The organism is Gordonia sp. N1V, from assembly GCF_029269935.1.
Lineage (GTDB): Bacteria > Actinomycetota > Actinomycetes > Mycobacteriales > Mycobacteriaceae > Gordonia > Gordonia polyisoprenivorans.
Genome location: NZ_JARJDD010000025.1, coordinates 1 through 56,942, shown reverse-complemented (window position 1 = coordinate 56,942; position 56,942 = coordinate 1). Strand labels below are relative to the sequence as shown.

Sequence of the window (56,942 nt, the reverse complement as noted above, 5' to 3'; positions counted from 1 at the left end):
TTGTCGCCACAGCCGGGTGCGTCGAGGGTGGCCGCACCGCTCATGGTGCGGATCGCGCAATAGCCGAAAGGACCGTCGTTGCACCGCTTCTCCCAGCCGACGAGTGTGCCGCAGCTCGCCACCGTCCAGTTGGGTGGGACGTCATAGGCCAGACCGCGTTTGCCTGCGACGGTGCGCCATCCGGCGGGGGTATCGGGGGCGGCGGTGGCCGGCGGACATTGCGCAGCTGCCGGAGCCGTTGTCGAAGGAGACCCGGACGGCGTGGGAGTGGTGGTGCTCGGGAGTACCGACGACGACTGCGCTGCGCTTGCGGAGGTGTCGTGATCGTCATGCGTGGAGCGCACCACCAGAACCACCGCAGCGACGGCCACGACGACGATCAGGATCACTCCCGCCGCGATGACCGCGAGTGCCTTGCCGCTGCCCCCACCGCGCGGCGGCCCGCCGGTTCCGCCCGGCGGGCCGGCGTCCCAAGCTTGTGGTTGCTGCGCCATGGGGTGACCCGGATACGCCGAACCCGGTGGCACGGCACCCGGGTACCAATGTGGTTGGGTCGGATACTCCGATTGTTGGTACCCCGGTTGTTGATAGCCCGGTTGCTGGTAGCCGGGCGGCACGAAGCCGGAGTGTTGATGATCAGAGCGCTGATTCGGGTCCGGTGGATTGCCCTGTGTCGGATGGCTCACTGATCTCCCCCGAGGTCGCCGTGCACGGGGAGCCACGGTATCACCCGAGTGCGTCAGTCGATGACGATGCCGAGGTGCGCCGCGAAGTGTCCGGTGAGCCCGAGAGCCTGCTCGCCGTCGATGGTGCATCCCCGCAGCCCGTCGAGGTGATGGATCGTACCGATGTCGAGTCCGCGTAGGTCGACGTCGGACAGCGTCGCCTGATGGACATCGAGTGTCGTCACCGTGCAGTCCTCGAATGCCATACGCGCAACGGTGGCGTCGACGAGGTCGAGTTCGCCGATGATGCACCCCCGGAACAGCACGTCCCGGACGTCGCTGCCGCGGAAGTTGGCCAGCTCGATCTTCGCCGAATCGACCACCAGTGACCGAATCCGGGATTCGAAGAGATCAAGTGCCCCGACGCGGCTCGCGCAGATCTCGACTTGCCGTATGAAGCTGCGCGGCATCGACATCCGTGGCGCGTTGATTCCCTCGAGCCGGGTCTCGACGAGTCGGGCGCCGGTCAGATCGGTGTCGTCCAGCGACACCGAGGTCAGCCGGCACCCGGACAGTTCAAGCCCGCTCAGGTCACGTCCGGAGAGGTCGACGTCGGTGAGCCGGACGAGTTCGACAGTCGCATACGGTTCGAGTTGGTGGGCATCGCCCACCTCCGCGGAGGTCAGGGTCAGGGTCTCGATCTGTGGTCGTTTCGCCACGCGTGCGACGTCCTTTCCTCGGTGATGCAGACGAGCGTAATGCGTCCGAGCGCCACCGCTTCGAGCACGGGGGTCAGGATGATCGCGGCGTCGACACGCCGGATGCTGTTCTTCGCGAACCCTGGATTCATGATGACAACTTCGTTAGCCTGCCGAATGGGTCGTTTTCGATGGGCCCATCCGCTTGGCCGAGAACAGTGAGAACCGAAGGGAAATCATGAAGAAGACCATGCGAATGGCAGTCGGTGTCGCCGCGGTGTCCGTGGCTGTGTTGACCGCAGCAGGATGTAGTGACGACAACAGCGATTCGGCGACATCCTCGTCGTCGGCCGCATCGTCGATGATGGCCGAGGGCAGCGCGTCCGCCTCCAGTGGTGCCCAGGCGCAGGGCGCCTCGGTCGCACTGACCGCAGCCGACGGCACGACGGTCACCCTGACCGGACCCATCGCGACGAAGTACGAGGCCGCGACCGCCAAACAGAAGACCGACCTGGGTAAGCCGAAGACAGGGACGGACGCGTCCGGAACGGGCGCCAACGGCGTGGTGTTCCAGCAGTTCGACGGCGGGGTCATCACCGCCAAGAACGCCGAGGCCGGTACGCCGGCGTATATCACGTGGGGCAAGATCCGCGACGCGTGGAATGTGCCGCGCGACGCCGCCGGTCAACCGGCCACCGACGGGAAGGGTGGCTCGCAGGGGCCGCTCGGTACCGCAACGAGCGATGAGACCGAGTCCGGCACGCTTCGGACCTCCACCTTCGAACACGGCAAGATCACCTGGGACTCCGCGACCGACAAGGTCGAGGTCACGGTGGACGGCAAGGTCGTTCCGGCGTCGTAGACCGAGCGTGGATGCTGCGCCTCGACCGGTCGAACCGATTGGGGCGCAGCCCAGTCCGCCCCGACCGTGCAAGGCTCACCTGGTATCGCCTTGGCCCGCCGGCCGGGCGCGGGTTACCGTATCGCGTGACCGGACACGACATTGCCTCGCCGGAGCGAGTGACAACGAACCTTCCGCCGGTGCCCACCGACCTCCGGCTGGTGGTCACCGACATGGACGGCACACTTCTCGACGAGCACAAGCGCATCCCGGAGTCGCTGTGGCCGTTGCTCACCGATCTCGATCGCCGCGGTATCGTCTTCAGCCCGGCGAGCGGGCGGCAGGCGGCAACGTTGCTCGATCAACTCGGTCACGCCCTACCCGAGCTGGTGGTGATCGCGGAGAACGGTGCGGTGGTCGCGCGAGGGTCCGAAAAGCTCAGTGTCACACCACTGGACGCGTCCGCGGTGCGCGAGGTCCTCGATGCGGCGCAGGAACTCGCGACAGCGGGGCTCGACCTGGGCGTGGTGTTGTGCGGACCCGATACCGCGTTCGTCGAGCGATCCGATGACCCCTTTCTCGCACAGGTGCGTCCCTACTATCACTCGCATGAGATCGTCGAGGATCTCCGCCGTGTCGATGGCCCCTTCGTCAAGGTCGCGGTCTACGATTTCGTCGACGTCGAGAAGGACACCGCGCCACGGATGACCTCGCTCGAGGGCGCGATGCAGGTGGTCGTCTCGGGCCGCAACTGGCTCGACGTGATGGCCCCGGGGGTGGACAAGGCGGTGGCGGTGCGCGCCGTGCAGCAGCGACTGGGGATCACCCCCGCCCAGACCATGGTTTTCGGCGATTATCTCAACGATCTGGCCATGCTCGGCACCGCCGAGTATTCCTATGCCATGGCCAATGCCCATCCCGAGATCCTGTCGGCCGCCGCCTACCTCGCGCCCTCGAATGCCGAGAACGGAGTGGTCCGCACGGTACGAGCCGCGATCGGCCTACCCGACCTTCGGTGACACGAGAAAAGAGTGACGTAAGAAGACGAGGCGTCAGCCCCACCGACGCACGCGAGGCAGCGAGCCCTCGTCGTCGGCGCCACGCGCCAGCCAGGATGCGACGAATTCGCGGGTGCCGTGTACGAGTGCACCACCACCGTGCACGGTCCACTCGTCACCCTCGATGGTGGTGATCGTCAGGGGCGCGACATCGGCGCAGATCTCGAGGCGGCGCACCATGGCGTCGAGCGCATCGAGCACCGAGTCGGGATCGGCCTCATCGAGCGTCCACACCGAGCTGACGGCGTCGTTGGCGAGGACGATGTCTGCGATGCGCTGAGGTACCACGTCCCGCGGTCGCAGGTCGACGCCGCGACAGTTGATCACCGCATCGGGCGAGCACTCCTCGAGATGTGTTGCGGCGTCGAGGAACACACGCTGGGACTCCCGCAGTCGCCGACGCACCTCATCCGGACTCTCACCAGCGCCCGTGGCGTGGGTGCCGGGCTGCGCAGCGGCGCGCGGTGAGTCGAGGGCGGCCCATACCGCCGCGGACAGCTCGACACCCGAGTGCGCCAGTCGTGCGATCACCTCGCGGCGCGGCAGTCCATTGTCGGCCGACGCCTCGAAACGCTCATCGCCCATCATCGTCACGATGGTGTCGAGCATGTCGAATTCGCGCCCGAGCCGTGACAGATCGGAAGGCAATCGGGTGATCGTCGTCATGGCCACGCTCCTCTGGTCACCGGCGCCGACCCGTGTCGACACCACCGTCCATCGTTACATCCTGCGCTGCGCCTGCGGTCATTTCGGCCGGTTCGACGGACGCCGGGGCGCTGTGGGTGGATGCTGGGGACGATGACATCCGCCCGCCCGTACCGTGACCGCACCGACGCCGGCCGCCGCTTGTGCGCGTCGCTGTCACACCTGCGCGGGCGCACCGGTCTCGTGGTGTTGGCCCTGCCGCGCGGAGGGGTCCCCGTCGGGCTTCCGGTGGCCGCCGACCTCGGGTGTCCGTTCGACATCTGCCTGGTCCGCAAACTGGGGGTTCCCGGACAACCCGAGCTGGCCGCCGGCGCGATCGCCGCCGATTCGACGATCGTCACCAACGACGAGATCATCGCGCGCACCCACACCACCTCGCGCGATCTCGATGCGGTGATCGCCAAGGAGACAAAAGAACTCGGCCGCCGAGAGCGCGTCTATCGCGGGGGTGCGCCCATGGTGGACGTGGCGGGCAGGACGGTCGTGCTCGTCGACGACGGCGTCGCCACCGGCGCAACGATGCGCGCCGCCCTGAGCACGCTGCGCCGCCAGGGCGCGGCCGAGCTGATCGTCGCCGTCCCGGCCGGCCCCGAAGGTGTCGCCCGCGACTTCCCCGAGGCCGATGTCGTGATCTGTCCGATGACCCCACAGCACTTTCGCGGTGTGGGCGGCGCTTACGACGATTTCGCCCAACTCACCGACGAGCAGGTGTGCGCGATGCTCGATGCGACGCGTCCCACTACTTGGCGACGAGGAAATCGTCGATCTGATTGATCGCCCCCGAAGCCCCTTCGACGACGCCCATGTCGAGGACCTTCTGCAACGCCTCGGCGGTCTCGTATGTGCTCAGGAAGGTCGCCACGGTACGACCGTCCTTCTCGGCGAAGCTGTACTCATTGACCGAGACCGGCAACGAGTCCACCGGGGTGAAGTCCTCGTCGGCGAATCCGTCGCGGAAGGTGAATCCGTGCGGTTCGTCGAGGGAATCGATGATCCAGTAACCGGCGTACTTCTCCCCCTCCGGTCCGGTCATGAAATACGTGACCCGTCCGCCGGGCGTGAAATCGTGGTCGACGAAGGTGGCCGGATGGCTCGGCGGACCCCAGATGCGTTCCAGCTGACGGGGATCGGCGTAGATCTGCCAGATCCGCGACGGTGGGGCGGCGAACTCCGCGGTGATGGTCAGTGTTCGGGAATCGAGGTGGTGGGTGACGTCGGTGACGGGCATGGGTCAATCCTCCTGGTGTCGAACAACTTCGGTGTCATTGGTGTGTACTTCTCTGTCCGCGGTGTCGGCGATGAGGTCATCGATCCGCCCGATCCGGCCGCGCCAGATCTGTTCGAGCTCGGTCAGCATCGTCGCCACCGAGCGCACCGCGTGCACGTCACCGGTGGCCAATTGCTCGCGACCGTGGCGTCGCTTGGTCAACAGCCCCGCTCGTTCGAGCACGGCAACGTGCTTTTGCACTGCGGCGAAACTCATGTCGTAGTTCGCCGCGAGCGCCGAGACCGAGTGTTCGCCGGCGAGTACCCGTCGCATGATGTCGCGGCGGGTGCGGTCGGCCAAGGCGTGGAACATCGCATCGGCGCGGTCCTCGTCGTCCTCGATCACTCCTCCAATATACAACCAGTTGGTTGTACGTTGTCAATACGTGGCGACCGTGCTCGGGGCCTGACGGGCCAACACGCCGTCGTTCGCCCGTCCTCCGTCGCCGTTGCCGTGCCGTCGGTGATGATCGTGGGCGAAGTGATGAGAGCCGGAACAGTCGAGCGAGGTGGAGTGCGATGTCGTTGAGCGCCGGTATCGACCGTTTCCAGCGTCGCCATCCGCTGAGCGGCTATCCCCTCGCGGTGGCGTACAAGTTCTTCGACGATCAGGGTGGCTACCTCGCGGCACTGCTCGCCTACTACGGTTTCATCTCGCTGTTTCCGCTGCTGTTGCTGTTGACGACCGTGCTGGAGTTCGTTCTGCGCGACAATCCCGAACTGCGGGAGCGAATCGTGGACTCGGCGATGTCGCAGATCCCGGTGATCGGTTCCGAGCTCGGTCAGCCGGGGCAGCTCAGCGGAGGGACGGTCGCGGTGACGATCGGTGTGGTCGGCGCCCTCTACGGTGGGCTCGGCGTCGCCGTGGCCATTCAGAACGCGATGAACGTCGTGTGGGCGGTGCCACGCAACGACCGTCCCGATCCGATCCGCGTGCGTTTGCGCGGAATGCTGCTGCTGTCGACGGTGGGAACCGCGATCATCGGGTTGACCGTGGTCAACGGCGCGATCGCGGCCGTCGATCTCGGCACCACGGGGAAATGGCTGTCGATCGCGGGATCACTGGTGTTGACCGCGGTCCTGTTCGTGGTGGCTTTCCGCATCGGTACGGTGCGTGAGCTCGGCGTCCGAGACGTGCTGCCCGGCGCGATCGCCGCCGCGATCGGATGGCAGGCTCTGCAGAGCTTCGGCAGCATCTACGTCCAACATGTCATCGCCAACGCGAGTGCGACGACAGGTGTGTTCGCCGTGGTGCTGGGTCTGCTCGCCTTTCTCTACATCGCGGCGATTCTCGTCGTGTTCTGCCTCGAGGCCAACGCCGTGCGGGTCGACAAGCTCTATCCCCGCTCGATGCTCACCCCCTTCACCGACAACGTGGTGCTCACCTCCGGCGACAAGGCGGCCTACGTGGCACAAGCCAAGGCGCAGCGGCACAAAGGTTTTCAGGAGATCCAGGTGCGATTCGACAAACGCTCCGCCGACAGCCGATCCGGTGACGAGGAATCCCCCGACGACCAAGCCGGCAGCGATCGATCGGGCAGCGACGGATCGGGCGGCGACGGATCGGGAAGCGACCCCGACAGCTGACAGTGCACCGACCGATCCGCGCGCGGGGCGGGTCAGTGCGATCCGGCGAGTTCGAGAATCACATCCACTGCGCGGGCGGCGCTTTGGCATGCGCCCTCAATGGTCGTCGTCCAATCGGTGCGCGTCCAGTCCCCCGCCAACGCCAGACCGCGCACCGACGTGCGTTGATCGGGCCGGATGTCGGCGGTCCCGGGCCGTTGGGCGAACGTCGATTTCGGCATCCGCACCACGTGCCCGAGGATCAGTTCGGCGCGCCGGGCGCCCGGGTAGTAACGCCGCAGCATCTGCATCTGGAGGGCGGTGATGTCGGCATTGGACTTGCCGATGAGATCGTAGGCTGCCGAGACGGTGGTCGAATACAGATAGCCGCGCGCCGCATCCCGACCGTGCATCCGTTGGCGATCCCACACCTGTTCGAGGACGCCCTCGCCACCGAGCAGGATCTCACCCCAATCGTCCATGCCGATGGGGCGATCCAGGTAGAGGTTGACGCTGACGATGGGCACTGGCGTCAAATGCCGGCTCGCCGAATGGATCTCGTCGTGACCGGGCATTTGATCGAGCAGGCCGCCGATACTCCACACCGGGACCGCGCAGATGACCGCGTCCGCCGAGAGGAACTCGCCATCGGTGAGCGTGACCCCGGTGACGGCCTCGTCGACGATCTCGACCGTCCGGACCACCGCGCGATGGCGGACCTCGACGCCGGCATCGGCGAAGACCTTCTGTGCACCGGTGACGAACAGGGTGTCGAGATCCACCGTCGGATAACCGATGGAGATCGGCGTCCGGGTTTCCCGCGCCCTGCGGATACCGGTCACCAGGAGGTCGGCGGGCACCTTGGCCGAGGAGATGTCCGGCTTGTCGCCGGTCAGACCGATGACGATGCCGTCCCACAACGCCTCTCGCGCAGACGTGGGCATCCGCAGTCGGCGGAACCATTCGTCGGCGGTGATCTGATCGAGCCACTCGGGTTGGCGCCGCGCCTGCCGGATCAGCAGCGCTTGCGCACGCGCGGTCCGGAGCCGGTCGAGTCCGCGCACGCCCGGCAGATCACCCAGTGCCGCACGCAGTCCAGCGATCCCGCCGAAAGCCGAGCGGCGCGTCGCGCCACCGGGCATCCGGATCGTCATGTGGCCGGGAAAGGCCACGTGTTGACGGGTGCCGACGCTGTCGAGGTAGCGCATCAGATGCTCATAGCCACTGGCGAAGACGTGCTGACCGTTGTCCGGGAAGTCGTCGACCGCGGCGACCGGCATCGAGATCGTTCGTCCGCCCAGCGATCCCCGGCGTTCGAGCAGGGTCACCCGGTGTCCGGCCTCACTCAGCCACACCGACGACGCCAGTCCCGCCAATCCGCCACCGATCACCACGCAATGCATGCGATGAGACTAATCGGCCGATCCGTTCCATGGGAGGAATCGGAGATTCGGGGTCACCGGCCGGCCGACTAGAGCCGTGGACAGACCGCGTCGAACGGGGCGGTCGAGGAGATCCGGGTTTCGATCCCGGCGTGAGTGAACTCCTTGGCGGTGTGAATCGCGTCGAGAACGTCTGCGCCCTTGGCCAATTCGGCCGTGGTCGCCGCGGCGAAGACGCAGCCGGCACCTGACACCCGCTCCTCGCCGACCTTGGGCGCGCGCAGCACGGTGATCTCCGAACCGTCGTAGACCACATCGACGGCGTCGTCGCCGGGTAGACCCACGCCACCCTTGACGATGACCACCGCCGGGCCCTGATCGGCGATCCGCCGGGCCGCCTCGGCGAGATCCTCGACGTCGGCGAGTTCGTCCATCCCGGCCAGTGTCGCTGCCTCGAACAGGTTGGGGGTCACGACGGTGGCCAGCGGCAGGATGTGTTCCCGTAGCGCGTTGTCGGTGTCGAGGGCGGCTCCGGGTTCTTGACCCTTGCAGATCAGGACCGGGTCGACAACGACGTGTCGCCAGGGTCGGGCCCGCAAGCCCTCGGCGACGGTGGTGATCGTCTCCGGGGTGCCCAACATCCCGATCTTGACGACCTCGGGCTCATGAGCAATGGTCGCCGCCTCGATCTGGTCGGCGATGACCGGTGCGGCGATCGGCACGAAGCGGTGTCCCCATCCGGCTTTCGGATCGAAGGAGACGATGCACGTGATGGTCCCGACGCCGTAGGTGCCGAGCTGGGTGAATGTGCGCAGATCTGCCTGCAATCCCGCGCCCCCGGTTGCCTCGGAACCTGCGATGACGTACGACACGGTGGCCACGGTGCACTCTCCCTCTTCTCGATTCCTCCGGCGGTGCCTCCCCCAGCTTGCCAGCGCCCGCCACACGACGCATGAAGCAGGGTGCCCGTTGCGCCGGCGCGCATCGCACTACGCTTGGCGTCGGTTCACTACTGCCTACGTGGAGGTTTTCATGACACAGCTCGGAGTGGTCGGCGGCGGCACCATGGGTGCGGGGATCGCGGAGGTCGCGATTCGCGCCGGCGATGACGTACTCGTACTCGAGCGCGACGAGACTGCCGCCGATGCGGCACGCGCCCGCATCGAGAAGTCTCTGGGCCGTGGCGTCAGCAAGGGCAAGATCTCCGAGGACGATGCCACCGCGGCACTGTCCCGACTGACCCTGACGACCACCGTCGGCGATTTCGCGGATCGTGAGCTGGTGATCGAAGCGCTTCCCGAGGTCGAGTCGCTCAAGGTCGGCTTCTTCGCCGAACTCGACAAGGTCACCGCGCCCGAGGCGATCCTGGCCACCAACACCTCGTCGATCCCCATCATCCGGATCGCCAAGGACGTCGCCGACCCCTCGCGCGTGGTGGGCGTCCACTTCTTCAATCCGGTTCCGGTGATGCCCCTGGTCGAGATCATCTCGAGTCTCGCGAGCTCACCGCAGGCCATCGAGACCGTCACCGTCTACGCCCGCGATCACCTGGGCAAGCGCACGATCGCGGCCGGTGATCGCGGCGGCTTCGTCGTCAACGCCCTGCTGATCCCGTACCTGGTGAGCGCCATCCGCATGTACGAGAGCGGCTACGCCTCCAAGGAGGACATCGACGCCGGCATGGTCAACGGTTGCGCTCACCCGATGGGCCCGCTGACGCTGAGCGACACCGTCGGTCTCGACGTCGTTCTCGACGTGGCCGAATCGCTCTATCAGGAGTTCCGCGAGCCGCACCTCGCGCCGCCGCCGCTGCTCTCGCGCATGGTCGAGGCCGGCTATCTCGGCAAGAAGAGCGGCAAGGGCTTCTACGACTACGCCCGCTGACCACCCGCTCGCCGGAGGAGCCGGTGGTCAGTGCAGGCCGGTGTCCTTGCTGCCGTAGGCCTCACGCAGGCGCGGTTTGACGACCTTGCCGCCGGCGTTGCGCGGTAGTTCGTCAACGATGACGAGGTCCTTGGGCTGCTTGAAGCGGGCCAGGTTCTCGTTCAGATAGGGCTCGAGCTCGTCGAGGGTGAGGTCGTCGGCGCCCTCGGCGAGCACGACGACGGCCACCGGGACCTCGCCCCACTTCTCGTGGGCGCGGCCGATGACGGCGGCCTCGGCGATCTTCTCATGGCCGTAGAGCACGTTCTCCACCTCCGCGCAGTACACGTTCTCACCGCCGGAGATGATCATGTCCTTGGCCCGGTCGACGACAAAGAGGAAGCCGTCCTCGTCCTGACGGACGAGGTCTCCGGAGTGAAACCAGCCGCCGCGGAAGGCATCCGCGGTTGCCTGCGGGTTCTGCCAGTACCCCTTCATCAAATTGGGTCCGCGGTAGACGATCTCGCCGACCTCGCCGGGGGCGACGTCGTTCATCATCGGATCGACGATCCGGGCGGTCACCGCGGGCACCACCTTGCCGATCGACCCGATCTTGCGCAGCGCGTCCTTGCCCTCGAGGACGCACGTGACCGGCGACATCTCGGTCTGCCCGAAAGCCGTCATGTTCAGCGCCTGCGGGAACGACTCGTTCATCGCGTTGAGCACCGTGTCCGAAGCGGGTGCAGCACCCCAACTGATGGTGCGCAACTTGAGGTTTCGCGGCCGTACACGTTGGGCGGCACACACCGCCTGCCACTGGGCCGGCACCATGAAGACCGACGTCGTGCCCTCCCGTTCGAGGGTGTCGAGCATGTCGTCGGGGTCGAACGCGCCGAGCGGGTGGATCACGGCGGGAACTCCCCGGTAGAACACCGGCGCGAACGCGGCGATGCCGGCGATGTGGAAGATGGGTGGGACCACCGAGGCGACGTCGGCATCGGAATGGTCCTGGGCCGCGGCGATCGTTGTCACTGCCTGCGCCTGCAGGTTCTGATGGGTCAGCATGGCGCCCTTGGGTTTTCCGGTGGTTCCCGAGGTGTACATGATCAGTGCCACGGTGTCCTCGGGCACATCGATCTCGGGGAGATCGGCGGAGTCCTCGGCGATCAGGTCGGCATAGTCGAGGTGGTCGGGAACCTCGCTGCCGCCGACGACGATCGTGTGATCGATGCCGCCGGTGGAGGCGGCGGCCGCCTGGGTCAGCGGCGCGAGCAGGGTTTCGGTGACGATCACCCGTGCGCCACTGTCGGTGATGAGGTACCCCACCTCGGCGGGGCTCATCCGGATGTTGACCGGCACCGGAATCGCGCCGATCAGGTTGGCGCCCAACACCGCCTCGACGTACTCGGTGCGATTGAGCAGTGCCATCAGTACGCGGTCGCCGAAGCCGACGCCACGCCGGGCCAGCGCCGCACCGAAGGCCCGGGAACGCTCATCGAGTTGCCGCCAGGTGGTGGTTTGGCCCAGGAACCGCAGCGCCGGGCGGTCGGGGGTCATGAAGGCGTGCCTGCGGACCTGGTTGTTCCAATGGTTGCGGCGCGAACGCAGGGGCTCGGTCGTCAGGTCATTGGTCGGTTCGGTGGTCGCGGTCATACGCACTCTCCCTGTGATCATGGGTGCGCACGTCCACGCCAACTCCGCGTGCGCCCCGGTCGCGCTTGGTGTTCCCCATCACACAGTAGAGCGCGGCACGGATGCCGCGGGAGCGTTCGCTCGGCTTGGTGCCGACGACGGGTGTTTCGTCCGATCCCGGGCCCGACGCCACCACCGCGTAGTTCACAGGATACCCTAACCTAACTCACAGGGCGCGTGGTTCGGTGTGGCATGTCCGCCACGACGCGGCTCCGCCCCGACACCCATGGAACGGACACGGAGATGGTGCAGCAGACCACCAGGACGTCGATGGCGCGTGCGGTACTCGGCGAGGACAATTATCGACGTGCCATCCGGGTGCTCAACGAGCGCCGGCAACGCCCGCGGGTCGGCCGTGTGCGCTTCGGTGATCTGCGCCGAACCCAACCGATCTGTCGCGAATACGGTTCGGCGCGTGGACGTCCCGTCGACCGGTACTACATCGAGAATTTCCTGGCCGAGCACGGACGGCTGATCACGGGATCTGTTCTCGAGATCGGCGAACGCACCTATACCGAGCGCTTCGGCCAGGGCGTCACCCGGTCGGACATGCTCCACGTCTCCGACGGCGCCGACGCGACGTACGTCGCCGACCTCACCGACGCGCCCCAGGTGCCGAGCAACACCTACGACTGCATCATCCTCACCCAGACCCTGCAGATGATCTTCGATCTGCGTGCGACGGTGCGCACCCTGTACCGACTTCTCGCACCGGGTGGCGTGCTGCTGTGCACGGCACCGGGCATCAGTCAGGTCGCCGACCCGGTGTGGAACTCGACGTGGTACTGGTCTTTCACCCGACTGTCGATGCAACGACTGTTCGACACGGCGTTCCCGCCGGGCAACGTCGATGCGCGGGCGCACGGAAATGTCTTGTCGGCCACCGCATTTCTGCAAGGTTTGGCGCAGGACGAGCTGCGTTGCTCCGAGCTCGATGTGGTCGACCCCGAGTATCCGGTGATCCTCACCGTCGCCGCCTGTAAGGGGGATCTCGATCAGCGGCATCGCCCGGCAATCGACGCACCGGCCGGGTCAGTGCTGGACCTGACCGACCCGCGGTACGGCTCGATCGCCGAGTTCCTCGGTACCACCGGCGGGGCCTCACCGGTCGCCGACTGGGGTGCACTCACCGTGCATGAGCTCGAGGATCGCACCATCCCGGCCTACTCGATCGTGCTCCCCCATGTACTCGAGCACACCTGGGCCTGGCGCCGCATCCTGCGCAACGCTGTTGCCCGCACCGGCGGCCGGTTGACCGTGATGCTATCGGTTCCACTGGGCGACAGCGAGTTACGGCTGGACAACGAACAACTCGTACCCACCCTGCAACTCCCGCGGGAGGAATTCCTCGCCCACTTCGACGGCATGACGGTCCGCACCGAGACCGTCGAGACCGACACCGGTGGCAGCGAGACCTGGTTTCATGTCGAGAAGTAGGGCCGTTCTCGGGGCGCTGCGCTCGCGGGTTCGGCGGCTCCGTCCGCGGGGCGGCATCCTGATGTATCACTGCGTCTGCGTGCAGCGGTGCGACCCATGGGCGATCTGCGTGTCCCCCAAGGCCTTTGCCGATCACATGGAGGTCCTCGCGGCCGCCCGCGCGGCGGTCGGGCTCGATGCCTTCGCTGACGACCGCGCCTACACAACCGACGGTGCACACCTCGCGGTGACCTTCGACGACGGATACGCCGACAACCTCACCGCGGCGCTGCCGATCCTCGAGCGGTTCGAGATCCCGGCGACGATCTTCGTGGTCGGCAACGCCGTGGGCCGGACGCGCGAGTTCTGGTGGGATGCTGTGCAACGCGCCATCCTCGACCCGCCCGCGCTACCCGCGGAACTGCGGTGGACCTTCGGTGACGCCCCCCGGCGCTTCATCGTCGACGACACACCGGACGACGCAGCACGACTCGAGGGGTGGCGGGCCGACGCCGCACCACCGGTGACCGCACGACAGACCCTGTTCCGCACATTGTGGGACGCGATCGTGCTTCTCGAGCCCGCAGCACAGGACGATGCGGTGGACGCTCTCCTGCAGTGGTCCGAGGCGCCGGTGCAGCCACCGGTCGCCGCCCGCCTGCCCGTCACCGCCGACCAACTCGCCGAACTCGCCGCCCACCCCCTGATCAACCTCGGCAGCCACACCCTCGACCACGTCTCGCTCACCGACGCCGACCCGTCCCGTCAGCACGCACAGATCACCGGCGGCCACCGGATGGTGGAGGAACTGCGTGGCGGCCCGGCGGACCACTTCGCCTACCCGTTCGGCCGACTCGACGCGAGCGCGCGGGATATCGTGCGCGACAGTGGGATCGACGTCGGCTGTACGAGCGTGTCATTGCCCGCGACCGTGGGCGACGACCGGCATGCCCTCCCCCGTCTGCACGCCACCGAGATGGACGGCGACGAATTCGCCCGATGGCTTCACGACGACCACCATCTGCTCAGGAATCGGTAGACCGCAGCTACCGGATGACGACTACCGGATGACGAAGTCGTCCCAGCGATCGGCGAGGTAATCGACGAATCGCGGACCCACCGATTCCGCCGTCAGGTGATCGACGTGCACCGGCGTCGACACCGCGCGGTAGTCGGCGTCGGCGATGGCCCGGCGCGCAAAATCGTGATGCAGGATGCCGCCGGTACCGATCAGGACGAAATCGGCTCCACGGGAGAGGCATTCGCGTGCGCCGGCGGCGTCGAGGATCTTGCCGGCCACGCCGAGTCGGGTGGAACCCCAGTCGAGGTCGGTGAAGTGGTCGATCAGTCGACGATCCTGATGGTGGGGCTCGTAGGGGTGTTTGAATGCGTTCCACAGCGACATGTCGAGGTAGTCGAGGGTGCCCTCGGCGAGCACCTCACCGGCAAGCGCTCGCGACTCGTCGAGGACGATCCCGTAGCGCTCGGGCGAGAGCCGCAGTCCGAGTTGGAAATCCGGGCCGGTGGCCGCGCGGATTCCGTCGAGGATCTCGTGGATGATCCGGAATCGGTTCGACGCGCTGCCGCCGTACCGATCGGTCCGCTCATTGTGGCGGGAGTCGAGGAACTGTGCGAGGAGATAGCCATGTGCGCCATGGATTTCGGCGCCATCGAAGCCGGCGCGCTCGGCGCGGATCGCTGCGGAGACGAAGTCGCGGACGATCCGCTCGACACCGTCGGTCGACAGCGCGGAGGCGCCCTTCTCGGAATCGTCCCAGGGCGCGACAGCCGGCAGTCCCGACAGCGACGGGTCCGCGCGCCGCCCTCCGTGTTGTAACTGAATCGATGCCACCGCGCCGGCGTCGGAGATCGCCGCGGCCAGCCGGGTCAGCCCGGGCAGGTGGGCGTCGTCGGAGACCCCGAGCTGGCCGGGAAACGATTGCCCGTCACGGCTGACGTAGGCGGCGCACGTCATGACCATCGCGAATCCGCCGTCGGCTCGCCGCACCAGCCAGCGGAACTCGTCGTCGGACAGGGTTCCGTCGTCGTTGCTCTGCAGATTGGTCAGTGGCGCCAACCCGACCCGGTTGTTCCATGACGGGCCATGGGTGAAGCTCAGCGGACTGCTGAGGTCGGTCATCAGTACATCCTTTGCGGGCGTCGGCGCGGTCAGCAGAACCCTACCCGCAACACGGAATCGCCCCGGATCGGCCGAGTCCGGTCACCGCGACACCCAGCCGTGCCAGAATCGGGCCATGAGTGAGCACACATACCGCGTCGTCGAAGTTGTCGGTTCCTCGTCGGAGGGTTCGGACGCGGCGATCGCCAACGCCATCGCCCGGGTGTCGCAGACGACCCGCAACGTCGAATGGTTCGAGGTCGTCGGCACCCGCGGGCACGTCGTCGACGGCGCGATCGCGCACACGCAGGTGACGCTGAAGGTCGGTTTCCGCATCGACGACGCCGACTGAGTTCGGCAACGCATCGGTGACCGAACAGATCGACTGCGCGGTCATCGGCGCGGGGGTCGTGGGACTGGCGGTGGCCCGCCGCCTCGCCCTCGCAGGTCGCAACATGGTGGTCTTCGAGGCCGAGGATTCGATTGGGACACAGACCAGTTCGCGAAACTCCGAGGTCATCCACGCCGGCATCTACTACCCCACCGAAACCCGCAAGGCCCGGTTGTGTGTGGCCGGTCGCGATGCGCTCTACCGTTACTGCCGGGATCGGGGCGTGGCCCATGAGCGGCTCGGCAAGCTGATCGTGGCGACCACTGCGGACCAGGAGCCGGCGCTACAGCGGATCGCCGCGCAGGCGCACGCCAACGGTGTCACCGACCTGCGTCGCGTCGACGGCTCCGAACTCGCCGATCTCGAGCCGGCCCTTCACGCGAGCGCCGGTCTGCTCTCGCCGTCCACCGGGATCATCGACGTGCACGGCCTCATGCGGGCGTTGCGTATCGACGCCGAGCAGGCCGGGACAGTGGTGGTGGTCCGTAGCCCGGTGCTCGCCGGATCGGTCGGCGCCGACGGCTCGCTGTCGCTGGACATCGACGGATCCGGCGACGTGCGTTGCCATGCGGTCGTGAATTGCGCGGGGCTGCGCGCGTGGGACGTCGCCGCATCACTGACCGGGTTCGCACAGGAGTTCCTGCCGGCCAAATACCTCGCCAAGGGCAACTACTACTCGCTGGCGCACGGGTCGGTGCCGTTCAGCAGACTCATCTACCCGGTTCCGGTGGACGGCGGTCTCGGCGTACATCTCACGCTCGATCTCGGTGGCCGTGCCCGGTTCGGGCCCGACGTCGAATGGGTCGATGAGGTCGACTATCGCGTCGATGGGACGCGGGTCGGTGAGTTCGAGAGCGCGATTCGCCGTTACTGGCCCGGACTCCCCGACGGTGCACTGCAACCGGACTACTGCGGCATCAGACCCAAGGTCACCGGCCCCGGGCACGCGGCCGGTGATTTCGTGTTCCAGACCGCCGCCGACCACGGAGTGCCCGGCCTGATCAACCTGTTCGGAATCGAATCACCGGGCCTGACCTCGTGTTTGGCGATCGCCGACGAGGTCGCCACCATGCTCTGAGGCTCCCGCGTACCACAACCCCGGCGCACGGGAGCTCACGCGCGGGCGAGGATCTCCCCGTGAGGGATGACGAGCCAGCCGTCGGGGTGCGCCGCCCACTGCAACCAGGCCGCGGCGATCGCGTCGAGGTCCGACGGACTCGCCAGCCCGCGTTCGACAGCCATCCGGCCGACGTCGGAGTGGATTCGCTGCGCCCACATCTCGCCCCAGGTCTTCCGTTCGGCCGGGGTGGCGTAGCACCACACCGACGCCGACGGCGTGACCTCGGTGAAACCCGCCTCGTGGACCCAGGCGAGTAGGTGCCGACCGGCGTCGGGCTCGGCGCCGTTGCCGTGGGCCACGGCGCGGTAGAGATCGAGCCAGGCATCGAGGCGCTCGTCGGCCGGCCACCAGTGGAACCCTGCGTAGTCGGCGTCGCGGACGGCGACCACCCCGCCGGTTCGGGTGACCCGACGCATCTCGCGTAACGCCGCCACCGGGTCGGACAGATGCTGGAGAACCTGGTGGGCGTGTGCGACGTCGACGCTGTCGTCGGCGTCGGAGAGTCGGTATGCGTCGTCCACCGCGAACTCGACCGCCACGTCGCGTTCGGTCGCGAGCTCCCGCGCCCGACCCAGTGGCGCATCGGTGATCTCGACGCCGCGAACACGACCCGGGGCCACGAGTTCGGCCAGATCGACGGTGATGCTGCCCGGTCCGCACCCGACGTCGAGTAGGTCGAGTCCGGGCCGCAGGAGCGGTATCAGGTAGGCGGCCGAACTCGTCGCCGTGCGGGCCGCGTGGCTGGACACGACCACCGACGGGTGCCCGTGTGTGTAGACGTCGCGGGGCGGGACGGCGTCGGTCATCGAATTTCACTCCTCCGTGAAGTCAGCAGGTCGTGTGATTCTCGTCGCATGTCGCGTTCGCCTGTGACGTGACGGTAACCCGGGCCGGGGTCGTAAGCTCGGAACTGGCCCGGACCCGAGGGCCGTGGGCACTGTGGCTCCACCGAACGCGTCAACACGCGCCGATGTCGCCGGCCCGCGATACTGGTACCGCCCGGACAACACGAATCCGGGCGCTGCGTGACCACGACTGGAGAGTAAGGCAGATATGAGCGCGGAGAAACCGACCATCATCTACACGCTGACCGATGAAGCGCCCATGCTGGCGACGCACGCTTTTCTCCCGATCATCAGGACATTCGCCGACGCCGCCGACATCAACGTCGAGACCTCCGACATCTCCGTCGCCGCCCGCGTGCTGGCCGAGTTCTCCGATTACCTGAGCGACGAACAGAAGGTTCCCGACAACCTCGCCGAACTCGGCAGGCTGACCCAGGATCCCGACACCAACATCATCAAGCTCCCCAACATCAGCGCGTCGGTGCCGCAGCTGACCGCCGCCATCAAGGAGCTGCAGGACAAGGGCTACAAGATCCCCGATTTCCCGGGCAACCCGAAGACCGACGAGGAGCGCGCGATCCGGGATCGCTACACCAAATGCCTCGGCAGCGCAGTCAATCCCGTTCTGCGCGAAGGTAACTCGGACCGTCGAGCGCCCAAGGCGGTCAAGGAGTACGCGCGCAAGCATCCGCACAGCATGGGCGAGTGGTCGATGGCCTCGCGCACGCACGTCGCGCACATGCGGCACGGCGACTTCTACCACGGCGAGAAGTCGATGACCCTCGAAGCCGACCGCGACGTGAAGATGGAACTGATCACCGCCGCAGGCGAGACGATCGTACTCAAGCCGAAGGTGCATCTCGACGCCGGCGACGTCATCGACAGCATGTTCATGAGCAAGAAGGCGCTCATCGAGTTCTACGAAGAGCAGATGGAGGACGCCTACAAGACCGGCGTCATGTTCTCCCTGCACGTCAAGGCCACCATGATGCGCGTCAGTCACCCCATCGTGTTCGGTCACGCGGTGCGCACCTTCTACAAGGAGGCGTTCGCCAAGCACGGCGAGCTCTTCGACGAATTGGGCGTCAACGTCAACAACGGCCTCTCGGATCTGTATTCGAAGATCGAGTCGTTGCCGGCGTCGAAGAAGGAAGAGATCATCGACGATCTGCACGCCTGCCACGAGCATCGCCCGGAGCTCGCGATGGTCGACTCGGCGCGCGGCATCTCCAACTTCCACTCCCCCAGCGACGTCATCGTCGACGCGTCCATGCCGGCCATGATCCGCGCCGGCGGCAAGATGTATGGCGCCGACGGCCGGCCCAAGGACACCAAGGCCGTCAATCCCGAGTCGACCTTCTCCCGCATCTATCAGGAGATGATCAACTTCTGTAAGACCAACGGGCAGTTCGATCCCACCACCATGGGCACCGTGCCCAACGTCGGTCTGATGGCGCAGAAGGCCGAGGAGTACGGGTCGCACGACAAGACCTTCGAGATCCCCACCGACGGCGTCGCCAACATCACCGATCTCGCGACCGGCGAGGTGCTGCTGTCCCAGGACGTCGAAGAGGGTGACATCTTCCGCATGTGCATCGTCAAGGACGCGCCGATCCGCGACTGGGTCAAGCTCGCCGTCACCCGCAGCCGGGAATCCGGTATGCCGGTGGTGTTCTGGCTCGATCCGTACCGTCCGCACGAGAACGAACTGATCACCAAGGTGCACACCTACCTGAAGGATCACGACACCGAGGGCCTCGACATCCAGATCATGTCGCAGGTACGGGCCATCCGGTACACGATGGAACGCCTCATCCGCGGCCTCGACACCATCTCCGCGACCGGCAACATCCTGCGCGACTACCTCACCGACCTGTTCCCGATCCTGGAGCTCGGAACGAGCGCCAAGATGCTCTCGATCGTGCCGCTGATGGCCGGTGGCGGGCTCTACGAGACCGGTGCGGGTGGCTCGGCTCCCAAGCACGTCAAGCAGCTCATCGAGGAGAACCACCTGCGGTGGGATTCGCTCGGCGAGTTCCTGGCGCTCGCGGTCAGTCTCGAGGATCTCGGACGCAAGAACGACAACCCGAAGGCGAAGGTGCTGGCCAAGGCGCTCGACGCCGCGACGGGCAAGCTGCTGGAGAACAACAAGGGCCCCTCACGCAGCACCGGTGAACTCGACAACCGGGGCAGCCAGTTCTACCTCGCGCTGTATTGGGCGAAGGCGCTCGCGGAACAAACCGAGGATGCGGATCTGGCGAAGTACTTTGCGCCGCTTGCCAAGACGCTCGAGGAGAACGAACAGACCATCGTCGCCGAACTCAACGACGTCCAGGGCACCGCGGTCGACATCGGTGGCTACTACGCCCCCGACAACGATCTCACCGACAAGGTGATGCGCCCGAGCGCGACATTGAACTCGGCGCTGGAGTCCGTGCGCGGCTGACGCGTCACCGGCCGGTCACGTTCCTGACGAGCCCCGTTTCCCGGTATCGCACCGGGGATCGGGGCTCTGGTCGTTTACCACCGGCATATGCCGGCCCCGTGGAAGGGCTTGCGCCTCACATGGACTCGGTCTCACATGGACTCGAAGGCCCGGCCGAGCTCGGCCTCGACGTCGATGATCCGGGCGCTGGTGACCTCCGGATCCTCGATCCGGGCGGCCACATCGCGGGCGATGAAGCGCTTGATCTCGTCGTCGACCTGCGCGACGAGCCGGATGATCTCGCCTCGCAGATTGCGGGAGGCGACGCCCACCGTCACATCCGCGGGACGCGGCGGGGTGACGTCGATGTGGAGTTGCAGGGGTTCGACCGCGCGGGCGGTGAGTGCGAGCCGCACCGACCCGTCGACGTCGTAGCGGATGCGATCGACCTTGAGGTCGACCAGCAGCCGGATCGACAGCGGAATGCGCACGGTGAAGGTGATCAGCTCGGAGATGTCGCGGATGATCTGCGGCTCGTCGATACTGACACGGGCTTGGACCTTGGCGATCCCGCCGGGTCCCGACGGGATCGGCCCCACGTCGAAGGAGTCGCCGGTGATCGCCGAGAAGGCGCTCCCCACCCGGTTCTCGGTGACGGCCACCTCGAAGAAACGGCGGCCGAACTCCTCATACGTCAGCTCTGACATCTGTCCATCGTCGCAAATCCCGGGCGGTGGGGAGGTCGTCATGATCATGCACCCCGATGCGCGTCGATCCGTGCGGCCGCATCCGGCCACATGGGTGGGCACGGAGCGCCCGGAATGGTCGCGACCTCGAAGTGCCACCACTCGTTGTCGAAGGTGCGGCACAGGCCCCAGCGGAAGCCGTTGACCTGCAGCCACCGGGCGCCGGCCTGTGGTCCGACGTCGATGGCATGACCCCCGACATGCGTCGACTCCGACGGTGGCAACACCCACCGGCGAGCCAGCGCCGGACTGCCGTAGGTGGCGATCGCCTCGTCCCACAGTTGTTGCTGCTGGGCCGGCGTCCGCGCGCCGGAGGTGATGTGCAGGGGGACGCCGTCGGCGCGGGCTGCCGCCGACGCCTGCGCATATGCGGTGCCGAGGACCGGATCGAGGCCTCCTACTCCCTCGTCCGCGTGTGCATGCGGCGCGGCGATCGACCACGCGAGGATCATCGCCGCCGCGATCATCACCAGAACCATCGTTCGGCGCGTGTTTCCGGGAGTCCGGAGAGCAAGAGTCACCACACCAGTAAAGCGGGTATTGACGATGGCGTCGATGACTCAGGGTCGGAGGTACTCGGTTACGGGGTGCTCTGCGCCCCTCCTACAGTGAGTTTCATGGCAGGTATCGGGAGGTCCACGGCGGGAACCGACGGAATCCCGGACACGTCGGGCGTTCGCGGCCGACTGCTCGTGGTCCTCGGTGCCTTGTCGGCGTTCGGACCGATCTCCACCGATCTCTATCTGCCCGCCCTGCCCGAGGCGGCCACGGATCTGTCGACGACGCCGGCCGGGGCGCAGGCCACCCTGGTGGTGTCGATGATCGGGCTCGGCCTCGGTCAACTCGTCATGGGTCCGCTCTCGGACCGGTTCGGCCGCCGCCGACCTCTCCTCGCCGGATTGGTGCTGTTCACCGTCGCCTCGGTCGCCTGCGCCTTTGCTCCCAGCGTGGCGGTACTCGTCGTCTGTCGCCTGCTGCAGGCGCTGGGTGGCTCGGCGGGTGTGGTGATCGTCCGCGCGGTGGTGCGCGACCGCTGCAGCGGTCCGCGGTTGGTGTCGGTCTTCGCCGTCCTGACAGTGGTCGTCGGCCTCGGGCCCGTCATCGCCCCGCTGCTGGGCAGTGCGATCCTCCTGGTCGGCACGTGGCGGACGGTCTTCGCCGTGCTGGCGGTGATCGGCGCGTTGCTCGTGATCTCGACGGCGGCATGGGTCGGCGAGTCCCTACCGGCCGATCGCCGTACCGCCGGTGGCCTGGGAGGTGCCTTCGTCTCCTACCGTGTCCTGTTCGGCGACCTGCGATTCCTACTCGTGATCGGTACGGGCGCAGCAGGATTCGGGTCGTTGTTCGCCTACATCACCGGCTCGCCATTCGCGCTGCAGGTCGTGCACGGGTGCCCGCCTGCGGTGTTCTCCGCGGTGTTCGCGATCAACGGGCTGTGCCTGATGGCGTGTGCACGGTGGGTGCGGTTCGCCGATCCGGTCCGTCAGATGGCCTGCGGTGCAGGGGTACTGGTCGTCGCCTCGGTGGCGATGATCGTCGCCGGCAGCAGCGGCGCGCTGATCCCGCTCCTTCTCGGATTCGCCCTGATCGCTTCGTCGTGGGGCATCATCGGCCCCAGCGTCACCGCGCTGGCACTGCAACGACACCCCGAACGGGCCGGCGCGGCAGCCGCATTGCTGGGTGCGCTGCAATTCGTGGTCGGTGCCGTTGCCGGTTCGCTGGTGGGACACGGCGCAGACGCGGGCATCACGGCGCTCGTCGCCGTCGTGGTCGGCGCCACGATCTGTTTCGTCACGCTGGTCGTCGGGGTCTGGATGGGTCAACGAGGGCCTCGCCACACCGCCGGCGCCGGAAAACCCGGCGCCTGAGATTCTCGGGTGAACGCCGGGAGTTGACGTCGTTGCTACCGTGGACATCGGAGTCCATTTCAGGACCGCGGACGAGGGAGCAGTACCCGCCGAGCGACAAGACTGCCACGAAAGTGGAGGTCGGTCGCCATGGCCTGGCTCATTCTCATCATTTCCGGCGTACTCGAAGCCGTGTGGGCGGCTGCACTGTCGGCGTCACGAGGGTTTCGACAGCCACTGCCGGTGGTGGTCTTCGTGGTTGCCCTGACGCTCAGCATGCTCGGACTCGCTCTCGCGCTGACGTCGTTGCCGCTGGGCACCGCGTACACGGTGTGGGTGGGCATCGGTGTGGTTCTGACCGTCGTCTGGGGTGTCGTCACGGGACAGGAACGGCCGACTGTCGTGCGAGTCGGGCTTCTCGTGCTCCTCGTCGGCTGCGTCGTCGGTCTCAAGGCGGTGAGCTGACATGGCCTGGTTGATCCTGCTGGCTTCGGCCGTGTGCGAGGCGGTGTGGGCGGTGGCCCTGGACCGGTCCAACGGATTCACCGAACCGGTGCCTGTCGCGGTGTTCCTGGTGGGGCTCGCGCTGAGTATGGCCGGACTCGGCTGGGCCGCCTCGTCGCTGCCGATCGGCACCGCCTACGCGGTATGGGTCGGTGTCGGGGCGACGCTGACCGTGACGTATTCCATGGTCACCGGTAGCGAGGGGGTTTCGGTCGCCAAGTTGCTCTTCATCGCGGGTATCGTCGCGGCGGTCGCCGGCCTGAAGATGACCCGATCAGGGACCACCGACTCATCCCGGCCGCCGTCGCCCGACCTACGCTGAGAGAACCCCGACGACGAGGAGTTCTCGATGAGTGACCACGAAGTGAAGATGATCATCCTGTCCACCGACGATCTCGACGAGTCGATCAAGTTCTACGGCGAATCGCTTGGTATGACGCTGAAATTCCGCGACGGCGCGCATTTCGCAGCCCTCGACGGCGGGCCGGTCACCCTGGCCCTGGCCACCCCGGTCGATCATCCGATTCCCGGACAGGTCGTGGTCGGGATCAAGACCGCCGACGTCGACGCGGCCGCCAAGGCGATCGAGGCCAGCGGTGGCGGCATCGTCAAGGGCCCCTACGACGACGCGCACGAACGGCGCGCGGTGGTCTACGACAACAAGGGCAACGGGCTGGTGTTCTACAGCCCGCTTGCGCGCTGAGTTGTCGCGCGCTGAGTTGTCGCGCGCGGTGACGTCCTCGGCCGGACCGTCGTGGCGTCCCCGCGCGTACACGGCGTATAATTCAGTCGTGCACTACTGATTAGTGGTTCATCGATTACTCGATTTCATGAAGCCGTATACCGGAGTATCGTCCGGATCGTCGGTCTGGGAAACTCGGGTACAAAGACCGGTCACCGACAAGAGGAACCCCCATGGTTGACACGAACCGCCGTGCTGCGACATCGCGTGCGTCGCAGGACACCTCGACGAGATCCGGTTCCGGCCGCGACGGTGATCGACCGCACGGGCTGCAGTACATCAAGTATCACTACGGGGCGAAGCTTCCGGACTCGATGCGTGACTGGGTCTTCAACGATCTGACCGGTCCGTATGCCGCCCTGCGCATGGTCGCGTGGTGGGCCGTGCCCTGCGTGATCATCCTCGTCCCGATGTTGTTCGTGCCGGCCGACTGGCTGATCCGGGCGAACATGACCGTGCCCATCCTCATCCCCTACATCTTCTTCTCGGTCGCACTGAACCGCGTCTACCGGCGTTACCGGTTGTCGCAGCACGGCTTCGATCCCGATCTGGTCTCCCGTCGGGAGAAGGAGAAGAACGCCGACGTATACGCCGAGTACCACCGCAAATACCGCGGGGCCGGCCGCTAGCCTCCAGCGTCGGGGGTTCGGGTCAGATCAGCCGGTTCTTCCCCGACGCCCGACGCAGGTCGGAGAACGCACCGATCGAGGTCGACGTCGCCGTCGCCACCGGGCGACCATCGGCCGCCTCGGACTTCGACACCATCACCACGTTGTCGATGTAGGGCTGGATGGTGCTGGTGTTCTGCACGGTCGCGACGATGATCAGCTGGAAGCCGAACTTGCGGAACGCCGAGAGCGCCTGCTGGGCGAATTGCGGGTCGGATTTGGAGAATGCCTCGTCGAGCATCAACTGCGCGAAGATCGGTCGGTTGTCGTCGCCATGCGGGCTGGCGAGGTTGAAGCTCAATGCGCCGGCCAGACAGAAGGCCATGAGCTTCTCCTGCTCGCCACCGGAATTGTCGCCGGCATTGCTGTAGGTGCGGATCGTCTCCCCGGTCTCGGCGTCGTGCTCTTCACAGTAGAAGTCGAAACGGTTGCGGACGTCGAGCGCGTCGCGCGTCCACTGCCGGTCCTCCGGGGTCGCCCCCGCCAGGCGTTCGCGCAGCAGGAGGATGTCGGCGTACTGCTCGAGGATGGCCTGCTCATCGCCGAACGCGACGGCGGTCGACCGCCCCGCGATCTGACGCGCCTTTTCGGTGAGTTCGGCTGCGGCCCCGAGGTTCTTGCGTCCCGGTTGCAGGCGCAGTCGGGTGCCACGATTGAACGCGACCGCACCCAGGCCCGTGTTGACCCGCTCGATCTGCTCGACGATCCGGCGCTCCTCGGCGTCGGCGGCCATGTGCAGGTTGAGGATCGCACCCGGCGCCTGCTCGGTGATGAGCCGGCGCATCCGCTCGTAGGCCGCGGGTAGCTCCCGCTCGTCGATGCGGCGGCACAACGCGACGTAGTCATAGATGCGCTCGTCGAAATCGCTGCTGTCGTTGGGGATCTCGTCGGGGAACTCCTCATCGTAGGTCGCGAGGATACGAGCCAGTTCGTCCCGGGAGCGACGCGCATCGGCGCGCATCCGATCCCGGTCGCGCCCAACGGCCTTGATCAGTTCCTGGCGGTAGGGATCCGGTGCGAGCACATCGAGGGTGGCCGCAGAATCCTCACGGAACGTATCGAGGGCCGCCTGTGCGGGACCGGAGATGTCCTCGGCCTTGAGGCGGTCGACGAGATCGAGCAACTGCGTCCGGCGCTCGTCCTGGGTCGCGATTCGGTCACGCACGAGCGCGGCCTGGGAGATCGCCGCGCGGACCTGCTCCCAGATCTCCTCGGCCTTGCGTTGCAGTGCCTCGACGTCGGGATGCTCTTCCATCAACAGTTCGTACTGCTCCGAGAGCCGCTCGGCGCGATCGTCGGCGGACTCGACGTCGATCTCACTCCACTGCGTGAACTGCTCGCACACAGTGCGGTAGAGGTCGCGGCGGCGTTGTTTGTCGGCTCGCTCGCGTTCGAGGACGGCGGTGGCCTCGCGCGCCGCGGCATGAATGCTGTCCTCGTGGTCGAGTTCCTCACCGAGGGCGGCGACCTTGGCGTCGACGTTGCCGACGAAGATGTACTGCGAGGGCCGCAGTGCCTGCCGGTCGTCCTTGATGGCCAGCTTCGCGGAGTCCTTGCGCAGGCCGCGATCGGTGACCGCCTTGGCATGGTCGGCGAATTCGGCCGGATCGTCGACGCAGACGTAATTGCCCAGTCGGGCGAGCAGCGTCAGGGCTTCCGCCGAGCTCGGGTGCTCCGGATCGACCGGACGCAGGGTCGCGGCCAGCGTGCCGGGGTCGGGCAGCACCGCCGTGCGGCGCTCGACATGATGCAACTGGATCCGCCCACGCATGTCGTGGGTGTTCACGAACCGCAGGGCGGCATTGAAATGGCGATCCGGCACCAGCAATCGCAGACCGGCGTTACGCAGCACCTTCTCCACCGCCGGACGCCACCGCTCCTGCTCCGGGTCGAGTTCGACGAGTTCGGCGACATAGCGCAATTCGGAGTCGTCGAGCTGCAACGCGTCGGCGATCACCCGGCGCATCTCGTGCTCGGCGCGCGGCAGCGCGGATCCGGCCTCGCGCACCCGGGCCAGCTCGTCGGCAGCGGCGTCGCGGCGGCTCCGAGCGGCGACCTCCGCGGCCAGCAGTTCGGCGTAGTGTCCCTTGCCGGCCTCGAGTTGCCCGTCGAGCCGTGTCGCTTCCTCGATGAGGGATTCGCGTGTCTCCCAGAAGTCCTCGGCCGACTCGGGGATTTCCACGTCGAGCGCCGACATCTTCGAGTCGAACGAGGCCCGCCGCATCGACACCTCGCTCGCCGCTTTGCCGGCCGCGGCGAGCTGTTCCTGTAGTGGTGCGAGATCGGCTGTGCTGGAGGAGATTCGCGACAGCAGATGGCTGTGATCCTGGCGAAGTTGATCGTGCTGGGAGGTCAGCGCGGCCAGATCGCCGTCGAGACGGGCGATCTGATCGTCGAGGTCGGCGATCTCGGGCTCGGCGTTGCGGATCCGCAGGTTGGTCACGTAGGCACGGATGGTCGCGCTGTCGATGGTGTCGAGCACCGAGAACTTCGCCGACTCGGTCGCATACCGTTCCTGGACGGCCTCGATGTTGCCGAGGATGGTGCGTTTGCGACGTGCGACGTCCAGGAATTCGCGGGCCTCGACGAGCGGATCGATCTGCTCGAGTGCATCCTTGATACCCGCGATGCTGGTCGGTTCGTCGAGCATGAACTCACGGACGAACTGGGCCAGCCCGCCGACGCTCTTGAGCGACTTGGCCTTTCCCAACAGCTGCTGGGCGGCCTCGGAGCCGCGGATGCCGATCAGCGAGTACAGCGACGCGAGGTACTTCCCCTCGCCGGGACCGCCCCGCCAACCGCGCTCACGGAGCCGGGCCGCATTGTGCCCGTTGGCCGCCCACTCGTTACAGGCGTCGACGATGTCGGCGTCGCCGTCGGCGAGATAGTAGGCGCTGTGGGCGTCGGTCATCTTGCCCGCAGCGAGCCACTTGAGGACGAGGCCGGTGATCGACACGCCCGAGGTGGAGGTGTAGGTGACGGCGATGGCCGCCCAGGCCGGCCCGGTGCCGCGCAGGTACATGATTTCGCGCGTCGAGTTCACGCCGTCGCGCCGCTCGCCCCATGCTCCACGCACGTACTTGCCGACGGTCCGCCGACCACTCGCCGATCCGGCCGCCGTGGCGTCGCCGGAGGCGTTGAAGTTGCGCCGATGGTCGGGCAGGAAGGCCAGGGAGATGGCGTCCAGAAGCGAGGACTTACCGCTGCCCGACGAGCCGGTCACCAGAGAACCGTTGGCGCTGAACGGAATCGAATGATACCCGTCGAAGACGCCCCAGTTGATCAACTGCAACCGCGACAGGTGGAACTGGTCGACACGATCGCTCACCAGTCATCTCCTTCGTCCGTGTCGTCATCCTCGGTGTCGTCACCGTCGTCGGTGTCCCGATCGCCCTCGGCGAGGTATCCCGAACCGTCGTCTCCGGATTCGGGCGCGGAGCGATCGAGCGTCTGCGCCTCGGCGTCCTCGCCGGCACCGATGAATTGCTCGAACTGGTGCTGCAGATCGGTGATCACCGATGCCGTCATGATCGCGGTGATCGCCGGACTCACGGTGAAGGTGTCGGGGTCGTCGCGATGGCGGCGCAGCAACTCGAGTTCCTCGAGCTTGTCGATCGCCTTGTCGATGCGTTTGTCGAACAGGGCGAGGTCGCGATCGATGGTGTTGGAGACGCCGGCGAACAGTTCGTGGATCTCCTCGTGGGTGATCAATACCTGATCTTCGCGCGCGGCCCGCATGTGTTTGGCCAGGTGCAGGGCGAGGATCGCGTCGTAGGCCTGGATCGTCTCGCGCTTGAGTAGTCTTCTACCCCAACGGGAGTCGTAGCCCACCTGCTCGACGAAGGCGACCTCGAGTTCGGTGACCAGGCGCAGCCGCAGATCGAGTTCGGACAGCCGGATGCGTAGGGACTCCTGGTATTCGACGATCCAGGACCACAGCTGGGGAGTGCGGTCGCCGCTGACGTAACGCCGGGTGAGTAGATTCTGCAACGCCCAGCAGGCGCGGTCGGGCATCGCCGAGACGTCCCCGTCGAAGCGCGGGACCTTCGTTTCCTCGACGGCGGTCCGGCTCACCGCGGGCAGATCGTCGTAGCCGTTGAACTCCTCGGTACTGACCCCCTTGGCGGGAAACCGTTCTGACTGATCGGTCACAGGACGTCGACCTCCGCGGTGGGGATGGGTTCGGTGAAGTGCAGGGCAGGAATCTCGATGAGACGGTCCTCGCCGTCGAGGGAGCGGAATCGGATGAATTCGGTCGCCGCGGCGTCGCCGGTGTCCGTCGATTGCCGTAACGCCCACGACCACAACACGATCACGTGGGCGAGGTAGGGGTCGTCGAGGGAATCGATGACCTCCGACAACGCCACCGGGCCGTCGACGACCGCGTTGTTGACCACCTCGGTGAGTTCGACGGTGTCGACCTGGCCGGCCAGCGAAACGAACGAATCGAGATCGGTCTCCCCCGTTGCGGGCACCGCCGGCTGTGGGGGTTCGGGCGTGCGGATCTCGAACGCGAGACGCCCGTTGGATGTCAGCGCGGGAGTGGCCAGCGGTAGTTCGTAGCCCAGCCGCCGGTCGGCGAGTGAGATCGTGAGCAGTTCGTTGGCGGTGGCCAGGGCATCGTTGAGTTGACGGGCGATACCGCGACTCTGCTCGAGGGTTCCCGAGGCGACGAATCGGCGGATCCGACGCGCGCAGCGGCGACGGATCCGGCCGACCTCGTCGATCTGCTGGGTGACCAGCACGAAGAAGTTGTCCATCACCGATCGCAACCCTGGATCGATGGCGGGCAGATGCGCGGTGACGGTCTCGATGTCGGAGACCAATCGAGCCCGTTGGGTCGGGTCGCCGATCATGTGCGTGAACGCGTGATAGGACGCGCTCTGCGAGGACTCCAGCAAGGCCTCGTAATCGTCGAACATCTGCCGCTGCCGGTCCCGATAGGCCAGATCGGAGTCGTTCGGATCGTCGAGGAGCGCGGTGGTGATGCGGTCGAGCATGCTGCCGTACTGCCCGATGTCGGAGATGATCTGCTCCATCTGGTAGGCGATGGCGCGGGCCTCGTCCTCGGCGGCCCGCAGATCCGGTCGGCGCCGGCGACCGGCGTCGAGGTCGGCGAGTTCGGCGTCGAGTTCCTCGATCTGATGGGTGAGGTCCTCACGGATGTAGCTGGGGTCGTCGCTGACCTGACCGGCCACGCGCCGCAAACCTGCCGCGATGCCGTTGATCGAACCCGCGGTGGCCACCGAGTCCTCCCGGCGCAGCCGCCGCATGTAATCGAGCACCGAGCGCGCCTCGGGGGTGAGGTAGCACAGGTTCTGGGTCGCGACGACCGGGTCGGCCATCCGATGCAGCCACCCGTTCTTGGCCCACAGTTTCAGCAGATCCATGCCGTGGGGCTGGTCGCCGACGCCGAGTTCGGCCATGTCGCGTTCGAGCCGGATCGCCAGATCGGTTTCCGACCGGCGCGCCCCGAAGTCGAGGTGACGCTCCATCAATGTCACGTAGAGCGCGGAGTTGGTCGCGGCGAACAGCCGGACGGCCGCGGATCGTTGGATCGATCGGTTGGTCTCCCACGCCTGCATGAGCGTGGGCTGAGTTGCACTGTCCATCGCCGCCTCGTGGGTTCGTCTCGGGTTCGGTTGCTCGTCGGGGTTCGGTTGCGATCGGGGGGTCGGGTTGGTGGCCGGGCCGCCAGGTAGTCTCCCACGTCCACCGATCGTGGCCCGCGCCACGTCCGAGCCGCTGTGGACAACCACGCCGACACGCCGAGGCGACCGGCCGAAGAGATCCGCATGTCGCGAGGCGTCGAACTCCAGGCAAAGGACGTACCGGTAACGACGGTTCTCGTCACGGCCGCTGCGAGAAGAGGATGATCCACCGATGTCCGAGTTGCGCCTGGTGATGCCGCACCAGTTGTTCGAATCACATCTGAACGCCGAGCCCGGCACGCGGTTCGTTCTCGTCGAGCACGATCTGCTGTTCCGCCAGTACCGCTTCCACCGGCAGAAGCTGATCCTGCACCGGGTGTCGATGCGCCGGTTCGCGCAGCGGCTGCGCCGCCACGGATTCGACGTCGAGGTCATCGAGACCGACTCCGCGACCACCAGCCGAGAAGCCCTCGGGGCACTGGTGCGGCGGCTGCGCCCGTCGTCGGTGCATCTCTACGACGTTGTCGACGACTGGCTGGCCGCCGACGTGCGTGCTGCGCTGGCCGACGCCGGGATCGACCTCGACGACGAGGCCACTGCCGAGAGCCCCAACTTCCTCACCTCACGGCGCCAGATCGCCGAGTTCTTCGACGGCCCGACCGCTCGGATGAGCGAGTTCTACGCGTGGCAGCGCCGACGCCTCGGCGTTCTGGTGGACAGCGCAGGAGTACCGGTGGGTAAACGCTGGAGCTTCGACGCCGAGAACCGCAAGCCGCTTCCCCGCGGGCTCGAGGTGCCGGTGCCGCGGTTTCCTGATCCGGACGAGCAGGTCGACGCGGCCATCGAGTGGGTCGAGAAGGAGTTCCCCGACAACCCCGGCGATGCGCGGGCGTTTCGGTGGGCCACCGACCACCGCGGGGCGCGCGAGATGTTCGAGGACTTTCTCGCCGAACGATTCGCCGGATTCGGCCCCTACGAGGACGCGATCAGCACCAGGAATCGGTACCTCTTCCACGGCGTGCTCACCCCCGCCCTCAACGTCGGCCTTCTGTCACCGCGGACGGTGCTGCGCCGCGCACTCGAGGTCGGCGGGCAGGGCGAGATCGGGCTCGCCGGGCTCGAGGGATTCGTCCGTCAGCTCATCGGGTGGCGCGAGTACATGCGGGCCACCTACGTGGTGCATGGTCGCGCGATGCGGACCGCCAATCGGCTGGGGCACCGTCGCGCACTCGCGCCGGGCTGGTGGAGCGCGCGGACCGGTCTCACACCGGTCGACGGCGTCGTGCGCCACGTCCTGCACTGCGGCTGGGCGCATCACATCGAGCGGCTGATGATCCTCGGTAATGCCATGTGTCTCTTGCGAACCCATCCCGATGAGGTCTACCGGTGGTTCATGGAGATGTTCGTCGACGCCTACGACTGGGTGATGGTGCCCAACGTCTACGGGATGAGCCAGTTCGCCGCGGGCACCGCCATCACCACCAAGCCGTACGTCTCGGGCAGCAATTACCTGCGCAAGATGTCCGACCTCGGCAAGGGCCCGTGGTGCGCGGAGTGGGACGGCCTGTACTGGACGTTCGTCGCCGATCACCACGACGTTCTCGACCACAACCGCCGGTCCTCGGTCGTGGTCGCCAACCTCGAGCGCATGGAACCGTCGACACGGGCCGCCCACCTGCGCACGGGACGGCGGTGGCTCGACTGACGATCGCGGAGGTGTCTCTCGGACCGCGCGGCGCACGTGAGGGTGCCACCATGGAGTCATGTTGCCGACCCTCGACCTCACCGCAGCCGACGCTGACGGGCAGGCCTTCGCGACCGCGTTGCGCGAGGCCGCCCACCAGCACGGGTTCTTCTACCTCGTCGGACACGGCATCGCGCCGGCGCAGATCGACGGGGTCCTACGACTCGCCCGCGAGTTCTTCGGGTTGCCCGACGCGGAAAAGGCGCGGATCTCCCAGCTGGACAGTCCGGCGTTCCGGGGCTATTCACGTCTCGGCGGTGAGTTGACGAACGGACTCGTCGACTGGCGCGAACAGATCGACATCGGCCCGGACCGGCCCGTCGTCGACGGTGCCCACGGGTACTGGAATCTGCAGGGCCCCAATCTGTGGCCGCAGCGCCCCACCGGATTCCGTGAGGCATTCGAGGCGTGGATCGCCGCCGTATCGGAGGTGGGCGTACGCCTGCTACGGCACTGGTCGGCCTCACTCGGAGCGCCGGCCGGGTACTTCGACGACGCGTTCGCCGACCGTCCGGCCACCCTGCTGAAGGTGGTGCGTTATCCGGGCAGCGACGACCGGGACCAGGGCGTCGGAGCACACAAGGATTCCGGTGTCCTCACGCTGCTGCTGGTGGAGCCGGATTCCGAAGGGCTGCAAGTGGAAACGCTGGACGGTACCTGGGTCGACGTGCCGCCGAAGCCGGGCGCGTTCATCGTCAACATCGGCGAACTGCTCGAGGTGGCCACCGGCGGTTACCTGCGCGCGACCCGGCATCGGGTGCGCGCGCCGCGCCCCGGGACCGATCGCGTCTCGATCCCGTTTTTCCTGAATCCGGCGCTGGACGCCACGATCCCGATCATCGAGCTGCCGCCGGAGCTGGCGGCGTTGTCACGTGGTGTCGAGGCGGACCCGGACAATCCCATCTTCAGTACCTACGGCGAGAACGCCTGGAAGTCCCGGGTTCGTGCGCATCCCGATGTGGCACAACGACATCACGGGATCACTCCGCTCGGCCCGGCATCCGCCTACTGATCAGTCCGGTCTGATCAGTCCGGCCGCGCAAGCCATTCCGGCCGACACGAGCCGCGCGGAACCAGCACCGTGCGGTAGCGACCCGGCGTCTGGCTCATCCGAACCTGGTCGGTGACACCCTGATACGCCCCGAGCGGTGTGTCGGCGGTGAAGGTCTCGGGATCGAGATAGTGATGTGCGCCGTCGCCGACATCGGTGCCGGCGATCTCGTGGGCGTAACCACGATCGAACACACCCATCCCGATGATCCAGAGTGCAGCCCGGGTCAACGACACATGCACCCGGTAGCTGCCGCCGTCGCGGGCGCGGCGGGTGAGGGCTTCGACGATTCCCGCGGTCAGCAACCACGACACGATGTAGTCGTTGACGACGAGAATCGGTGGGAGCTTGGGTTTGTCGCCCCCGCCCTCGAGCAGCATCATCCCGGTCAGGCTGCCCGCGGTCTGATCGAATCCGACCTGTGACGACCACGGGCCGTGCTCACCGTTGAGAGAGGCGGTGGCGTAGACGATCCCGCGATGTCCGTCGGCGGCGGCATCGGCGGACAGTCCGATCTTGTCGAGGTAGCCGGGCCGGCGGTTCGCGTAGAACACGTCGGCGTCGTTGAGCAGCCGACGAATCCGGGCGGCACCGTCGGCGTCGTAGGGATTGATCGTCGATGACCGTACGCCGACGTTGGCGGTGGCATAGGTCGCGTCGTGCTCGAGTTCGTCGGGGCGCCATACGTTGAGCACGTCGGCGCCGTGCAGGGCCAGTGCCCGGCCGACCCCGGCACCGGCGATCACATGCCCCATGCCCAGCGCCCGGATGCCGTCGAGGGGCTGGTCGACCCCTCCGGTGAGTGGAACCGGGTCGCCGTCGGCGATACGGGTGATCTCGATGAGCGGCATGTCGGCGAGAACGTCGCGGTAGTGCGTTTCGTCGAGGAGTTCGGCCGTCGTACGCAGCATCGGCAGGACGACACCCGCCTCGGTGGCCGCGGCCTCGAGTTCGGCGCCCTTCCAACTCGCGATGGCCGCCGCGACGGCGTCGTTGTCGTCGGGTACCCCCAGGAGCCGCTGCGCGCCGACCTTGATCTTCGGATACGGGTTCAGCGGCATCATCCACCGATCGTCACCGGTCCGGTAGAAGCGGAATCCCAGCGCGTTCGACGGATTCGACGGGGTGGCCGGCGGATAGCCGTTGAGCATCTCCCACCGGCGGTCGTAGAACGGGCACAACCGATGTGGTGCGCTCCGCAGGTCCACGGCGATGTCCTGGCCGACGCCGCCGCGGACCTGCCACAGCTTGGCGACGGCGGCGGACTTGGCGGCGAGCGCGATGGCCGACGCACCGCCGAGACGCAGGGTGCTCGGCACCACCGGGTCGGCGCCGTCGAAGGTGACCGTGCCGCCGGTGTCCTCGGCCGACATGCCGATGCCGCCCAGGACATCGGCGAGTTCTGTTGCGGGATGGAAGGAGTCGTCGGTGGCCGGCGCGGCGATGGCCGCGCGCAGTCGGTCGGTCAGGGTGGTCACACCAGCTCCTCGTGGTCGGCGGTGGTGAGGTCGGGGACGGTCGCGTCGGCGGTCAGCAGGTCGTCGGGGATCAGCACCTGACGCGAGCGCAGATACTCCCCGATCGCCTTGCCCACCTGGTCGATTCGCAGGTTCGAGGATCCGCCGGTGCCGAGCAGGCCCTTGAACACGAAGTGAATCGCCCGCAGATCGGGGAATTCGTGGCGCACCACGTCGATGTCCTTGGTCTCGGGGATCAGGCGACGGATCTCGTCGGTGGACAGGAATCGCCGCAGCCACGGCCACACCCGCGGATCCGGGGTCCACACACCGACATTGGAGTTGCCGCCCTTGTCACCGCTGCGCGCATGCACGACGGTGCCCAGTGGCGCGCGGGTGACGCGCTCGGGAAGCGGTGCCTCACCGGGCTCGGGATGCACGGGTTGGGGGGTCGTCGCGGTGGCAGGTGGCACCGCGGCGTCGATGACGGTGCCGTCGTCGAGGATCGCCCGGTGCTGCAGTGCACTCTGTGGGAGGAGGCCCGGCCAGTAGTCGACCCGGGGTTGGGGACGGGAATGCAGTCCGGCGGCACCGTCGTGGAAATAGCCGGGGATGCCCTGCAGGTACAGGCTGCCCAGGCGTGACCCCATCTCTGCGCGCGTGAGCGTTTCGGCATCGTCGGCGACAGCCATGACGCGCAGCGCAACCGTTGCCGCCCACTGGGATTCGGGGTCGTCGGCGGGCTCACCGACCTGGATGAGGTCGATCTGCACCCCGTCGGGCAGATCCCGGTTCAGTTGGTCGCGGATGAGGGCGATCTTCTCCTCGACATGCGGTGAGGTGACGAATACCGTGTTGACCACGCTCGCGCCGACGGTGCCGAAGAGGGCGACCTTGGTGGTCGGTGGCGGCGGGGTGCCGGCCGCGCCGGACACCGTGACACGATCGGGGCCGGCCTGATCGACCCGCACGTGGTCGAGGTGGACGGTGACATCGGGGTTGAGATAGATCGGGCCCTGGATCTCGTAGACGAGCTGGGCGGTGACGGTGTCTGCGGTGACCGCTCCCCCGTCCCGGGCGTGTTTGGTGATGACGCACGTGCCGTCGGCGGCGACCTCGCCGATCGGGAAACCCGGTGTGGTGCGGTTGGGGATCTCGAGGAAACCGGAGAAGTTCCCGCCGACCGCATGAGCACCGCATTCGATGATGTGGCCGGCGACCACGGCCCCGGCCAACGCATCCCAGTCGTCGGCGGACCAGTCATGCCACCACGCCGCCGGACCGACGGTCAGTGACGCATCGGTGACGCGGCCGCAGACCACGATGTCGGCGCCGGCGCGCAGCGCTCCGGCGATTCCCCAGCCGCCGAGGTAGGCGTTGGCCGCGATCGGCCGGGCCGCCCAGGAATCGAGCGGCGCACCCGAATCAAGGTTGTCGAAGCGATGTCCGGCGGCCTGCAGATCGGCCAGGTCGGCGAGGATGTTGTCGCCCTCGACGTGTGCGACGCTCACCGTGACCCCGGCGTCGGCGAGTTCGTTACGCAATGCCTCCGCGAGCCGGTCGGGCGCGAATCCGCCCGCATTGGTCACGACCTTGATGCCGCGCTCGGCGATTGTCGCCAGGTGGGGGCGCAGCTGGCGCACGAAGTATTCGACGTATCCGCGGGAGGGGTCACGGTGGTGCACCGCCGACAGTGACGCGAGAGTGATCTCGGCGAGATAATCGCCCATGAGCACGTCGACGGGGTCGCCGGCGATGGCCTCGTCGATGGCGGTCCGGCGATCGCCGAGGTAGCCGGAAAAATTGGCGATGCGGATGGGTCGTCGCACGGTCATCGGTACGCTCCTTCGCGTGGTCTGTCCGGCACCGATCTCCTCGTCCGGGGGCCGATACCGGTATTCGCGTCGAGACCGACGCTATCGACATCGTCCGATGGCCACCACGACCGATTCGCGAACGGCGAGATGATCGTGGCGGTCATGGCGCGCACCCGGCGGAGGGTGATGGTTCGGTGTCCTATCGTGAAGGGCGTGGACCTGCCCCATCTGCGCTACTTCGTCGCCGTCGCCGAGGAGCGCAGCTTCACGCGAGCCGCCGCCCGGCTGCACATGGCGGGTTCGCCGCTGAGCCAGCGCATCAAGGATCTCGAACGCGAGTTGGGCACACCGTTGTTCATCCGCGCGCACCACCGGATCGATCTCACCGATGCCGGCGAAGCGCTGCTACCGCGGGCCCGCGACATCCTCGACCGGGTGGACGCGTTGCCGGCGGTCGTGGCCGATGCGCAGCGGCACGCCCTGCGGCCCGCGGTGATCGGGATCGCGCCGGAGGTCACGCCCAGCGTGCGGGACAACGTTCTCGACACGCTCGCCGACCGCCACCCCGACATCGCCGCGCAACTGCTGCCCGCGAGCACCGCACCGCTGTTGCGAGACCTGCGCGCCGGGGCGGTGGATGTCGCACTCGTCCACGGGCCCGTCGACGGTGAGGGAATCGACAGCCTGCTCCTCGAACGCAGCCCGGTCGGTGTGGCCGTCGGCTCCAAGATCGTGGCGGGACAACCCGATTCGATCACGCTCGGCGAACTGGCGCACGTGCCGTTCGCCTCGATCAACCACGAGGCCGCACCCGAGATCTACCGCAACCTCGACCGGCTACTCGACCGGCACGGCGTCCGTAAACGAATCACGTTGCCCGATGATAATTTCGCCGGCCTTGCACATCTGGTTGCCAGCGGACAGGCCTTCACCCTCATCTCCCTCGGCGAGGGCATCGGTGGCCGGATGTTCGCCGGTGAGGCGGTGCAGGTCATCCCGCTGCGTGACACCCGCGCGCACATCAGCACCGTCGCGGTGTGGTCCCACCGACGCGCCGAGGCCGAACCGCTGATCGCCGACCTCGTGGACGTGGTCCGCGCGCTGCGCTGAACAGGTCCTCCGACGATCCTGAACGGGTCAGCCGATGAGGCCGTCGCGTCGCGCCCGGTCGACGGCAGCGGTTCGTGAACGTACACCGAGTTTGGAAAAGATGTGCACGAGATGGGATTTGACGGTCATCTCGCTGAGCAGCAGGCGTTTGGCGATCTCCCGGTTGCTGTGTCCGGCGGCGACCTCGACGAGCACGTCGATCTCGCGCGCGGTGAGCACCGCGTCGGCCGGCGCCCGCATCCGTGACATCAGCCGCGTGGCCACCATGGGCGACAGCGCGCTTTCGCCGGCAGCTGCGGCGTGCACCGCGGCAATGAGTTCGGTGGGTGGGGTGTCCTTGAGCAGATAGCCCGACGCGCCGGCTTCGATGGCCGCGAGGATGTCGGCGTCGGTGTCGTGATTGGTGACCACCAGCACCCGGGGCACCGGTCGCAGCGTCAGCAGTCGTCGGGTGGTCTCCACCCCGGACAATCCCGGCCCGAGCCGCAGATCCATCAACACCACGTCGGGTACGGGAGCCGGCGGCGTGCACCGGGCGATCGCCTCCTCACCGGTGGCGGCCTCCCCGACGACCCGGATGCCGTCGGACTCGGTGAGCAGCGCACGCAGACCGGCTCGCACGATCGCATGGTCGTCGGTGATCAGGACGCAGATCGGAGGCTCCGCGGACGAGTCCGGGTCGGTCGGTGAGGTCATCGGAGCGCGGGCTCGACCCGGAAGCCGACCGCAACGGAGGTGTGGCCGGGTTCGGAGACGACGTCGAGGTCGCCGCCGAGCTCGCGCACGCGTCGGCGCATCGTCGTCAGACCGAAGCCCGACGCGGCGTCGGCGTCGAAACCCGCTCCGTCGTCGACGATGTCGAGATGGACCTCGTCGGAGCTGTAGGTGAGCGTGACCCGCAGGACCCTCGCCCGCGCATGCTGCACGACGTTGCCGATGGCGCTCTGTGCCACCCGCACCAGCGCCGCCTCGACCGGCATGGGCAGCCCGAACGGCTCGCCGTCGACGACGAGGCGGGTACTCAGGCCGTGACCGCCCGCATCATCGGTCACCCGTTGTAGTGCCGCGCTCAACGAGCGTCCGTCCAACGGTGCCGGAGTGAGTTCGTCGATGAGTCTTCTGGTCTCGCCGAGGGCGTCGGCGGCCGCGGTACGCGCGGTGTGCAGCTCCGGCGAATGTCCACCGGCCCGGCGTTCGGCCGCGTAGATGAGCATCTGGATGCTCGACAGACTCTGTGACACCGTGTCGTGGATCTCGCCGGCGAGTCGCTCCCGTTCCCGCGCCCGCCCCACTTCCCGCTGTTCGTCGGCGAGTTCGGCTCGGGTGGCGAGCAGTTCGTCGATGAGGAGTTGCCGGCTGCGTACCTCGTCGAAGAGTCGTTGATAGCCGGCCGTGATCACCACCGCCACCGCGGCCCCGAGGATCGGTCCGATCGCCGCGGCGACCGACCAGACGTTGTGCAGACCGAAACCCACCACCGCGGCCACCGTGGACATGGCGACACATGCGGTGCCCCAACGCATCCCGGCCAGATGCAGGTAGAGGAAGAACATCACGAACACCAGGTAGACGGCCTCGCCGCTGACGGACAGGCAAGCCAGCCACACGAGGCTCAGCGCCGCGAGCCACCACCAACCGGCACGGCTCGAGCGCACCAGCACCATGCCCGAGGCATAGATTGCGAGCCACAGTGCGGCCAGTGCCACCGCCGCCTCCGACGTCGCGCCGCCGCTGCCCACCGCGCGGACCGCGACCACCACCGCGAGCACGGCGGCCATGGTGTGCAGGGCCGCGCGCAGGGCGGTGAAGACCGGGGCCAACGGTGAGGAGTGCATGTCGATTCAGTTTATCGGCGGTGCACTGCCGCGCATCCATCGAAAGTGCGAGTCGCCGGTGCCGAACGATGCACCCCGTGACCCTCCAACTCTCGACGCGCCGCATCCCCGATGCCCGCCACACTGGCAACCGACCACCGAAAGGACTCTCCATGTTCGTCGCCATTCGTGATCTCCGAAGAGCCAGAGGACGATTCGCGCTCATCACCCTGGTGGTGGTGCTGGTGTCGGTGCTCGTCACCTTCCTGGGCGGACTCACCGCGGGATTGCGCCACCAGAACATCTCCGCCCTGCAATCACTGCCCGGTTCGATGATCGTGTTCGCCGACACCGGGTCCGCGCCCTCCTTCGATCAGTCGGTGCTGACCACCTCGCAGATCGCGATCTGGCAACACCGTGCCGAAGACGTGGTGCCCGTCGGCATTTCGCGAGATCGCGCGACGTCGACCACACATACCGATCCGATGCCGGTGGCGCTCTTCGGCCTCGGCGGAAACGACCGCCCGGTCACCGGCACCGTCGATGTCGCAGCGCCGATCGCCTCGTCTCTCGGGCTCCGTGGAGGCCAGGCCATCCAGGTCGGCGGGCGGACGATGACCGTCGGACGAATCGTCGGCGACCAGTGGTACGCCCACAGCCCGGTCATCTACCTGCCCATCGACACGTGGCGGGACCTGGCACCGCAGTTCGGCGCCGCCACGGTACTCGCGGTGACACCACGTGTCGGCACCGATACGCAGTCCGTGGCCGCCTCGAGTGGCACCACCATCCGCTCCGGGTCCGATGCGCTGTCGGCGTTGGCGTCCTACAGCGCCGAGAACTCGTCGCTGACACTGATGACGGTGATGTTGTTGCTGATCTCAGCACTGGTCATCGGTGCGTTCTTCACCGTGTGGACCGTGCAACGCGTCCCCGACATCGCGGTACTCAAGGCGCTGGGGGCGTCCACCGCCTCGTTGGTGCGTGACGCCCTCGGCCAGGCCGTGCTCATCCTGGTCGTGGGGTGCGGCCTCGGTGTGGCGGTTGCCGTCGGCGGCGGCACCCTGCTGGGCTCGATCCCGTTTGTCGTGACCGCCTCCACCACCCTGTTGCCCGCGCTGGCCACCATCGGACTCGGCGTCCTCGGCGCCGGTGCGGCACTGCGTTTCCTCATCACCACCGATCCCCTCACCGCACTCGGGAGCAACCGATGACCACGCCACGACGCGTACCGACCCTGACGCTGCAGCACGTGACGATGAGCTATGCCGATGGCACCGGCCACCTCACCGCCCTCGACGACATCGAGGCAACCTTCGACGCCGGGACGATCAGTGCCGTCACCGGGCCGTCGGGATCCGGGAAATCCAGTCTGCTTGCCGTGGCCGGAGCGCTACGCCGTCCCGACAGCGGACGCGTTCTCCTGGCCCAACGCAGCTCGCACCGTTCGGCAAGTGGCTGCGGGACAGTCGACCTGGCGCAATTGAGCGCGTCTGCGGCCACCAGGGTGCGTCGCGAGCGCATCGGCCTGGTCTTCCAGGAGCCCAATCTGCTGCCGTCGCTGACGGTTCTCGAGCAACTCCAGGTGACCGCACATCTCGGACAATCCCGGATCGTCGGCGCAGCCCGGCGCCGCGCCACCACTGCTCGGGCCCGAGACCTGTTGGTCGCCGTCGGTCTGGACGGGATGGTGCACCGGTTGCCTGCCCACCTTTCCGGCGGACAGCGTCAACGGGTCAACATCGCGCGGGCATTGATGAACGAGCCCGACCTCTTGTTGGTCGATGAGCCCACCTCGGCGCTCGACACCGAGCGTGGGGCACAGGTGCTCTCGATGCTGATCGACCTCACCGCCGCCACCGAAACCGCAACGATTCTGGTCACCCATGATCGGACGCATCTCGCCCGGATGGACGCCGTGTATCGGATGGTCGACGGCGTTCTGTCGCCCAGTGACGCTGGACACACCGACAGCAGGCGGTCTACTGTCGGCGCCAGATAGTCAATTAATTGACCAAGGAGTCGTGATCGAATGCACCCGTTCCGCAAAGCGGTGGAAAACCGGGACATGGCAGCCGTCGACGAGCTTCTCGCCGAGGACGTGACCTTCATCAGTCCGGTCGCTTTCGCGCCCTATCAGGGCAAACCGATCACCGCGGCCATCCTGCGTGGCGTGCTCCGGGTGTTCGAGGACTTCCGTTACGTCAAGGAGTTCGGTGCGCCCGGAGCGCCCGACCATGCCCTGATGTTCGAGACGACGGTGAACGGCAGGGCGATCACCGGCTGCGATTTCCTTCATCTCGACGCCGACGGCAAGATCGACGAGTTGATGGTGATGGTCCGACCGTTGTCCGGGGCCACCGCACTCGCTGAGGCGATGGGGGCGCAGTTCGACCGGATTCGCGCCGAGGCCGAAAGCGGAGCCCACAGCGGATAGGCGCGCCGTGCTCAGTGCGTCGTCTCGGTCCGGTCGAGGCGCGCGGACAGGACGTCGGCTGCACGGCGACACCACGCCGCATTCTCCCGCTCGAAGGCGATGCCGCGCAGCCCCGTGAGATACGGTCCCACGCGCGGACTCTCGGCCAGGTACCGGTCCTCGGACATCTCCCCACGCATCTTCGCGAGCAGCGATTCGATCAGCTCGGCCTTGGCCAACGCGTGCGCCCGACGGGCATGCAGGGTCTCGATCAGGGTGGCCGCCTCGCCGACATCGCACGCCCGCACCTTGACCAGCAGATCGTCGCGCACGAAGGTGGGTTTGGATGCGGCCGAGACGAAGGCGACGAGTGCGGCACGCCCGGTGTCACTCAGGGTGAAGACGCGCTTGTTGGGTCGGCCCTGTTGGGTCACCTCACGACCGCGGATCAGGCCGTCGGCCTCCAGACGCGACAGTTCCGCATACAACTGTTGTGGCGTCGCGAACCAGAAGCTCGCAACCGCCACGTCGAAGGTCTTGGCCAGTTGATACCCACTGGCGCCGTCGTCGAGGAGTTCGGCGAGGATCGCGTGACGCAACGACATGCCCCCAGAGTAGTCAACAAATTGCCCCTATTGGGTATTGAGCCGGGCACCGTCGCGGGATACCGTCGAGGAACGCGCCGCTCGCCCACGATGGTCGGCGCCTCACGCGCCGCGAAGGAGAACGATGAAACTCGGACTGCAGCTGGGATATTGGGGTGCGCAGCCGGCACCGAACCACCACGAACTCGTGCTCGCCGCCGAGGAATCCGGGTTCGACGCGGCCTTCACCGCCGAGGCGTGGGGCTCGGACGCCTACACCCCGCTGGCCTGGTGGGGCGCCTCGACGCAGCGGATGCGGTTGGGCACGTCGGTCTTGCAGCTCTCGGCGCGCACGCCCACCGCCTGTGCGATGGCCGCCCTCACCCTCGACCATCTCTCCGGTGGCCGGCACATCGTCGGCCTCGGTGTGTCGGGTCCGCAGGTGGTCGAGGGCTGGTACGGGCAGAAGTTCGAGAAGCCGTTGGCGCGCACCCGTGAATACATCGACATCATGCGGCAGGTGTGGGCGAGACAGGCGCCGGTGGTCAGCGACGGTCCGCACTACCCGCTGCCCTACACCGGGCCCGGTGCGACCGGACTGGGCAAGCCGCTCAAGCCGATCGTTCACCCGCTGCGGGCCGACATCCCGGTGATGCTCGGCGCCGAGGGACCGAAGAACATCGCTCTTGCCGCGGAGATCGCCGACGGCTGGTTGCCGTTGTTCTACACGCCACGGATGGCCGACACCTACAACGCGTGGCTCGACGAGGGATTCGCCCGGCCCGGCGCCCGCCGCAGTCGGGAGGACTTCGAGATCTGCGCGACCGCCCAGATCGTCATCACCGACGACCGCGACGCCTCCTACGCCGCGATCAAACCGTTCCTGGCTCTCTACATGGGCGGAATGGGCAGCGAGGACACCAACTTCCACGCCGAGGTCTACCGGCGCATGGGCTACGGCGAGGTCGTCGACGAGGTCACCTCGCTGTTCCGGTCCGGGCGCAAGGACGACGCCGCGGCGATCATCCCCGACCAGGTGGTCGACGATTCGGCCATCGTCGGCGATGTCGATCATGTCCGGGAACAGATCGCGGTCTGGGAGAATGCAGGCGTCACCACGATGCTGGTCTCGCCGGGCAGTGTCGAGGAGGTGCGCCGTCTGGCATCGTTGGTCGCCGAGACCGCGTAGGTAGTAGCGTTGCGCGGCATGCGCATGCTTCGAGGAGTCCTCGCATCGATCGCCCTTCTCGCCGTGGTGATGGTGGCCGGATGTGGCTCGTCCGACGACGAGCCGCCGAGTTGGTCACTGAACGGATCGACCGGACGGGTCACGGTAACCGGGGCGAAGAATGACACCTCCGCCCCGCAGGTGTCGGTGACCACGCCGTTCGCGGTTACCGAGACGCAGGTGCACACGTTGAGCGGTGGTGACGGCCAGACCGTCGGGCAGGGCGCCAACGTCACCGTCAACTACGTCGGCGTCGACGGACGCACCGGACTGCAGTTCGACAGCAGCTACACCCACGGCCAGCCCGCGCAATTCTCACTGGCACAAGTGGTTCCGGGATTCAGCAAGGCGATCGCCGGCCAACGCGTCGGCTCCACGGTCGCGGTGGCGATCGCACCCGCCGACGGCTACCCCGACGGCAATCCGTCGGCCGGCATCAATGCCGGGGACACGTTGGTCTTCGCGATCGTCATCGTTTCTGCCGACGGCTGAGCCGTCAGGCGCCGACGTAGTCGGCGAGGTGGCGGCCGGTGAGTGTGGTTGGCTCCGAGACCAATTGGGCTGGGGTGCCGGTGAACACCACCTGACCGCCGTCGTGTCCGGCTCCAGGTCCGAGGTCGATGATCCAGTCGGCATGGGCCATCACGGCCTGATGGTGTTCGATGACGATCACCGATTTCCCGGCGTCGACGAGGCGGTCGAGTAGTCCGAGCAGTTGCTCGACATCTGCCAGATGCAGCCCGGAGGTGGGTTCGTCGAGGATGTAGACATCACCCTTCTCCCCCATCTGTGCGGCCAGTTTGAGGCGCTGACGTTCCCCGCCGGACAGTGTGGTCAGCGGTTGTCCGATCCGTAGATAGCCCAGCCCCACGTCGGACAGTCGCTGTAGGATCTTGTGTGCAGCAGGGATTTTCGCGTCCCCGTCGGAGAAGAACCGCTCGGCCTGGGCCACCGACATCCCCAGTACCTCGTCGATGTCGGCACCGCCGAAGGTGTAGGTGAGTACCTCGGCCTGGAATCGCTTGCCCTCGCAGACCTCGCAGATCGTCGAGACCCCGCCCATCATCGCCAGATCGGAATAGACGACGCCTGCACCTTTGCAGTTGGGGCATGCGCCCTCCGAATTGGCGCTGAACAGAGCCGGTTTGACGCCGTTGGCCTTGGCGAACGCCTTGCGGATGGGCTCGAGCAGGCCGGTGTAGGTGGCGGGGTTGCTGCGCCGCGAACCCTTGATCGCACCCTGATCGATGCTGACGACGCCGTCGCGTCCGGCCACGGATCCGCCGATGAGCGAACTCTTCCCCGATCCGGCGACGCCGGTCAGTACCACAAGCACACCGAGCGGGATGTCGACGTCGACATTGCGGAGGTTGTGGGTGTTCGCGCCACGCACCTCGAGTGCTCCGGTCGCCTCGCGCAGGGTGGTCTTGAGTGTCGCGCGATCGTCGAGGTGGCGGCCGGTGAGGGTGTCGGCGCCGCGCAGTCCCTCGACGCTGCCCTCGAAGACGATCTGACCGCCCTCGGTGCCCGCGCCCGGACCGATGTCGACGACGTGGTCGGCGATCGCGATGGCCTCCGGTTTGTGTTCGACGACGAGCACCGTGTTGCCCTTGTCGCGTAGTTGTCGCAGGAGATCGTTCATCCGCTCGATGTCGTGCGGATGCAGCCCGATCGTGGGTTCGTCGAAGACGTAGGTGACGTCGGTCAGAGAGGAGCCCAGATGACGGATCAGCTTGGTGCGCTGAGCCTCTCCGCCCGAGAGCGTGCCTGCCGGTCGATCCAGGGACAGATAGCCCAGACCGATGGCGACGAAGGAGTCCAGCAGTTCCGACAGTGAGGTCAGCAGCGGACTCACCGATGCCGTCGACGATCCCTGCAGGCCGCGCACCCAGTCGGCGAGGTCGGTGATCTGCAGGGCGCAGACGTCGGCGATGCTGCGACCGTCGATCTTCGATGATCGTGCGAGTTCGGACAGCCGCGTGCCGTCGCAGTCGGGGCACACGGTGAAGGTGATCGCGCGGTCGACGAAGGCTCGGATGTGCGGCTGCATCGCCTCCCGGTCCTTGGCCAGCATGGATTTCTGGATCTTGGGGATCAGGCCCTCGAACGTGACGTTGATGCCCTCGACCTTGATCCGCTTGGGTTCGGAGTAGAGCAGGATGTCGAGTTGTCGTTTGGTGAATTTGGCGATGGGTTTGTCGGGGTCGAAGAATCCGCACTCGCGATAGATGCGCCCGTACCAGCCGTCCATCGAGTAGCCGGGAATCGTCAGCGCGCCCTCGTTGAGGGATTTCGTCTCGTCGTAAAGGGCCGTCAGGTCGAAGTCGGAGACCTCTCCCCGCCCCTCGCATCGCGGACACATCCCGCCGGTGACGCTGAACTCCCTGCGTTCCTTGACTTTTCGGCCGCCGCGTTCGATCTCGACGGCCCCGGCGCCCGACACCGAAGCGACATTGAACGAGAACGCCTGCGGCGAACCGATGGTGGGCTCACCGAGGCGACTGAACAGGATGCGCAACATGGCGTTGGCGTCGGTGGCGGTGCCGACCGTGGACCGCGGGTTGGCGCCCATGCGTTCCTGGTCGACGATGATCGCCGTGGTCAGGCCCTCGAGCACGTCGACGTCGGGCCGGGCCAGGCTCGGCATGAAGCCCTGGACGAAAGCACTGTAGGTTTCGTTGATCATCCGCTGCGATTCCGCGGCGATCGTCGCGAACACCAGCGAGCTCTTCCCCGATCCCGACACCCCGGTGAACACCGTCAGGCGCCGTTTGGGGATCTCGACGTCGACGTTGCGCAGGTTGTTCGCCCGGGCGCCATGCACCCGGATGATGTCGTGGGTGTCGGCGGGGTGGGGCGTCGATCTCGTCGGCGTCCGGCTCATCGGCTCTCCGTTGCGGTCGGGCTTCTCTGGTGGGATGGCAAGGTCTCGGGCGTCACGTGGCCCGGGCGTCAGGGAGTCTGGTTGATGCGCAGCAGGTTGCCCGTCGGGTCGCGAAATGCGCAGTCGCGCACACCGTACGGTTGGTCCATCGGTTCCTGGATGACCTCGGCCCCGGCAGCTTGGAGCTTGTCGAACACGCCTTGGAGGTCGTCGGTGGCCAACGTCAGTGCTGCGCCGTAGGTGCCCTTGGCGATGAGATCGAGGATCGTCTCCCGCTCCTGTTCGGTGATGCCGGGATCGACGGCGGGCGGGTGGAGCACGACAGCGGTCTGCGGCTGGTTCGGGGGCCCCACGGTGAGCCAGCGCATGCCGGAGTAGCCGACGTCGTTGCGAACCTCGAATCCGAGGGCGTCGCGGTAGAACTCGAGCGCCGCGTCGGGATCGGTCTGCGGGAGAAAGGTGTAGGCAATGGTGATGTCCATGCCGACAACGCTAGCGGCGCCCGGCCGGTGAGACTTCTCGATTCCTGACCGGTCTGGTGACCTGTGTGGCCAGACACGTCGGAATGCCCAGGGTCTCGTCGGCGGCGCGACGGCGGTACTCGGTGGGCGACATACCGAGGAGCTCGGTGAAGCGGGTGCTGAAGGTACCCAGAGACGAACAGCCCACGGCGAAACAGATGTCGGTGACCGACAGATCGCCTCGCCGCAGCAAGGTCATTGCGCGTTCAATACGCCGCGTCATCAGGTAGGAGTACGGCGATTCACCGTATGCGCGCTTGAATTCGCGGCTCAGATGTCCCGCCGACATCGCGATGCCGCGCGCGAGCGCCTCCACATCGAGAGGGTGGGCGTAGTCGCGGTCGATCCGGTCGCGCACCTGTCGCAGGCGGCGCAGGTCTGCCCGGCGCCGGTCGCGGTCTGGTTTCGCGGTCACATGGACGATCCTCGCATAGTTGACAGCACGTATTCGTTCAGCACGTATTCGTTCAGTGCGCGCCCCGGGATCGGAGGTAGACATCGGCGTCGAAGCGTAGGACCGCCACCCCGGTCTGATTCACCAGTTCGGTCGTATAGGTCACCAGGCCACGGCCGCGCGCGTCGAGGTCGACCGATTCGATCCGCATCGATCCGGACAATGTGTCACCGGGCCGTACCGGCGCCAGGAACTCCATCTCCCGGAGCCGGCGTCCGGCGATCACGCTCCACGACCGCAGGACCGAGCTGACCGCGAGTCGCTGTGCGATCGCCAGACTGTGGATTCCGCTGGCGATCAGGCCACCGAATGCCCCCGAATCGGCAGCTGCGCTGTCGACGTGGAACGACTGCGGATCCCATTGCGATGCGAAGTCGACGAGCTCGGACTCGGAGACCGTATGAACGCCGAGATCATGGCGCTGACCAGGCTGGAGATCATCGGCGTACACGGTGGGATCGGTCATCGCTGGGTGTGCTCCTCGGGTGTTCGGCGGTGTGATGTCGAGCCGGCTCGGCGTTTGGGGAAATTGTTTCCGACGATGTGTAACGCACTCGCCACCCCCGACGATCTCACCTATGACTCCGATCGAGAGTGCCAGACCCCCGACCCGGCATTCTCGATCGGAGTCTCTTGTTGTGGTGGGCTCTCCCTGTAGTGGTGGGTCTCCCGGCGTGCACATGGCTGAGACGTATCGGTAGGTTCGTTCCATCAGGGGTGTTGCGTTGCGGCGTGACCCGACCATCGGCCAGGGGGTATCCACTGATGACGACCACCAGGATTTCGGTCAGCATCGATCGGGCATGGCACGTCGGCGTAGACGGGGTGAGTTACCCACCCGAACCGTGGTATCTCGGTGGCGACGCTCTCATGTCGGCGTTCGTCGTCCCGCGCGCCGACCTACCAGCCGAGGCGTTCGGCGTCATACCCTCCGGAGCCCGCCTGCTGACGGTGGCGGGCAAGGTTCTCGTCGTCGCCGCCGTCCTGCACTACACCGAGGGCGGGGTCCTGCAATACGAAGAACTGCTCACGACCTACCCGGTGGTGTCGGCACGCCACGGTGTGCGCGTCAGCATTCCCGACATCTGGGTGACCAGCCCGAACTCACGCACGGGCGGACGCGAGCTCTGGGGAATCCCCAAGCACCTCGGTGAGTTCACCCGCGAACGATCCGGCCGCCGGATCACCACCGCGATGACCGTGGACGGCCACGATGTCGCCGCACTCGATGCGCGGCTGGGACCGCGCCTGCTTCCCGGAACGCATCAGATCCCCCTACCGACCGCCCAGGTCCTCGACGGTCGTAGCTCGTGGTCGACCAACCGGATCGTCGCCCGACTCCGCACCGCGCGGGCGCAGTGGTCCTTTGCACCCGACGGACCACTCGGGTATCTCGCGGGTCGTCGTCCCCTGATCACCGTCGCCACCACCGACGCCGCGATCTTGTTCGGCACCAAGGTCACTCACGACTGACCGACCTCTCCCCCGACCGGAATCGTTTCCGGGACGTGGCCCCGACGTTGTCCTCCGGGCACAAACGCGCGTCCGAACTCTGGCTCGTGAGACCGTTCCACATCACATCACCCCTTTCTAGTGTCATAAGTCACAGACATGCGAAAGGGTATGCACCAGTGATCAGTTCCTCGTTCTTCGCCTGGGATCTCCGCGAGCGTGGCGACGCTCCGTGCGTCGCCGATGACACCGTCGACCTCACCTACCGCGGCTTCGCCGACCGGGTCGATGCATGTGCCCAGAAGCTGCAGCGACTCGGCGTCCGGCATGGTGACGTCGTGGCGACGGTCCTGCCGAACCGTGCCGAACTGCTCGTCGTCCTGATGGCCGCGTGGCGTCTGCGCGCGGTGGCGACCCCGGTCAACCCAACGTTCACCGCTGACGAGATGCAGTATCAGTTCGCGGATTCCGGCGCGGCGGTCGTCGTGTCCGACGCCGCGGATCTGCGGGCCGACCGGCCCGTGCTCCACGTCGACGACCTGTCTCCGGCCCCCACCACGGGGTGGCGGGCGCCGACCGAGCCCGCCGACGCCGACGATGCCTTGCTGATCTATACGTCCGGATCGACGGGACGTCCCAAGGCAGTTCGGCTGACCCACGCGAACCTGCGCTACATGGCCACGGCAATGGCACACCACCTCGAGCTCGACGCCGACGATCACGCATTACTGATCCTGCCGCTGTTCCACGTGAACGCGATCTGCGTGAGCTTCCTGGCGCCGATCCTGGCCGGCGGACGACTCAGCATCACCGGACGGTTCTCGGTCTCGAGGTTCTTCGACGACGTCGAACGTCTACGACCCACCTACTTCTCGGCCGTACCGACCATCTATGCACTGCTGGTCTCCCATCCCGACCTCGAGCGTCGGGCTCGGACGCTCGACTCCCTGCGTTTCGCGATCTGCGGCGCCGCACCGATTTCCGCAGAACTTCTCGATCGCGTCGAGAACAGCCTGCGGATACCGATTCTCGAGGGCTACGGACTCACCGAGGGCACCTGCGCATCGACGTGCAACCCGCGTCACGGGGTACGCAAGCTCGGCACCGTGGGGCCGGCCATCGAGGGCCAGCGCATCCATGTGGTCGGAGCCGACGGCGCGGACCTACCCACCGGTGACGTCGGTGAGGTGGTCATCACCGGACCCAATGTGATGCGCGGTTACCTCAATCGTCCCGAGGACACCGCGAAGACCGTCGGCGAGGGTCGGCTGCACACCGGCGACGTCGGCCGACTCGATGCCGATGGTTATCTGACGATTGTCGACCGCATCAAGGACTTGATCATCCGCGGCGGAGAAAACCTGTACCCCAAGGAAATCGAGAACGCCCTCGCGACCCACCCGGGAGTCCTCGAGTGCGCGGTCGTCGGCGCACCCCATCCGGTGTACGGAGAGATCCCGATCGCCTTCGTCGTCACCTACCCCGACCACACCATCGACGACGACGACCTCACGCGGCATCTCGGCTCGCTGGTGACGAGGGCCAAGATCCCCGAGTCGATCCACATCGTCGAGGCCCTCCCCCGAAACCCGGTGGGCAAGATCGACAAACCAGCTCTCCGCCGGCAATTCGCAACGCCGACAGCGTTGTAGCGCGCGCTGTTGTAGTCCCCGCGCAATCGCATTCTCCCTCCCCCCGAACCGGCCGCACGACGGCGTCGGGTCGGCCGAACGCGTCCGCACCCCGAAACCACCCACCAATTCCGCTTCACCCCGAAGGAGTACCCATGGGATTCACCACCCCGGATTTCCCGCCCGTGGAACCGGAGACCTTTCTCGACAGGCCGTTTCTCGACCGGCTGCGCGTTCTCGGCGCGCACTGGGCCGAATACGGCTTCGGCACACCCAAGATGGTGCACACGATCTACCTGATCAAGGTCGGCGTGCTGTATATCGTTGCGGGACTGTGTATCGCGACGTTCAGTTCGGGACTCAACGTTGTCGACGTCGGTTCCTGGTGGAACGAACTGATCGTGTATCAAAAGGTGGTCCTGTGGACCGTCCTGCTCGAAACCCTCGGGCTCGGCGGGTCGTGGGGTCCGCTGGCCGGCCATTTCAAACCGATGACCGGTGGGTTCCTGTTCTGGTTACGGCCGGAGACGATCCGCCTGCCACCGTGGCCGGGACGCGTACCGTTCACCAGAGGTGATTCCCGAACTGTCGCCGATGTCGTGGTCTACGCGGCAATCCTGATCACCATCGTTGTCGCACTGGCACTCCCGGGCGTTGCGTCATCGTCGATGAACTCGGTCGTCGCCGGTGATCACGGCGTGGTGAATCCGGTGGTGCTCTACCCGCTGATCGCGCTCTTCGTGGTCATCGGGTTGCGCGACAAGGTGATCTTCATCGCGGCACGGTCCGAGCAGTACCTGCCTGCACTGGTGTTCTTCGCCTTCCTGCCCTACGTGGACATGATCCTGGCGCTCAAGCTCCTGATCGTCACCGTCTGGGTCGGGGCCGGCATTTCCAAACTGGGACATCACTTCTCGATGGTCATCCCGCCGATGCTGTCGAACACCCCCTGGTTGCCGTTCCGGTCGATCAAACGCGCCCACTACCGCGACTTCCCGCACGACATGCGACCGTCGCGCCTCGCCTCGGGAGTCGGGCACGTCTTGGGCACCATCGTCGAGATCGTGACTCCGTTGGTGCTGCTGTTCTCCACCAACAAGTGGCTCACGCTGGCGGGCGTGGTGCTGATGGTCTGCTTCCACCTGTTCATCTTCTCCACCTTCCCCCTCGCGGTCCCGCTGGAGTGGAACATCCTGTTCGCCTACGCGTCGATCTTCTTGTTCTGGGGACACCCCACGTGGGACGGTTTCGCGCTGACCGACACCACCATGCCGTGGGTGCTCGCCCTGATCGCCGCAGCGCTGTGCTTCTTCCCGGTGCTGGGCAATCTCCGCCCGGACCTCGTGTCGTTCCTGCCGTCGATGCGGCAGTACGCCGGGAACTGGGCGTCGGCCACGTGGGCCTTCGCACCGGGCGCCGAGGACAAACTCGACCAGTGCGTGGTGCGCTCATCGAAGAACACCAGGACCCAGCTGCTCGCGTCGTATCCACCGGAGGTCGCCGACGTCGTCATGCACCAGATGATGGCGTGGCGTTCCCTGCACAGTCAGGGGCGTGCGCTGTTCTCACTCATGATGCGTCACCTCGGCGACGACATCGACACCTACACTCTGCGAGAGGCCGAGTTCTCGTGTAATTCGCTGGTGGCCTTCAACTTCGGTGACGGACACCTGCACGACGAGAAGATGATCGCGGCCCTGCAGCGCCGTTGTGACTTCGCGCCCGGTGAGTTCACGATCGCCTGGATCGAGTCGCAACCCATCCACAAGGGCACCCAGCGCTACAAGGTGATCGACGCGGCGCTCGGGGTCATCGAGACGGGCACCTACCGGGTCGCCGACGCGGTTGCCGAGCAGCCGTGGTTGCCCAATGGGCCGATCCCGGTGCAGGTCGACTGGACGCTCGACATTGACGCCCGCCGCGCGCTCACCGATCCTGAGATCGTGACCGAACCCCGGATGCGCTCGACACCCTCGCGGCAGGTGCAACCGTGACGACTGCCGTCGTCGTCGGCGGCGGGCCCAACGGGCTCGCCGCCGCCCTGCATCTCGCCCGCAACGGCGTCGAGGTCACCGTCCTCGAGGCCGCCGACGAGGTCGGCGGGGGTAGTCGGTCGGGCGAGCTGACCGAACCGGGCCTCATCCACGATCACTGTGCGGCCTTTCACCCACTGGCAATGGGTTCGCCGTTCTGGCGCAGCGTCGGCCTGGAGTCCTACGGCTTGACCTGGTGCCTCCCGGAGATCGACTGCGCCCATCCCCTCGACGACGGGACTGCCGGACTCCTGTACCGCAGCATCGATCGGACCGCCGACGGACTCGGCCCCGACGGCCTGCGTTGGCGGCTGGCCCTCGGTGACCTCGCGCGCGGCTTCGACGAGCTCGGCGAGGATCTCCTTCGTCCGGTCGTACATCTGCCGCGGCATCCGTTGCGGCTGGCGGCCTTCGGGCCGCGTGCGGTATTGCCCGCGACCGTGATGGCTCGCTGGTTCCGTACCGATCGCGGTCGCGCGCTGTTCGCCGGTATCGCGGCGCACGCGTTCACCCGACTCGACCGGCCGCTCACCGCTTCGCTGGGCATGATGATCGCGGCGAGCGGACATCGCCACGGGTGGCCGGTCGCCCGAGGGGGTTCCGGTGCGATCGGCACCGCCGCGGCGGCCGCGATCGGTGACCACGGCGGCAAGATCGAGACCGGCACACTGGTCTCGGCGCGCTCCGACATCCCGTCCGCCGATCTGGTTTTGCTGGATCTCTCACCCGCGCAGGCACTCTCGATCTATGGTGACCAGATGCCGGCCAGGGTGAGACGCGCGTTGCAGCGTTACCGCGTGGGATCGTCGGCGTTCAAGGTCGACTACGCCCTCGACGGCGACATCCCCTGGACGACTCCCGACTGCGGACGCGCGGGAACCGTTCATCTCGGTGGTGATGCCTCCGAGGTGTGGCACACCGAGCGGCAGCGGGCCGCCGGGATCATGGTGGACAGGCCGTTCGTCCTGCTCGGGCAGCAGTATCTCGCCGATCGGTCGCGCAGCCGCGGCGGACTCAATCCGATCTACGCCTACGCCCACGTACCCCGCGGATACGACGGCGACGCCACCGACGCGGTGACCGCCCAGATCGAACGTTTCGCCCCCGGATTCCGCGATCGGATCGTCACCGTGCGCAGTACCGGTACCCGTCAATTGCAGTCCTACAACCCCAATTTCGCTCTCGGAGACATCATCGGCGGAGCCAATGACGGGCTGCAGATGCTGGCGCGCCCGCGACTATCGGCGAACCCGTACGCGCTCGGCGTCGACGGGGTCTATTTGTGTTCACAGTCCACCCCGCCCGGCGCGGGCGTGCACGGCCTGTGCGGTTATCACGCTGCGTCGGCGGCCCTGGCATCGTTGCGTAGGCGCCGATGACCGAGGTCGATGGCGATCGAGGGACGCAGGCGCGTGCGCGGCTGGCCCGCATGCCTGCGACCGCCGATGCCGAGTTGCAGGAGGTGGTCACGGCGATCGCGCGCCGGCTCCGCGCGCAGGAGGCGACCATCGTCGCGGATCTGACCGCCATGATGGCCCGCGAGATCGACCATCTCGACGCGGATCCGAAGCTCGTCGAGATGCTCGAGGCGAGTGTGCACGGCAACGTCTCGACGATCATCCACGTTCTCGCCAACGACATCCCCGTCGATCATCTGCAGCCGACGACCGCCGCGGTCGAGTACGCACTGCGCCTCGCGCAACGCGATGTGCCGTCGAATTCCCTTGTGCGCGCCTATCATCTGGGCCAGAACGCGGTGATGTTGTTGTGCTATCAGATGATCGGTGAACTGGACCTGGACGCGGACCGGGCGATGGCGGTGACCCGACACATTTCGGGCGTCATGTTCGGCTACATCGACTGGATCACCCTCTATGTGTTCCAGGCGTACGAGGACGAACGCCGCCGATGGCTCGGCGCCGACGCCACGCTGTCCTCGACCGCGATTCGTCGCGTTCTCGACGGCACCGACACCGACGGCCGCACCTTCACCGAGCAGACCCGATACCGGCTGGACCGCCCGCATCTCGCCGCGATCATCTGGTCCGACGACGGCGGTGTGGATCTCCGGCGCCTGCACCGCGGCGCCGAGGAACTCGCGGTTCGCCTGCGCGCCGACGGGCCTCCGATCCTCACGGCCGTGGACCGGTCGACGATCTGGGTCTGGTTCCCGCTGCGCACGGCGTCGAGTGAGCGTGCGGTCGGTGAGATCGACCTGCCACCTGGACTCCGGGGTGCGTTCGGTCTGGTCGGTGCGGGCGTCGACGGATTCCGTCGCAGCCATGAGCAGGCTCGCGGGGCCTATGCGGTGGCGATCATGCCCGGCAGCGGCACCGGATCGATCGTGGGATTCGCTGACCGCGGAGTCGCCATCGCCTCGCTGCTCGCGCAGGATCTGCCGGCCACCACGGCCTGGGTGCGGGAGGTGCTCGGTGGTCTCGCCGACGATTCACCCACGGCGGCGACGCTGCGCGAGACGCTCTCGGTCTACTACGCGACCCGAGAGAGTCATCTGCATACCGCGACCCGCCTCAACCTGCATCGCAACACGGTCAAGTACCGCGTCGGCAAAGCGCTGGCCGAGGTACCCGGACATCGCGACCGGCTCGATCTCGCCCTGGCGTTGACGGTCTGCGAACTGTTGGGGCCCAGCATCATCTCCGGTCCGGCCTGACCCGACCGGGGCCATCGGCGGGACGCAGGGCCCACGCGGGCACCCAGTGGGTGACCGACTCCTGCCGGTCGCGTGCGCTCAGGGTGTAGGTGACCTTGCCGTACCACTCTCCCCACTCCGACAGCCCCCACTCGGTGAGGACTCCGGTGGCGACTTTCCGGATCTGTAGGCCGTCGGGATGATAAGTGCCACTGTGGTGCGGGGTCTGCGGATACAGCGCGTTGAGATCGATCAGCACCGCCCGGTGGCCGACGCGCACGAAAGCAGGCCGGTGGGGTCGCCCGCTGTCGCCGCCGATCCGAGCCATACCCACGCATCCGATCATATGTTCGATTGCTGTCGTTTATCCAACCGGCGATGCGGGTATCCCGCCGTCACGGAGACGATTCGAGTGAACGAACGTACACTGAGACCATGAGCAGCAGGCGGTTGGTCGGCGAACAGGGAGAAGTCCGTGCGCTGACACGACTGGGACTGAGCGAACTGGGCAAGGCCACCGTCGGGATCGCGCGGGTGCACCGTGCGACCTCGGCGGCGGTCTTCGGCACGCTCGACCTCGCGATCGGCAGGCCTGTCGCGCCGGTGCGCACCGTGCACGACGCGGTCAGTGAAGCGGTCTACACCTCGATCACCGGAGTGCTGGACTCGGCCATGATCGTCGCCGACGCGTTGCCCGAGACCGGGCCTCAGCCCACCAGGACCGTCCGTGGCGCGGCCATGATCGGCATTCTCGACGGACTCATCGGCGACGCCCTCGACGACGAACATTCCCCGCTGGCGCCGCAGATGGCTCCCCGTGTCGGCGGGTCGCCGGTCGCCGTAACCACCGACGGCTTGGCCGCCGCGTATCCGCGCGCCACCGGACACCTCGTCGTCTTCCTGCACGGGCTGATGGAGACCGAGCACGCCTGGCGACTCGGTGGACGCCCGACCTATGGAGCGAGGCTCGTCGACGACATCGGTGCCACCGAGGTGCAGATCCGCTACAACACCGGCCGCCACATCAGCGACAACGGCGCGACCCTCGCCCGATTGCTGAGCGAGATGGTCCTGCTGTGGCCGGTGCCGGTCACCCGCATCTCGCTCGTGGGGCATTCGATGGGCGGCCTCGTCATCCGCAGCGCGTGTCACCTCGGTACGAGCAACCGCGCGCCGTGGGTGCCGTTGGTGACCGAGACGGTCAGTCTCGGCTCCCCGCACCTCGGTGCGCCCCTGGCACGGGGCGTGCACGCCGCGTCGTCGGCGTTGCGCATGCTGTCGGTGACCCGACCGTTCGGCGAGTTGTTGCGTCGGCGCAGTGCCGGCGTCCGAGATCTCTTCCACGGCAACGTCATCGCCGAGGATGGACCATCGGCGGATCCGGACGGCTGGTGGCAGGCGCCCGGCGCGGACGTCCCACTACTTGCCGGCGCCCGCCATCTGTTCGTCACGGCCTCCCTCTTCGGCAATCCGCGCCACCCGCTCGGCCGCTTCATCGGTGACGGCCTGGTTCTGACGCCGAGCGGTCGAGGGTTCCACCGCTCCCGGCGGATCGGATTCCGCGACGAGGACGGCATGCACCTGGGTCGCGCGAACCATTTCACGCTGCTCAACCACGACGAGATCTACCTGTGGCTCCGTGATGGGCTCCGTCCGCTGCGAGCACTCACCGCCGGCTAGTAGAACAGATCAGTCGAACGAATTGTCGGATTTCTCTTGCGGTGAGGGACGCCGCCGACTACACTCGAACACATATTCACGGGCTGATCTGTTCGATTAGCGTGCGAGGGGGGTGATCGCGGTGGCCGACGTCGATGGTGGCGGTGATGCGTTGGTCACTGCGGACATGCTGGGCCTGTATGCGCAGCTGCATGGTCTCCTCG

Annotated in this window: 54 protein-coding genes and 1 riboswitch (1 of these 55 running past the window's edge); of the genes, 29 read left to right on the top strand and 25 right to left on the bottom strand. The window is 66.9% G+C overall.

The window, feature by feature from the left end:
- A protein-coding gene (locus P3L18_RS23895; RefSeq protein WP_276115473.1) for a hypothetical protein crosses the window boundary here: on the bottom strand, positions 1–686 show its 5' portion. 370 nt of this gene lie to the left of the window's left edge; 686 of the gene's 1,056 nt are visible here — the first part of the coding sequence; it begins with the start codon at positions 684–686; its stop codon lies off the left edge, out of view.
- A gap of 53 nt (positions 687–739) precedes the next feature.
- The gene (locus tag P3L18_RS23890) at positions 740–1,384 is read right to left on the bottom strand and encodes a pentapeptide repeat-containing protein (RefSeq protein WP_276115472.1); all 645 of its coding nucleotides are present in this window, start codon (positions 1,382–1,384) and stop codon (positions 740–742) included.
- 217 nt (positions 1,385–1,601) lie between these two features.
- Here P3L18_RS23890 and P3L18_RS23885 point away from each other — a divergent pair, with 217 nt between their 5' ends.
- Entirely contained in the window at positions 1,602–2,225 is a 624-nt protein-coding gene (locus P3L18_RS23885; protein ID WP_276115471.1) for a hypothetical protein, read from the top strand.
- Positions 2,226–2,350: 125 nt separating this feature from the next.
- Positions 2,351–3,223: a Cof-type HAD-IIB family hydrolase gene (locus P3L18_RS23880; protein ID WP_276115470.1), complete on the top strand. Its 873-nt coding sequence runs from the start codon at positions 2,351–2,353 to the stop codon at positions 3,221–3,223.
- Between the two features lie 33 nt (positions 3,224–3,256).
- Here P3L18_RS23880 and P3L18_RS23875 read toward each other — a convergent pair whose 3' ends face one another.
- The gene (locus P3L18_RS23875; RefSeq protein WP_276115469.1) at positions 3,257–3,928 is read right to left on the bottom strand and encodes a hypothetical protein; all 672 of its coding nucleotides are present in this window, start codon (positions 3,926–3,928) and stop codon (positions 3,257–3,259) included.
- Positions 3,929–4,048: 120 nt separating this feature from the next.
- Between P3L18_RS23875 and P3L18_RS23870 the strand changes: the two genes are divergently transcribed.
- Positions 4,049–4,741, top strand: a complete 693-nt coding sequence (locus tag P3L18_RS23870) for a phosphoribosyltransferase family protein (protein WP_276115468.1) — start codon at positions 4,049–4,051, stop codon at positions 4,739–4,741.
- Here the strand turns inward: P3L18_RS23870 and P3L18_RS23865 are convergent.
- A complete protein-coding gene (locus tag P3L18_RS23865) occupies positions 4,707–5,195 on the bottom strand; it encodes an SRPBCC domain-containing protein (RefSeq protein WP_014360094.1) in 489 nt (162 codons plus the stop codon). The two genes, P3L18_RS23870 and P3L18_RS23865, sit on opposite strands and share 35 nt — an antisense overlap.
- A 3-nt stretch (positions 5,196–5,198) precedes the next feature.
- Positions 5,199–5,579, bottom strand: coding sequence for a metalloregulator ArsR/SmtB family transcription factor (locus P3L18_RS23860; RefSeq protein WP_014360093.1), 381 nt, complete (start codon positions 5,577–5,579; stop codon positions 5,199–5,201).
- Between the two features lie 173 nt (positions 5,580–5,752).
- Between P3L18_RS23860 and P3L18_RS23855 the strand changes: the two genes are divergently transcribed.
- Positions 5,753–6,820, top strand: coding sequence for a YihY/virulence factor BrkB family protein (locus P3L18_RS23855; RefSeq protein ID WP_014360092.1), 1,068 nt, complete (start codon positions 5,753–5,755; stop codon positions 6,818–6,820).
- 32 nt (positions 6,821–6,852) lie between these two features.
- Here P3L18_RS23855 and P3L18_RS23850 read toward each other — a convergent pair whose 3' ends face one another.
- Together P3L18_RS23850 and P3L18_RS23845 are read right to left on the bottom strand one after the other, a co-directional pair.
- Entirely contained in the window at positions 6,853–8,202 is a 1,350-nt protein-coding gene (locus P3L18_RS23850) for an FAD-dependent oxidoreductase (RefSeq protein WP_276115467.1), read from the bottom strand.
- A gap of 68 nt (positions 8,203–8,270) precedes the next feature.
- The gene (locus tag P3L18_RS23845; protein ID WP_020171283.1) at positions 8,271–9,062 is read right to left on the bottom strand and encodes a hydroxymethylpyrimidine/phosphomethylpyrimidine kinase; all 792 of its coding nucleotides are present in this window, start codon (positions 9,060–9,062) and stop codon (positions 8,271–8,273) included.
- A 151-nt stretch (positions 9,063–9,213) separates the two neighbouring features.
- On the opposite strand from P3L18_RS23845, the gene P3L18_RS23840 reads away from it, so the two are divergent.
- Entirely contained in the window at positions 9,214–10,065 is an 852-nt protein-coding gene (locus P3L18_RS23840; protein WP_276115466.1) for a 3-hydroxybutyryl-CoA dehydrogenase, read from the top strand.
- A 27-nt stretch (positions 10,066–10,092) separates the two neighbouring features.
- Here P3L18_RS23840 and fadD5 read toward each other — a convergent pair whose 3' ends face one another.
- Positions 10,093–11,697, bottom strand: a complete 1,605-nt coding sequence (gene fadD5, locus P3L18_RS23835) for a fatty-acid--CoA ligase FadD5 (RefSeq protein WP_079929750.1) — start codon at positions 11,695–11,697, stop codon at positions 10,093–10,095.
- Positions 11,698–11,979: 282 nt separating this feature from the next.
- Between fadD5 and P3L18_RS23830 the strand changes: the two genes are divergently transcribed.
- A complete protein-coding gene (locus P3L18_RS23830) occupies positions 11,980–13,173 on the top strand; it encodes a methyltransferase domain-containing protein (RefSeq protein WP_276115465.1) in 1,194 nt (397 codons plus the stop codon).
- A complete protein-coding gene (locus tag P3L18_RS23825; protein WP_253193954.1) occupies positions 13,160–14,191 on the top strand; it encodes a polysaccharide deacetylase family protein in 1,032 nt (343 codons plus the stop codon). Before P3L18_RS23830 ends, P3L18_RS23825 begins: the two co-directional genes overlap by 14 nt.
- A gap of 21 nt (positions 14,192–14,212) precedes the next feature.
- Here P3L18_RS23825 and P3L18_RS23820 read toward each other — a convergent pair whose 3' ends face one another.
- Positions 14,213–15,292, bottom strand: a complete 1,080-nt coding sequence (locus P3L18_RS23820) for an NADH:flavin oxidoreductase (RefSeq protein WP_276115464.1) — start codon at positions 15,290–15,292, stop codon at positions 14,213–14,215.
- Between the two features lie 115 nt (positions 15,293–15,407).
- Here P3L18_RS23820 and P3L18_RS23815 point away from each other — a divergent pair, with 115 nt between their 5' ends.
- Entirely contained in the window at positions 15,408–15,623 is a 216-nt protein-coding gene (locus P3L18_RS23815) for a dodecin (RefSeq protein ID WP_006372748.1), read from the top strand.
- Positions 15,624–15,639: 16 nt separating this feature from the next.
- Entirely contained in the window at positions 15,640–16,740 is a 1,101-nt protein-coding gene (locus tag P3L18_RS23810) for an NAD(P)/FAD-dependent oxidoreductase (protein WP_276115463.1), read from the top strand.
- Positions 16,741–16,775: 35 nt separating this feature from the next.
- On the opposite strand, the gene P3L18_RS23805 is transcribed toward P3L18_RS23810, so the two are convergent.
- On the bottom strand, positions 16,776–17,588 hold the full coding sequence (locus tag P3L18_RS23805; RefSeq protein ID WP_276115462.1) for a methyltransferase domain-containing protein: 813 nt from the start codon (positions 17,586–17,588) through the stop codon (positions 16,776–16,778).
- A gap of 247 nt (positions 17,589–17,835) precedes the next feature.
- Between P3L18_RS23805 and P3L18_RS23800 the strand changes: the two genes are divergently transcribed.
- Positions 17,836–20,073 carry an NADP-dependent isocitrate dehydrogenase gene (locus P3L18_RS23800; protein ID WP_276115461.1) on the top strand — a complete coding sequence of 746 codons (2,238 nt, stop codon included), beginning with the start codon at positions 17,836–17,838 and terminating at the stop codon, positions 20,071–20,073.
- Positions 20,074–20,204: 131 nt separating this feature from the next.
- On the opposite strand, the gene P3L18_RS23795 is transcribed toward P3L18_RS23800, so the two are convergent.
- Both P3L18_RS23795 and P3L18_RS23790 read right to left on the bottom strand, forming a co-directional pair.
- Entirely contained in the window at positions 20,205–20,759 is a 555-nt protein-coding gene (locus tag P3L18_RS23795; RefSeq protein WP_276115460.1) for a hypothetical protein, read from the bottom strand.
- A 44-nt stretch (positions 20,760–20,803) separates the two neighbouring features.
- Positions 20,804–21,277, bottom strand: coding sequence for a M15 family metallopeptidase (locus P3L18_RS23790; RefSeq protein WP_276115489.1), 474 nt, complete (start codon positions 21,275–21,277; stop codon positions 20,804–20,806).
- A gap of 138 nt (positions 21,278–21,415) precedes the next feature.
- Here P3L18_RS23790 and P3L18_RS23785 point away from each other — a divergent pair, with 138 nt between their 5' ends.
- The 5 genes from P3L18_RS23785 to P3L18_RS23765 all read left to right on the top strand — a co-directional run bounded on the left by P3L18_RS23785 (position 21,416) and on the right by P3L18_RS23765 (position 24,520).
- Complete coding sequence (locus P3L18_RS23785; RefSeq protein WP_276115459.1) at positions 21,416–22,666, top strand: multidrug effflux MFS transporter; 1,251 nt, start codon at positions 21,416–21,418, stop codon at positions 22,664–22,666.
- Positions 22,667–22,713: 47 nt separating this feature from the next.
- Positions 22,714–22,778: riboswitch (guanidine-III (ykkC-III) riboswitch) on the top strand.
- Between the two features lie 17 nt (positions 22,779–22,795).
- Positions 22,796–23,110: an SMR family transporter gene (locus P3L18_RS23780; protein ID WP_006372755.1), complete on the top strand. Its 315-nt coding sequence runs from the start codon at positions 22,796–22,798 to the stop codon at positions 23,108–23,110.
- Position 23,111: 1 nt separating this feature from the next.
- The gene (locus P3L18_RS23775) at positions 23,112–23,471 is read left to right on the top strand and encodes a multidrug efflux SMR transporter (RefSeq protein ID WP_014360079.1); all 360 of its coding nucleotides are present in this window, start codon (positions 23,112–23,114) and stop codon (positions 23,469–23,471) included.
- 27 nt (positions 23,472–23,498) lie between these two features.
- Positions 23,499–23,852 (top strand): VOC family protein, encoded by a 354-nt coding sequence (locus P3L18_RS23770; RefSeq protein WP_094600565.1) that lies wholly within the window; start codon positions 23,499–23,501, stop codon positions 23,850–23,852.
- Positions 23,853–24,064: 212 nt separating this feature from the next.
- Positions 24,065–24,520 carry a DUF5313 domain-containing protein gene (locus tag P3L18_RS23765; RefSeq protein ID WP_014360077.1) on the top strand — a complete coding sequence of 152 codons (456 nt, stop codon included), beginning with the start codon at positions 24,065–24,067 and terminating at the stop codon, positions 24,518–24,520.
- A 22-nt stretch (positions 24,521–24,542) separates the two neighbouring features.
- Here P3L18_RS23765 and P3L18_RS23760 read toward each other — a convergent pair whose 3' ends face one another.
- The 3 genes from P3L18_RS23760 to P3L18_RS23750 are packed head-to-tail and all read right to left on the bottom strand — an operon-like array spanning position 24,543 to position 30,171.
- Positions 24,543–27,887 (bottom strand): SbcC/MukB-like Walker B domain-containing protein, encoded by a 3,345-nt coding sequence (locus tag P3L18_RS23760; protein WP_276115458.1) that lies wholly within the window; start codon positions 27,885–27,887, stop codon positions 24,543–24,545.
- Positions 27,884–28,711 (bottom strand): DUF4194 domain-containing protein, encoded by an 828-nt coding sequence (locus P3L18_RS23755; RefSeq protein WP_276115457.1) that lies wholly within the window; start codon positions 28,709–28,711, stop codon positions 27,884–27,886. The genes P3L18_RS23760 and P3L18_RS23755 overlap by 4 nt, the downstream gene beginning before the upstream one ends.
- Positions 28,708–30,171 carry a DUF3375 domain-containing protein gene (locus P3L18_RS23750; protein WP_276115456.1) on the bottom strand — a complete coding sequence of 488 codons (1,464 nt, stop codon included), beginning with the start codon at positions 30,169–30,171 and terminating at the stop codon, positions 28,708–28,710. The genes P3L18_RS23755 and P3L18_RS23750 overlap by 4 nt, the downstream gene beginning before the upstream one ends.
- Before the next feature lie 271 nt (positions 30,172–30,442).
- Here P3L18_RS23750 and P3L18_RS23745 point away from each other — a divergent pair, with 271 nt between their 5' ends.
- Positions 30,443–31,915, top strand: coding sequence for a cryptochrome/photolyase family protein (locus P3L18_RS23745; RefSeq protein WP_276115455.1), 1,473 nt, complete (start codon positions 30,443–30,445; stop codon positions 31,913–31,915).
- A gap of 58 nt (positions 31,916–31,973) precedes the next feature.
- Positions 31,974–32,966, top strand: coding sequence for a 2-oxoglutarate and iron-dependent oxygenase domain-containing protein (locus P3L18_RS23740; protein ID WP_276115454.1), 993 nt, complete (start codon positions 31,974–31,976; stop codon positions 32,964–32,966).
- 14 nt (positions 32,967–32,980) lie between these two features.
- Here the strand turns inward: P3L18_RS23740 and P3L18_RS23735 are convergent, their stop codons facing one another.
- Together P3L18_RS23735 and P3L18_RS23730 are read right to left on the bottom strand one after the other, a co-directional pair.
- Positions 32,981–34,483 (bottom strand): CoA transferase, encoded by a 1,503-nt coding sequence (locus tag P3L18_RS23735; protein WP_276115453.1) that lies wholly within the window; start codon positions 34,481–34,483, stop codon positions 32,981–32,983.
- Positions 34,480–36,297 carry an acyclic terpene utilization AtuA family protein gene (locus P3L18_RS23730; protein WP_276115452.1) on the bottom strand — a complete coding sequence of 606 codons (1,818 nt, stop codon included), beginning with the start codon at positions 36,295–36,297 and terminating at the stop codon, positions 34,480–34,482. Before P3L18_RS23730 ends, P3L18_RS23735 begins: the two co-directional genes overlap by 4 nt.
- Before the next feature lie 195 nt (positions 36,298–36,492).
- On the opposite strand from P3L18_RS23730, the gene P3L18_RS23725 reads away from it, so the two are divergent.
- Positions 36,493–37,389 (top strand): LysR family transcriptional regulator, encoded by an 897-nt coding sequence (locus tag P3L18_RS23725; protein WP_238534903.1) that lies wholly within the window; start codon positions 36,493–36,495, stop codon positions 37,387–37,389.
- 27 nt (positions 37,390–37,416) lie between these two features.
- Here P3L18_RS23725 and P3L18_RS23720 read toward each other — a convergent pair whose 3' ends face one another.
- The gene (locus tag P3L18_RS23720; RefSeq protein WP_276115451.1) at positions 37,417–38,085 is read right to left on the bottom strand and encodes a response regulator transcription factor; all 669 of its coding nucleotides are present in this window, start codon (positions 38,083–38,085) and stop codon (positions 37,417–37,419) included.
- Positions 38,082–39,224 carry a sensor histidine kinase gene (locus tag P3L18_RS23715; protein ID WP_276115450.1) on the bottom strand — a complete coding sequence of 381 codons (1,143 nt, stop codon included), beginning with the start codon at positions 39,222–39,224 and terminating at the stop codon, positions 38,082–38,084. The genes P3L18_RS23720 and P3L18_RS23715 overlap by 4 nt, the downstream gene beginning before the upstream one ends.
- Before the next feature lie 152 nt (positions 39,225–39,376).
- Between P3L18_RS23715 and P3L18_RS23710 the strand changes: the two genes are divergently transcribed.
- From P3L18_RS23710 to P3L18_RS23700, 3 genes are read left to right on the top strand one after another with little or no spacing between them, the layout of a single operon-like run.
- On the top strand, positions 39,377–40,417 hold the full coding sequence (locus tag P3L18_RS23710) for an ABC transporter permease (protein ID WP_276115449.1): 1,041 nt from the start codon (positions 39,377–39,379) through the stop codon (positions 40,415–40,417).
- Positions 40,414–41,205: an ATP-binding cassette domain-containing protein gene (locus P3L18_RS23705; protein ID WP_276115448.1), complete on the top strand. Its 792-nt coding sequence runs from the start codon at positions 40,414–40,416 to the stop codon at positions 41,203–41,205. The genes P3L18_RS23710 and P3L18_RS23705 overlap by 4 nt, the downstream gene beginning before the upstream one ends.
- Positions 41,206–41,235: 30 nt before the next feature.
- Positions 41,236–41,640, top strand: coding sequence for a nuclear transport factor 2 family protein (locus P3L18_RS23700; protein WP_014360064.1), 405 nt, complete (start codon positions 41,236–41,238; stop codon positions 41,638–41,640).
- 11 nt (positions 41,641–41,651) lie between these two features.
- Here P3L18_RS23700 and P3L18_RS23695 read toward each other — a convergent pair whose 3' ends face one another.
- The gene (locus P3L18_RS23695) at positions 41,652–42,224 is read right to left on the bottom strand and encodes a PadR family transcriptional regulator (RefSeq protein ID WP_276115447.1); all 573 of its coding nucleotides are present in this window, start codon (positions 42,222–42,224) and stop codon (positions 41,652–41,654) included.
- Positions 42,225–42,348: 124 nt separating this feature from the next.
- On the opposite strand from P3L18_RS23695, the gene P3L18_RS23690 reads away from it, so the two are divergent.
- Positions 42,349–43,392, top strand: coding sequence for an LLM class F420-dependent oxidoreductase (locus P3L18_RS23690; protein ID WP_276115446.1), 1,044 nt, complete (start codon positions 42,349–42,351; stop codon positions 43,390–43,392).
- 18 nt (positions 43,393–43,410) lie between these two features.
- Positions 43,411–43,923 (top strand): FKBP-type peptidyl-prolyl cis-trans isomerase, encoded by a 513-nt coding sequence (locus P3L18_RS23685; protein ID WP_043456445.1) that lies wholly within the window; start codon positions 43,411–43,413, stop codon positions 43,921–43,923.
- Between the two features lie 4 nt (positions 43,924–43,927).
- On the opposite strand, the gene P3L18_RS23680 is transcribed toward P3L18_RS23685, so the two are convergent.
- From P3L18_RS23680 to P3L18_RS23665, 4 genes are all read right to left on the bottom strand, one after another.
- Positions 43,928–46,315 carry an excinuclease ABC subunit UvrA gene (locus tag P3L18_RS23680; RefSeq protein WP_276115445.1) on the bottom strand — a complete coding sequence of 796 codons (2,388 nt, stop codon included), beginning with the start codon at positions 46,313–46,315 and terminating at the stop codon, positions 43,928–43,930.
- A 68-nt stretch (positions 46,316–46,383) separates the two neighbouring features.
- On the bottom strand, positions 46,384–46,797 hold the full coding sequence (locus P3L18_RS23675; protein WP_276115444.1) for a VOC family protein: 414 nt from the start codon (positions 46,795–46,797) through the stop codon (positions 46,384–46,386).
- A gap of 10 nt (positions 46,798–46,807) precedes the next feature.
- The gene (locus tag P3L18_RS23670) at positions 46,808–47,251 is read right to left on the bottom strand and encodes a helix-turn-helix transcriptional regulator (protein ID WP_276115443.1); all 444 of its coding nucleotides are present in this window, start codon (positions 47,249–47,251) and stop codon (positions 46,808–46,810) included.
- Between the two features lie 52 nt (positions 47,252–47,303).
- Positions 47,304–47,756, bottom strand: coding sequence for a MaoC/PaaZ C-terminal domain-containing protein (locus tag P3L18_RS23665; RefSeq protein ID WP_276115442.1), 453 nt, complete (start codon positions 47,754–47,756; stop codon positions 47,304–47,306).
- 299 nt (positions 47,757–48,055) lie between these two features.
- Here P3L18_RS23665 and P3L18_RS23660 point away from each other — a divergent pair, with 299 nt between their 5' ends.
- From P3L18_RS23660 to P3L18_RS23640, 5 genes are all read left to right on the top strand, one after another.
- Positions 48,056–48,763: an acetoacetate decarboxylase family protein gene (locus P3L18_RS23660; RefSeq protein ID WP_276115441.1), complete on the top strand. Its 708-nt coding sequence runs from the start codon at positions 48,056–48,058 to the stop codon at positions 48,761–48,763.
- A 158-nt stretch (positions 48,764–48,921) separates the two neighbouring features.
- Positions 48,922–50,394, top strand: coding sequence for an AMP-binding protein (locus tag P3L18_RS23655; protein ID WP_276115440.1), 1,473 nt, complete (start codon positions 48,922–48,924; stop codon positions 50,392–50,394).
- A gap of 134 nt (positions 50,395–50,528) precedes the next feature.
- Positions 50,529–52,367, top strand: a complete 1,839-nt coding sequence (locus P3L18_RS23650; protein WP_014360055.1) for a DUF3556 domain-containing protein — start codon at positions 50,529–50,531, stop codon at positions 52,365–52,367.
- Complete coding sequence (locus P3L18_RS23645) at positions 52,364–53,785, top strand: NAD(P)/FAD-dependent oxidoreductase (protein WP_014360054.1); 1,422 nt, start codon at positions 52,364–52,366, stop codon at positions 53,783–53,785. The genes P3L18_RS23650 and P3L18_RS23645 overlap by 4 nt, the downstream gene beginning before the upstream one ends.
- A complete protein-coding gene (locus tag P3L18_RS23640) occupies positions 53,782–55,080 on the top strand; it encodes a helix-turn-helix domain-containing protein (protein WP_276115439.1) in 1,299 nt (432 codons plus the stop codon). Before P3L18_RS23645 ends, P3L18_RS23640 begins: the two co-directional genes overlap by 4 nt.
- Here P3L18_RS23640 and P3L18_RS23635 read toward each other — a convergent pair.
- The gene (locus P3L18_RS23635) at positions 55,061–55,387 is read right to left on the bottom strand and encodes a hypothetical protein (RefSeq protein WP_006372791.1); all 327 of its coding nucleotides are present in this window, start codon (positions 55,385–55,387) and stop codon (positions 55,061–55,063) included. The two genes, P3L18_RS23640 and P3L18_RS23635, sit on opposite strands and share 20 nt — an antisense overlap.
- 107 nt (positions 55,388–55,494) lie before the next feature.
- On the opposite strand from P3L18_RS23635, the gene P3L18_RS23630 reads away from it, so the two are divergent.
- A complete protein-coding gene (locus P3L18_RS23630) occupies positions 55,495–56,739 on the top strand; it encodes an alpha/beta hydrolase (protein ID WP_276115438.1) in 1,245 nt (414 codons plus the stop codon).
- Positions 56,740–56,942 lie beyond the last annotated feature (203 nt).

Coding starts and splice junctions, on each gene's coding strand:
- P3L18_RS23770 (WP_094600565.1), top strand. CDS start 23,499: ATGAGTGACCACGAAGTGAAGATGATCATCCTGTCCACCGACGATCTC.
- P3L18_RS23665 (WP_276115442.1), bottom strand. CDS start 47,756: ATGACCGATCCCACCGTGTACGCCGATGATCTCCAGCCTGGTCAGCGC.
- P3L18_RS23710 (WP_276115449.1), top strand. CDS start 39,377: ATGTTCGTCGCCATTCGTGATCTCCGAAGAGCCAGAGGACGATTCGCG.
- P3L18_RS23720 (WP_276115451.1), bottom strand. CDS start 38,085: ATGACCTCACCGACCGACCCGGACTCGTCCGCGGAGCCTCCGATCTGC.
- P3L18_RS23825 (WP_253193954.1), top strand. CDS start 13,160: ATGTCGAGAAGTAGGGCCGTTCTCGGGGCGCTGCGCTCGCGGGTTCGG.
- fadD5 (WP_079929750.1), bottom strand. CDS start 11,697: ATGACCGCGACCACCGAACCGACCAATGACCTGACGACCGAGCCCCTG.
- P3L18_RS23820 (WP_276115464.1), bottom strand. CDS start 15,292: ATGACCGACCTCAGCAGTCCGCTGAGCTTCACCCATGGCCCGTCATGG.
- P3L18_RS23790 (WP_276115489.1), bottom strand. CDS start 21,277: ATGGTTCTGGTGATGATCGCGGCGGCGATGATCCTCGCGTGGTCGATC.
- P3L18_RS23740 (WP_276115454.1), top strand. CDS start 31,974: ATGTTGCCGACCCTCGACCTCACCGCAGCCGACGCTGACGGGCAGGCC.
- P3L18_RS23630 (WP_276115438.1), top strand. CDS start 55,495: ATGAGCAGCAGGCGGTTGGTCGGCGAACAGGGAGAAGTCCGTGCGCTG.
- P3L18_RS23650 (WP_014360055.1), top strand. CDS start 50,529: ATGGGATTCACCACCCCGGATTTCCCGCCCGTGGAACCGGAGACCTTT.
- P3L18_RS23730 (WP_276115452.1), bottom strand. CDS start 36,297: ATGACCGTGCGACGACCCATCCGCATCGCCAATTTTTCCGGCTACCTC.
- P3L18_RS23700 (WP_014360064.1), top strand. CDS start 41,236: ATGCACCCGTTCCGCAAAGCGGTGGAAAACCGGGACATGGCAGCCGTC.
- P3L18_RS23680 (WP_276115445.1), bottom strand. CDS start 46,315: ATGAGCCGGACGCCGACGAGATCGACGCCCCACCCCGCCGACACCCAC.
- P3L18_RS23815 (WP_006372748.1), top strand. CDS start 15,408: ATGAGTGAGCACACATACCGCGTCGTCGAAGTTGTCGGTTCCTCGTCG.
- P3L18_RS23870 (WP_276115468.1), top strand. CDS start 4,049: ATGCTGGGGACGATGACATCCGCCCGCCCGTACCGTGACCGCACCGAC.
- P3L18_RS23765 (WP_014360077.1), top strand. CDS start 24,065: ATGGTTGACACGAACCGCCGTGCTGCGACATCGCGTGCGTCGCAGGAC.
- P3L18_RS23635 (WP_006372791.1), bottom strand. CDS start 55,387: ATGGCTCGGATCGGCGGCGACAGCGGGCGACCCCACCGGCCTGCTTTC.
- P3L18_RS23750 (WP_276115456.1), bottom strand. CDS start 30,171: ATGGACAGTGCAACTCAGCCCACGCTCATGCAGGCGTGGGAGACCAAC.
- P3L18_RS23780 (WP_006372755.1), top strand. CDS start 22,796: ATGGCCTGGCTCATTCTCATCATTTCCGGCGTACTCGAAGCCGTGTGG.
- P3L18_RS23775 (WP_014360079.1), top strand. CDS start 23,112: ATGGCCTGGTTGATCCTGCTGGCTTCGGCCGTGTGCGAGGCGGTGTGG.
- P3L18_RS23640 (WP_276115439.1), top strand. CDS start 53,782: ATGACCGAGGTCGATGGCGATCGAGGGACGCAGGCGCGTGCGCGGCTG.
- P3L18_RS23795 (WP_276115460.1), bottom strand. CDS start 20,759: ATGTCAGAGCTGACGTATGAGGAGTTCGGCCGCCGTTTCTTCGAGGTG.
- P3L18_RS23685 (WP_043456445.1), top strand. CDS start 43,411: ATGCGCATGCTTCGAGGAGTCCTCGCATCGATCGCCCTTCTCGCCGTG.
- P3L18_RS23875 (WP_276115469.1), bottom strand. CDS start 3,928: ATGACGACGATCACCCGATTGCCTTCCGATCTGTCACGGCTCGGGCGC.
- P3L18_RS23660 (WP_276115441.1), top strand. CDS start 48,056: ATGACGACCACCAGGATTTCGGTCAGCATCGATCGGGCATGGCACGTC.
- P3L18_RS23865 (WP_014360094.1), bottom strand. CDS start 5,195: ATGCCCGTCACCGACGTCACCCACCACCTCGATTCCCGAACACTGACC.
- P3L18_RS23675 (WP_276115444.1), bottom strand. CDS start 46,797: ATGGACATCACCATTGCCTACACCTTTCTCCCGCAGACCGATCCCGAC.
- P3L18_RS23840 (WP_276115466.1), top strand. CDS start 9,214: ATGACACAGCTCGGAGTGGTCGGCGGCGGCACCATGGGTGCGGGGATC.
- P3L18_RS23745 (WP_276115455.1), top strand. CDS start 30,443: ATGTCCGAGTTGCGCCTGGTGATGCCGCACCAGTTGTTCGAATCACAT.
- P3L18_RS23855 (WP_014360092.1), top strand. CDS start 5,753: ATGTCGTTGAGCGCCGGTATCGACCGTTTCCAGCGTCGCCATCCGCTG.
- P3L18_RS23705 (WP_276115448.1), top strand. CDS start 40,414: ATGACCACGCCACGACGCGTACCGACCCTGACGCTGCAGCACGTGACG.
- P3L18_RS23800 (WP_276115461.1), top strand. CDS start 17,836: ATGAGCGCGGAGAAACCGACCATCATCTACACGCTGACCGATGAAGCG.
- P3L18_RS23695 (WP_276115447.1), bottom strand. CDS start 42,224: ATGTCGTTGCGTCACGCGATCCTCGCCGAACTCCTCGACGACGGCGCC.
- P3L18_RS23690 (WP_276115446.1), top strand. CDS start 42,349: ATGAAACTCGGACTGCAGCTGGGATATTGGGGTGCGCAGCCGGCACCG.
- P3L18_RS23830 (WP_276115465.1), top strand. CDS start 11,980: ATGGTGCAGCAGACCACCAGGACGTCGATGGCGCGTGCGGTACTCGGC.
- P3L18_RS23715 (WP_276115450.1), bottom strand. CDS start 39,224: ATGCACTCCTCACCGTTGGCCCCGGTCTTCACCGCCCTGCGCGCGGCC.
- P3L18_RS23805 (WP_276115462.1), bottom strand. CDS start 17,588: ATGACCGACGCCGTCCCGCCCCGCGACGTCTACACACACGGGCACCCG.
- P3L18_RS23885 (WP_276115471.1), top strand. CDS start 1,602: ATGAAGAAGACCATGCGAATGGCAGTCGGTGTCGCCGCGGTGTCCGTG.
- P3L18_RS23850 (WP_276115467.1), bottom strand. CDS start 8,202: ATGCATTGCGTGGTGATCGGTGGCGGATTGGCGGGACTGGCGTCGTCG.
- P3L18_RS23785 (WP_276115459.1), top strand. CDS start 21,416: ATGGCAGGTATCGGGAGGTCCACGGCGGGAACCGACGGAATCCCGGAC.